This window comes from Enterobacter sp. NFIX59, from assembly GCF_900113755.1.
GTDB classification, from domain to species: Bacteria; Pseudomonadota; Gammaproteobacteria; order Enterobacterales; family Enterobacteriaceae; genus Enterobacter; species Enterobacter pseudoroggenkampii.
Map to the genome: position 1 here is coordinate 640,259 of NZ_FOQN01000002.1, position 40,391 is coordinate 680,649.

The following is a 40,391-nucleotide window of genomic DNA, read 5'->3' on the forward strand; positions in this document are numbered from 1 at the left end:
GGCGGCAATGGTGCCGTAGAGGAAATCAATGGCGACCATTCGCGGGTTAGGCAGACGCATCGCCAGTGCGGTCACGACGGCAATCATCACCATCGCGCCGCTGCCGGACGTCCAGCCCGTCCACAGCCAGAACAGCGTGCCGAGCATACAGGCCAGCGTGGTACGCCAGAAGTTGACCATGGCGTGATGACGCTCGGCGGATTCCGCCTTGATCACCACTTCGCCCTGCAGCACCTCTTCTTCCGCCGCGCTGATTTTGGTGTTCCCGATCACGCCGCGCTTCAGCAGCAGATAGCGCGTCGCGGCACCGACCCAGGTGTAGATCGTCACCGGCGTGTCGCGCTCCCCTGTCCAGGCAATCACCCGACGCATGCGCTTAAGCTGCTTGTGCACGTCCTGCACGGTTTCCACCGGCTCGGCAAACAGTTCGCGGAACGTATCGGTGACCGCTTCCGGCCGGGTGTTCTGAATCAAATAGGTTTCACATGCCTGGGTAATCAGCGTCAGAGAGACGGTGTTGAGGGCTTTCAGGCGACGATTCGCGCGAGCCCAGCGCGAGGACTCCATATTAAGGTTGCTGCGCATCCCTTCCAGCGCCTGCGTACGACGTACCAGCCCGCTCCAGGCTCTATCCACCTCTTCGCTGTCGCCGTGCTTAATGCAGAGCTGCATCAGTTGGTACTGGGCAACCATCAGCGCGTCAAGCTCAAGGTCGACTTCCTGCTTGATGGAGCGCGGGGAGAACAGCAGGTCAGCGACGATTGCACTGACAATACCAATGACAATCTCGCTGCAGCGCTCAACCGCAAACTGTGGAGCAAGCAGCGGTTCAGACTGAATGGTGATGACAATAATCAGCGCGGTATAGCCCGCCAGCCCCCAGGCGTAGGAGTTCTCCACTTTCACCAGAGACGAGATCCAGGTGCAGAAACCTGCCCAGATACAGCAGACCATCAGCATCAGCAGCGGGGTGCGGATCATCAGAATAATAATGGTCAGCGCCGCGAAGCAGCCGATAAACGTCCCGATGATACGCAGCATCCCGCGATAGCGGATCGCGCCAGAATAGGGCTCCCCGCCCGCGGCGAAGGCCGGACCCGCCGCGACAATCGCAGCCGTCAGCACCGCCCAGCGAGGGGTTTCAAGCTGGAAGTGGAAGCCGACAAACAGCGCCAGCACGATGGCGCACGCCAGCTTCACGGCGAAGCGAATGTGCTGGCTGGCGATGGAAAAGATACCCATGTCGATTAACCAAACTCGCGCAGGCGGTGGGCAATTTTACGGAAGAATGAATCCTGGCTGGCATCCCGGTCTTTTTCACCGGTAATCACCACCGTCGCCGTGGTACCCGCAGGCCACAGATTTCCCTGCTGCTCATCCAGGTGGATGCGCACCGGCACGCGCTGGGCCAGACGCACCCACTCGAGGTTGGAATCTACCGTCGCCATCCCTTTAGCATCGTTAGAGCTGCTGGAGTTAGTCACCCCTGCGGCAACGCTGTCGACGGTGCCTTTAAAGACGCGATTGCTGCCCAGCGGCGTGATCTCCGCGCGATACCCTGGACGTACGCCCTCCAGCTTGGTCTCTTCCATATAGGCGAGCACGTAGAAGGAGTTCTGTTTAACCAGCGCCACGGCGGTTGAGCCGCGGGTAATGAATTCCCCGGCGTAGACGTTCAGGTTGGTCACCCAGCCATCAGACGGCGCACGGATCACGGTGCGCTCCAGATCGAGCTTCGCCAGATCGCGCGTTGCCTGCGCTTTCGCCAGCTGGTGGAGCACGGTCTGCAGCACGTTGTTGGACTGGTCAATCTCTTCACGGGACATTGCCTGAACGCCAAGCTGGTTACGGCGGCCAGCTTCGCGACGTTTCTCCGCAGCCAGCGCCTGGTAATAGGCCACGTCCGCTTCCGCCTCTTCCAGCGCTTTCTGGTAACGAGGCTGGTCGATGGTGAACAGAACCTGATCTTTTTTCACCAGCTGGTTGTCGTGGACGTTGACCGCCGTGATAAGACCGGCCACGTCAGGGGCGATGGCCACCACATCGGCGCTGAAGCGTGCATCACGCGTCCACGGTGATTCGGTGTAATAGACCCAGGCGCGGAAAATAGCGATGAAGGCGAGGATAACCAGCGCCGTAGTGATGGCAGTGCGGGAGATTTTTCTTGTTAGCGTTTTCACATCAACCTCAGACAAACATGCGCGATATCAGGTAGAACAGGCAGCAATACAGCGCGGTATTGAACAATGCAGGGTGCCAGACGAAATCGTAGATCCCGGTAGGGACCAGCACCTTGCGCACCAGCCAGAAGATCGCCAGTGATAAAAGAAGCTCGAAAAATATCGGTGGGAACGACAGACCGAACACCACGATAACGGGAAACAGACTCATGTTGACCTTGATTAGAGAGAGTGCAGGCTTCAGAATTTTTTAGCGCACGCCATCGCAGGAGAGCAAGGAACGCCGGGCGAGAATGGCGCAGCCGTTATGTAATAAATAATATATTAACGTAACTGTTATGCTGTTATCTATAATATGTGATCTAAATCACTTTTAAGCCAGAGTGAACAATGGAACGTTTAAAACGCATGTCGGTCTTCGCCAAAGTGGTTGAACTGGGCTCCTTTACCGCCGCTGCACGCCAGCTTCAGATGAGCGTCTCATCCATCAGCCAGACGGTGTCCAAACTGGAAGATGAGCTTCAGGTCAAGCTGCTCAACCGCAGCACCCGCAGCATTGGGCTGACGGAAGCGGGTAAAATTTACTATCAGGGCTGTCGCCGCATGCTGCTTGAAGTGCAGGATGTTCACGAACAGCTTTATGCCTTCAACAACACCCCCATCGGCACGCTGCGCATCGGGTGTTCTTCAACTATGGCACAAAATGTTCTCGCTGCCATGACCGCGGATATGCTGAAAGAGTACCCCGGGCTTACCGTCAATCTGGTGACGGGTATCCCGGCGCCGGATCTGATTGCCGACGGGCTGGACGTGGTGATCCGCGTCGGCGCGCTGCAGGATTCCAGCCTGTTCTCGCGTCGGCTGGGCAGCATGCCGATGGTGGTCTGTGCATCGAAAAGCTATCTGGCGCAGTACGGTGTGCCGGAGAAACCCGCCGACCTCACTAACCACTCATGGCTGGAGTACAGTGTGCGGCCCGACAATGAATTTGAGCTGATCGCCCCGGAAGGGATCTCCACCCGACTGCTGCCGGAAGGGCGTTTTGTCACTAACGATCCGATGACCATTTCGCGCTGGCTGGTGGCCGGCGCCGGGATCGCCTACGTGCCGCTGATGTGGGTGATCAACGAGATCAACAGCGGCGTGCTGGAGATCCTCTTCCCACGCTACCAGTCCGATCCGCGCCCGGTGTACGCCCTGTATACCGAAAAAGACAAACTCCCGCTCAAGGTACAGGTGTGTATTAACTATCTGACCGAGTATTTTGTGGACGTGGCGGAGCTGTTTCAGGGGATGCGGGGAAGAAGGAAAGAATAATCGATTTATCCCTGAAAGTATATGAGCGATGAATATTTCCAGGATAAAACCCCTCTGCATTCTGGAATATTCCTTCGCCACTATCAGGAATAGCTAATTGACACTGCCGCCGCCCGCCCTTTACTTTATAAACACTCTGCTGTTCAGACTGTTATTAATTTGTTGCTGATATGAATAATAAAATGTATTCCGCAGGATGACATTAAACAAGGAAAAGAAATGAATCTATTTGAACAAACACCGCCTTCACGCAGGCGCTATGGGCTCGCCGCATTCGTCGGTTTAATTGCAGGGATTGTCTCCGCGTTTGTCAAATGGGGAGCCGAAGTGCCGCTTCCGCCACGCAGTCCCACCGATTTATTTACCGGCGCATGCGGGCCTGAGCAATTAATAAGAGCCGCAAGCCAGATTGACTGTTCACGTAATTTTTTAAACCCTCCCTATGTATTTTTACGTGACTGGCTGGGTGTTGTTGATCCTAACGCAGCGGTTTATACATTTGCCGGACATATATTTAACTGGGTCGGCGTGACGCATATTATTTTCTCAATCGTCTTCGCTGTCGGGTATTGTGTCGTTGCTGAAGTCTTCCCGAAAATTAAACTCTGGCAGGGTTTGCTGGCGGGTGCGTTAGCTCAGCTCTTTGTGCATATGATCTCCTTCCCGCTGATGGGGCTGACGCCACCGCTGTTTGAGCTGCCGTGGTATGAACACGTGTCAGAGATCGTGGGCCATCTGGTCTGGTTCTGGTCGATAGAAATCATTCGTCGTGATTTACGTAACCGCATCACGCACGAGCCGGATCCGGAGATACCGCTGGGTCACTTACGCTAAAAGAAAGGCGCTACTGATGTAGCGCCTTTTTTATGAAGGAGTCAGGTCAGGCTGTGCCGCCCACCGTCAGGTTGTCCACTTTCAGCGTTGGCTGGCCCACGCCAACCGGCAGGCTCTGGCCCTCTTTACCGCAGACGCCCACGCCGTTATCCAGCTTCAGATCGTTACCAACCATCGAGATCTGCTGCATGGCTTCAATACCGGAGCCAATCAGCGTTGCACCTTTCACCGCTTTGGTCACTTTGCCCTTCTCGATCAGGTACGCTTCTGAAGTAGAGAAGACAAACTTACCGGAGGTGATGTCCACCTGGCCGCCGCCAAAGTTTGGCGCAAAGATACCGTAATCAACGGATTCGATAATCTCCTGCGGCGTGGATTTGCCCGGCAGCATGTAAGTGTTGGTCATGCGCGGCATCGGCAGATGCGCGTAAGATTCACGGCGTCCGTTGCCCGTCGGCGCAACACCCATCAGGCGCGCGTTGAGTTTGTCCTGCATGTAGCCTTTCAGCACGCCGTTTTCGATCAGCACATTGTACTGGCCTGGCGTACCTTCATCGTCGATAGCCACCGAGCCACGGCGATCGCGCATGGTGCCGTCATCCACCACGGTGCACAGCTCAGAGGAGACAAGCTGCCCGATCTGACCGCTGAACACGGACGTCCCGCGACGGTTAAAGTCGCCTTCCAGGCCATGGCCTACCGCCTCATGCAACAATACGCCCGGCCAGCCGGCACCCAGCACCACCGGGAATGAGCCCGCCGGCGCCGCGACGGCATTCAGATTCACCAGCGCCATACGGACGGCTTCTTTTGCCCACGCGTCAGCGCGCGCTTCACCGTCAACGTCGCCCAGGAACCAGTCATAGCCGAAACGACCGCCGCCGCCGCTTGAGCCGCGCTCGCGTTTGCCGTCCTCATCAACCTGCACGCTGATGGAGAGACGCACCAGCGGGCGAACATCTGCCGCCAGGGTGCCGTCCGTTGCCGCCACCAGAATCAGTTCATACACACCGCTCAGGCTGGCTGAAACTTCCTGCACGCGTTTGTCCGCCGCGCGGGCGACTTTGTCCACGCGACGCAGGATATCCAGCTTCTCTTCACGGCTCATGCTCTGCAGCGGATCGATGCTGGTATAGAGCGCAGAGTGCTGCACTTCTCCGAGGGTTTTCACGCGACCATCGCCGGTATCACGCACAATGGTACGCGCGGCCTGCGCGCTCTGCTCAAGTGCGGTGAGGCTAATCTGATCGGCATAGGCAAAACCGGTTTTCTCGCCGCTGACGGCACGGACGCCGACGCCCTGGTCGATGTTGTAGGAGCCATCTTTGATGATGCTGTCTTCTAAAACCCAGGATTCGTGATAGCTCGACTGGAAATAAAGGTCGCCGTAGTCGAGACGGCGTTCGGTCAGTTGACCAAGAATGGAGAACAGGTCCTGATGGCTCAGGCCGTTCGCTGCGAGCAAATGTTCACTTACCAGGTTCAGACTCATCGTATTGCTACTCGTTCGTTGCCGCCCGTGGCGGTATAAAGATCGTATTTATTGAGAGTGAGGCAATTACCTGCCCGCGTCAAATCATTGCTGTGCATCTTTGCGCGGCTGGCGCAGCACCTCGTTAATCTGCGGTTTATCTACCGGACCGGTAATGCGGTAGCGCAGAATGGAGACCTTGCTCCAGAGTGGCCCCAGCACTTTACTGGCGGCAAACACCGCCGCACCAACAATCGGGTTCACCACGAAAGCTGCCGCCACACCCACGCTCGCGGAAATTTCCGGTGCCACGACGGCTTCCATATCCAGTTCGCGACGCACGAGGTTAACGGAGCCTTTCATGGCGATATCCGCTTCAAGGCCATCCACCAGCGTGTCGTCCGTGTGCAGAACGCCGTCCTTGATCCACGCCGTACTGCGGATGGAATCGTAGTAGAAACCTTCGTTGAAGGTATCACTGAAATCGAAGCGCAGCTTGCGCAGCAGCGCGTCAAAACTCAGCAGGCGCAGGATCTGTCCGGCACGCCCCGTACTCACGTCGGCGATCTCACCTTTGCCGAAGTGGGTTTTCAGAATGCCGTTAAGCGAGGCCTCATCCGGCTTCCACGGTGCGTCGCGCCAGTGAAGATCGTAATCGACGTCAAATGACGAGCCGCGCAGCGGCGTGCTGATACCAAAGAAACTGGCTGCCGCATCCAGTTTGTTGCCTTTAATATCGCCCTTCAGGGACGTCCGCTGCTCGCCCGGGTTATTCACCCATTCCCCTGCGGCCGTCATGCGGCCAAATCCGGTATCAACCAGGCCGCCGGAGAGCGTAAGCGTGTTTCCCTGGATGGCAAAATCACCGTCGATGCGGCCATATTTCTGCCCCCACAGCCAGCACTCCGCACAGCGCAGCTGGAGATCGGGCCAGCCGCTAAAATCGACGCGGGAGGTATGACTCAGCGGCGACGTCTCTGCCGGTTTGTCTTTCCCGCTCGCGGCGCTTGCCGGGTTGTAGTAGAGGTAGCGGATCGCCGCCTGCCACGGCGCGTGATTGCGCATGGTCAGCGTACCGTTGATCTCTCTGCCCTGGGCCTCCACCTTCGTGCCGTTAGCGCCAGGCTGCGAGACAATGCTCAGGTTGTTCCACTGCTGCCCGCCCAGCATCAGCGACGGCGTACGTACGGTAATGGTTTGCGGGAACTGGGCGGTTTCATCAACGTTTTGCCCAACGCCTTTCTGGAACAACGCCAGCCACTCAGCACCGTCCATCGACGGGAGATTCAACTCAATGCCCGTCTGCTCCGGCAGCGGCGGCGTGGAGCGGCTATCCGTTGTCCAGATGGCTTTGTCGAGGGTGAGCTTGCGGTTAAGCAGCCAGCGGCTGTTGAAGTGGTTTGTCCCACCCGCGCTGCCGGTCAGCGCGAAGCTGTTCAGGTTGCCATCGACGTTCAGCTTTACCGGCAGCGGCTGTCCGGCCTGTTTATCCAGCGGCGCAGGCAGCTGGCTCTGAAGGTTTTTCAGATCGCCCGTGATGTCGACCTTATACTGGGCACCCGCGTGATAAGGCAGGTCGATTGCCACTTTACCCTGCCAGGCAACCGCCCCCTCCACTGACGCCTCAATGGGCTTCGGCAGGACGTCCATACGTGATGGTTGCCAGTTACCGTCAAGATTGACGGCTACCTGATAGGCCTTTTCACCCTCGGTCGTCGTGAAGTCAATATTAACGGGCTGATTAAACCAGCTGGCCGTAAGCGGCTCGCTCTTCAGGTTACCGTTCTCAAAGCTGAACTGCCCGCTGAGATTTTTCAGCGTGCTCTCAAGGGGTTTGATGAACAGGCTGTTGTTCTTCAGACGGACGTCGCCTTTGGCGGTGGTCATCTTGCCGTCCAGCGGGATATCAAGATGTAAGCGAGCATTCACATCGCCATCAAGCTGCAGCTGTTGAAGCGTCGCGGCCAGCGACTCTTTCAGAGGCGTCTCCTCAAAGTACGGTCCGACCGCCTTGCCGGGACCGTTGATGTCGGCATCAATCAGCAGCTTCTCTTTTGAGTAGTCCGGAATGTTGGCCGTCAGGTTACTGGCCGTCACGCCGCCCAGCGCCACGCTGTCGGACTTCATCCACAGGCCGTCATTGAGGAAATTAAGTTCGATATCCAGGTTTTTCAGCGCGGGCCAGTCCGGCTGGAACGCGAAGGTGGCGTTATGCAGCGGCACCAGCACCTGGAACTGGCCTTCATTATGTTTGTACGGGAAAAGATGCGGATTTCCGCCGTAGACCAGCGTGGCATTGTCCGCCTGACCGCCCTGAATCGCCCCGCTGAGATAGTCTACCAGCGCTTTTCCCATCAGGTTTTCCGGGAAGTAGCGCCAGGCCTGAGAGCCGTCATCGGTGCTGATCCCGGCGAGAATACCCAGCCACGGCTCATCCCCTTCAGGCTGCAGATAGCGGAAATCGCCGCGCGCATGCACCGCTTTGGCTTTCACATCGATATGGCGGCCATCAAGCTGGAAACCCTTGTCGTTACGGAGCCAGTTAAGCACCGCACTGCCCTGTTTGATTTCCAGCGGCGCGCGGAAGACCGTCTCGTAAGGCATTTTGGCGTCGTGCATATCAACCGTCAGCCTGCCGTTTTCCACGCTGCCTTCCAGCTTGCCGCTAAAGTGCTCTGCACCCGGCAGCAGCTTCCACTGCTTCCAGGCAAGATCTTTCCACGTTGCCTGGAAGCGGGTTTTTTCCGTCGCCTGGAGCGGGATATCCAGCGCCAGAGCGTCTATCTTCCCGCTCGGCTGCGTTGCCAGCCAGATCTCGCCGAGATCGGGAGAGAGCTTTGCCGCCATCGAGCGCAGCCCTTCAATGGCAGCCAAATCCAGGTTGCTGGCACGGATGCGCAGCTCGTCGCTGCGTTTACTGGCCGCACCACCAACGTCCTGCTCCGGCATCCAGGCCAGCGTCAGCGCACCGCGCGGCCACGGCTTGCCGTCCATGGTGATGCGCGTATCGGGAATGGCAAACTGCCAGCCCTCTTTCTCCTGCGTTACGTGTGCGGTGAGGTTATCGACGGAAAGCTGATGCTGTTGTTTTTCGCCTTTCCAGCTTGCGCCTCCCTGCTTGAGCCAGATATCACCGCTGGCAAATTCGCCTTTCGTCAGGGTCAGCCAGCCTTCAAGACTGAAGCGGGCCGTTTCCAGCTGCATATTTTGCTGGAGCCAGTCGCCCAGCCACGGCTTGACGTCCACATCATCGGCCTGCAGCCAGACTTTGCCGTTATTTAACAGGCCGTCATCGTCGCGCAGATCCATGCGCACCTGCATCACGCCGTGCTGGCCGTTCAGGCTTGAGAGATTGACCTGTCCCTCGGCGCGATGCCGATCCTTACCGTTGAGCCAGGTCAGCTGCGGGATCGCCAGCTCGGCGCGCTGGCCGGAAAGAGTAATAAAGCTCACTTCGCTGTCGCGCAGATCGAAATGATCGAACTGGCGGAGGAAAAGATCGCTGAAGCGGTTGGCTTCAAGCCCCTGACCGCTATCGCTACCGGACAGCGGCGTATTGGTAAGGAACTGGAGCTGATAAAAGGTGAGATCGCGAAACTGCCAGCGCAGATGCAGCAGGCTTTGCCAGACGTCCAGCGCCAGGGTCACGCGTTTGATTTTCAGGTAGCCGCCATCTTTCAGGCGGGCGTTGATATCCCGGACATCGAGCGTCGGGCCAAAATTTTGCCAGTTAGCGCTGACCTGACTGACGTTCACCGGCACGCCGGTGGTGGATTCGATTTTCGCCAGCAGCTGCGGACGCCAGCTGTCCAGATGCGGCAATACGAGGCGTAGCCCGCTCACGAGCAACGCGACAATCACGACCAGCGTTGCCCCTGTAAGCAATAAAATCCCCGGCAATCGCCTCACGCATCTCTCCTTGTCAGCATTCGTCACGCAGCGTACTGCGTTTACATCATTACGACGTCAAACTGCTCCTGGTTATAGAGCGGTTCAATTTGTACTTTTACCTGTTTGCCGACAAAGATTTCCACTTCCGCCAGCGCGTGTGACTCTTCGCCTTTCAGCGCTTCAGCCACCGCAGGGGAAGCATAGACCAGAAAACGGTCGGAGTCGTAGGCATGATGCACACGCACAATTTCACGCATAATTTCGTAGCAGACGGTCTCAACCGTCTTTACCGTTCCGCGTCCATGGCAGGTCGGGCATTCATTACACAGCACATGCTCCACGCTCTCGCGGGTACGCTTACGCGTCATTTCCACCAGTCCCAGCTGTGAGAAGCCGTTGATGCTGGTTTTCACGCGATCTTTACTCAACGCCTGCTCAAGCGAGTGCAGCACGCGGCGACGATGGTCTTCATTACTCATATCGATGAAGTCGATGATGATAATGCCGCCCAGATTGCGCAGACGAAGCTGGCGCGCAATCGCCTGTGTGGCTTCGATGTTGGTGTTGAAGATGGTGTCATCCAGGTTGCGATGGCCGACAAACGCGCCGGTGTTAATATCGACGGTGGTCATCGCTTCGGTCTGATCGATGATCAGATAGCCGCCTGACTTCAGTTCAACCTTACGCTCCAGCGCACGCTGGATCTCGTTTTCAACATCATAGAGATCGAAGATCGGCTGACGCCCTGAATAATGCTCCAGCAGGCCAGGCATCTCGGGGATATATTCGGCGGTAAATTCCAGCAACGCTTCATAGGTCAGGCGCGAGTCCACGCGAATGCGGTCGAGCTGCGCATCAGCAAAGTCACGCAGAACGCGTTGTGCAAGCGCCAGTTCACCGTAGAGCTGGTAGCGGGTCTGGTTGCGTTTTTTACGCTCCATCACTTTGGTCCAGACGCGCTTCAGGTAAGCCGCATCCGACGCCAGGTCTTCCTCGCTGATCCCCTCTGCGGCGGTACGGATGATAAACCCGCCCTGCTCATCGCAGTAGGCACTCACCACTTTCTTCAGACGCTCGCGCTCGGTTTCGCTCTCAATACGCTGCGAAACGCCCACGTGCGACGCGCCGGGCATAAAGACCAGATAGCGGGAAGGTAAGGTGATGTCGGTGGTCAGACGGGCGCCTTTGGTACCGAGGGGATCTTTCACCACCTGCACCATCAGATCCTGTCCCTGACGCACCAGTTCGGAAATGTCGCGCACGGCAAACTGCTTTTGCTCTTCGCCCGCGACGCACTCGGTGTGCGGCATGATATCGGAGGCATGTAAAAATGCCGCCTTATCCAGTCCAATATCTACAAAAGCCGCCTGCATACCCGGTAGTACACGACTGACACGACCTTTGTAGATATTGCCTACTATTCCGCGCCGCGCTTCACGCTCAATATGAATTTCCTGAAGAATGCCACCATCAATATAGGCCACACGGGTTTCCGATGGCGTTACGTTTACCAACAATTCAGCCGTCATAATTATCCCTTCCCTCACGCAGTGAGTTAAAATTGCTCAGCAACTCATACGTTTCCACCAGCGGTAAGCCGACTACGGCGTGATAGCTGCCATGAATCTTCCTGACAAAACAGCCACCCAGCCCCTGAATACCGTATGCACCTGCCTTATCCATTGGTTCACCGCTGGCAATATAAGCGGCGATGTCGTCGTCGGTAAGCACTCTGAACGTCACTTCTGTCACCACCAGGCAATCCAGCACGTGCTGGCTGTCAGCCAACGCGACGGCCGTCATCACCTGATGCGTATGTCCGGACAGTTTGCGCAGCATGCGCGCCGCATGATCGGCGTCGCGCGGTTTCTCAAGCACTTCACCGTTCAGAATAACGATGGTATCTGCTCCCAGCACGGGGAGATCGCATGGCACACTGGCCACGCCCGCCTGCGCTTTCTCACGCGCCAGGCGAGACACGTACTGCTGGGCGCTTTCGCCCTCAGCACGTCTTTCTTCAATGCCGGTCACGATGCGTTCAAAAGAGACCCCTAGCTGCGTCAGGAGTTCCTGACGGCGCGGGGAGCCGGAAGCGAGATACAAAGACGTCATAGAAACCTTTTATTGCACAGCAAACTGCTGGCGAACCTTACGCATCAGCAGGAATAACCATGGCCAGAGCACACCGTTTACTACACTACTCCAGAACACTTCCGGTCGGAAAGAGACGTTGATCACTAAAAACTCTGCCCAGAAAACAACGATATCCGCAGCGAGCGACAATAGCATCACCACCAGGGCCTGTTGCCAGAGCGCAAGGTTACGGAAGAGCTGGAATTTGAGTGCGACGAGGTACGCAATAATGCTCATGGACAAGGCGCGCACGCCAAGCGTAGAGCCGCTAATGAGATCCAGTATGGCACCCATCACGAAACCTGTGCCGACATTTACGCGATGCGGCAGGGCAAGGATCCAGTAGAGCAAAATGAGCAATACCCAGTTTGGCCGGAAAACGAGAATGTCATCCGGCCAGGGCATCACTTGCAGCAACAGTGCAATGAGAAACGAGAGCCAGATGACCCAGCGTCCCTGGCTACGATAGCTTGCCACTACTGCCCTCCCGAAGAGAGTTTAGGCGGTGGCGGCGCATCCGGCAGCGGCTGCGTTAACCCGGTTGCCGGCGCCGGGACTGGCGCAGGTGGCCCCATGGAATCCGCAGGCGGGAGAACCTGCGGCATCATCTGCATCAGGCGCTCATTTGCCACGCGATGCACCTCTTCAGGCGTCATCGGGTTAGCACCGTTACGATCGGCGCCCCACAGCAGCAGCAGATAGCGCAGACGCTGCAAACCGGCGGTTGGACGCGCCTGAATTACGGTATAGGCACGCTGCGTATCCAGCTTCACTGAAGAAACCACCGCAACCGGATAGCCCTCAGGGAAGCGTCCGCCCAGACCGGAGGTCACCAGGACGTCACCCACGCGGATATCCGTGTTAGCTGGCAGGTGTTCCAGCTGCAGGTCGTCCGTACAGCCATTACCGGCCGCAATCACGCGGATGTCGTTACGCAGGACCTGGATCGGCAGCGCATGCGTGGCATCGCAAATCAGCAGCACGCGGCTGGTCAGCTTGGCCACGGCAACCACCTGGCCCACGACGCCTTTATCACTGATAACAGGCTGACCTTCATACACCCCGTTCACGCTCCCTTTGTCGATCACAACCTGATCGCTGTAGGGGTCGTTCACGGTGGAGATCACCTGCGTGACCATTTTCTGCTCATCCTGACGCAGCGGCGAGCCGAGCAGTTCACGCAGACGCGCATTTTCCTGCTTGTATTGCCCCAGCATCAGCAGTTCACTGTTTTTCAGCAACAGTTCCTGACGTAATGCCCGGTTTTCGAGTTCGAGTTGGTCACGTGAAGACAGCGTTTGAGAAACGGAGTCGAGCAATTCACGGGGACCATTGGATATAAAGTAGAAAGGACTGACGGCGGTATCCATGTACGTTCGGATCTGGCTGAACGTACCGAGGCGGCTATCGGCAATAATGACCCCAAGCGCAACCAGAACCGCCAGAATGAGGCGAAACTGTAGCGATGGGCCACGGCTAAAAATTGGCTTCATAGGCTATGCGTATTCTCGCGTCAGAGAGAAAGGGTAGCAAATTGCTACCCTCTCAAACTCGACTACTCTTCGCTGAACAAATCGCCGCCGTGCATGTCGATCATTTCCAGCGCCTTGCCACCACCACGGGCGACGCAAGTCAGTGGATCTTCTGCAACTACGACAGGAATACCTGTCTCTTCCATTAACAGGCGGTCGAGGTTACGCAGCAGCGCACCACCACCGGTCAGAACCATACCGCGCTCGGAGATATCGGACGCCAGCTCTGGTGGGCACTGTTCCAGCGCGACCATTACCGCGCTCACGATACCCGTCAGTGGTTCCTGCAGTGCTTCCAGAATTTCGTTGGAGTTCAGGGTGAAACCGCGTGGCACACCTTCAGCCAGGTTACGGCCACGTACTTCGATCTCACGCACTTCATCGCCCGGATACGCAGAGCCGATTTCGTGTTTGATACGCTCTGCGGTGGCTTCACCGATCAGAGAGCCGTAGTTACGGCGTACATAATTAATGATGGCTTCGTCGAAGCGGTCACCACCGATACGTACGGAAGAGGAGTACACCACGCCGTTCAGAGAGATAACGGCCACTTCAGTGGTACCACCACCGATATCCACCACCATGGAACCGGTCGCTTCAGACACAGGCAGGCCAGCACCGATGGCCGCCGCCATTGGCTCTTCAATCAGGAACACTTCACGCGCACCTGCGCCCTGGGCAGATTCACGGATTGCGCGACGCTCTACCTGGGTTGCACCAACCGGCACACACACCAGAACACGCGGGCTTGGGCGCATGAAGCTGTTGCTGTGAACCTGCTTGATGAAGTGCTGAAGCATTTTTTCAGTCACGAAGAAGTCGGCGATAACGCCGTCTTTCATTGGGCGAATGGCGGCGATGTTGCCAGGGGTACGACCCAGCATCTGCTTCGCGTCATGACCCACTGCGGCCACGCTTTTCGGCGAGCCTGCACGATCCTGACGAATGGCCACAACAGAAGGCTCATTCAATACGATGCCTTGTCCTTTTACATAAATAAGGGTATTCGCGGTACCCAGGTCAATGGACAGGTCATTGGAAAACATGCCACGAAATTTTTTCAACATACTAAGGGATAATCCTGAAAGCTGGGGCGGAAAACAAAATCCGCTTACTTTACCAACCACACGCAGCAGCGACAAGGCGCAAAAATCATCTGCAACGGTGAAAATTTGTGCAGTACGTTTCCTGATGTTACAAAATCATCCCCTGACTCCCTCAGGGCTGAGTAAACAGTAGCGTTCCCCACTGACGTTTGTAACCCGTTATAGGTCGTTCACTGGCTTTTTGCTCGACATACTCAAAGCTACAGGCGCGATATTCTACGTGAAAACAGCGTAAACGGCAGGTCAAACAGAGTATCTTTGCAAATATTTTTTCACGTTGGTGTCAAGCGGTTGAGAGGCAGCAAAAAAATCCCCCTGACCACCCATTACACCGCGCTCTGTTAACATCTGCCATTCACCTCTGGAGCGCACGCCCGTGGCAAATACTTGTGTTCGCGTTCCCTTGCATGCTTCTACCAGACTCTGTACCAGCAGCTGGTTTTCCGTACGCTTCTCAATATTCCTTACCAGCCCCGGATGTAGCTTTAATAATTCTACATCCAGCTCCTTGATCCAGTTGGTACTGACCAGCGTTAAGCCTGCCTGCGTCACCGCCACACGCGCACCGAGCGCATTGATCAAACGAACCACCGGACGTAACCGGCTGATGTGTTGACCTACGTCGGCCTCAGCAAGTTCAAAAATAATGTGTTTGCGTTGCGATTTTTCGCATTGCATTAATGTATCACGCAGCCAGCGCTGAAAACGTGGGCGTATTAATGACTCAACGGTAACCTGTAATGCCAGACTTTCTTCAGGCCAAAAAGATAAAAACGGAATCAATCGGGTAATTTGCTGGCGGTCATACTCTTCGGACAGGCCAAATTGCAGGACCATCGGCAGATATTCCGCCGAGATAACCTCTTCCGTACCGTCAAAAATACGACACATCAGCTCGCGGTGATGAACGTTGCCGTTTTTCATGACCGCGGGTTTTTGATAAATACGTGGTCCACCGCGGCTAAGCATTTGCTCAATCAAAGTACGCCAGCGCACGTTGCCACGCCCTTTTTCCGGCAGCGAGTCGTCATAAACCGCCCATCCGTTCGCCCCCTGCAACACGGCGTTGCGGGTGGCCGCTTCCGCATGTTCCATCACCTGTTCTGTGGATTGTCCGCCACGCCAGGCGCAGATCCCCATGTGGACCATATCGTCCCTGTCGAGCATTTTGCTCTGCGGCAGCGCATCCACCGCCTTCAACAGCTGGCTGGCGATGCTTTCCGACTCTTTCAGCGTACGATGAGGCAACAATACGGCAAAGTCGCTGCGGTGATAGCGGGCCAGCAGCGCGCCCGGGTAGCGCATAATAAAGGTGGAGAGCAGGTTGATCAGCGTAAAGAGATTTTCTTCCGCAGCCCGCTGTCCCCAGGTATCGCGCAGGAGATCGAAATCGGGCAGGCGAATCATCATCACCACCCCGTGTGTCCCCACTTTTTCTGAATCGTCGAGCAGCGTCGCGAGTTGATTATCAAAGAAAAGACGGTTGTTAAGGCCAGTTTTATTATCCTGGGCGGCATAAGAGCGAATCAGCGTATCCATTCGGCTGCGCTGGTCGCTGGCAAACTGGATTTCCGAGAGCAGCGTATCCAGCGCGCTGCTGGCGCGTGACGGCCACTCATGGACCGAGCCACGCACCTGCGGACCGCGTTCACCGTTAAGGATCCGCACGGAGCGCATCTCCAGCAGCTCCTGGCCGGAGAGCTGTCGGCGCAGCCAGCGGACCGCGAGAAAGATCAGCAGGACGATAAACGCAACGGCGACAGTGAGCGGTGCGGTGGTCATCATTGAACGAAAATAGCTCGCCATCGGATCGAGGTAGACCATGTGTATGGTCATCCCCGGATTTTTCAGGGAATGCACCGTCACTTCCCGATACTGGCTCACCACGCCCGCGGGGCGGTAGCTTCCCGGCCGTTCGTGGCTTAAAACACGATGCTTTCCCTGCAGAATGTCGATCTGAACAATATCAACAGGTACCATCAACTCATCGAGCTCACGGGAGAGCGCCGGTAGCGGTGTCGTCAGCAGACGCGCATCAATCACCGATGCAACAGACTGTACCCGGTTAACCAGCTTGTCCTGAATGGCGGTGTAAAAGCTCAGGGAGCAGCCCATAAGCGTGACAAAAATTGTAAGCCCCGTCAGCAAGGTGATAAAAGCCGAGAACTTCGTCGTTAATCGCATCCTTGAGATTACTCCGTGGGTTGATGGGGTAGCGAGTAAGCGCTAACTTGCATTCCAAATGCGGCATACTACCAAATCGAGTGTATCTGGCAATTTATTGCGTTAAATCGGCATTGCGTTTCCCTGAGCGAGTATAGTCTTCAGAAATTATTTTCCAATCATCTGAGTCGAGAGGACCCCGTATGCAGGCTTTGATCTTAGAACAGCAGGACGGCAAAACGCTTGCCTCAGTGCAGGCGGTTGAAGAGAGTCGCCTGCCGGAAGGCGAAGTAACCGTCGACATCGACTGGTCCAGTTTAAATTATAAAGATGCGCTGGCGATTACCGGTAAGGGTAAAATCATCCGAAATTTCCCTATGGTGCCGGGGATTGATTTCGCGGGCCGGGTTCATACCAGCGAGGATCCGCGCTTCCACCCGGGCCAGCAGGTGCTGCTCACCGGCTGGGGCGTAGGTGAAAATCACTGGGGCGGGCTGGCAACGCAGGCGCGCGTGAAGGGCGACTGGCTGGTGCCAATGCCGAAAGGCATGGATGGCCGCAAGGCGATGATCGTCGGTACGGCAGGCTTTACCGCCATGCTGTGTGTGATGGCGCTGGAAGAGGCGGGCATCCGCCCTGAGTCGGGTGAAATTGTCGTCACCGGTGCCAGCGGCGGCGTGGGCAGCACTGCAGTCACGCTGCTGCACAAGCTGGGCTATCAGGTCGCGGCGGTGTCGGGCCGCGAAAGCACCCACGATTACCTGCGCCAGCTCGGGGCCAGCCGCATTCTCAGCCGTGACGAATTCGCCGAAACCCGTCCACTGGAAAAACAGGTCTGGGCAGGCGCGGTGGATACCGTCGGTGATAAAGTGCTGGCAAAAGTCCTGGCGCAGATGAACTACGGCGGCTGCGTGGCAGCATGCGGACTGGCGGGCGGATTTGCCCTGCCCACCACCGTGATGCCATTTATTTTGCGTAACGTCCGCCTGCAGGGTGTGGATTCCGTGATGACCCCAGCGGCTCGCCGTACGCAGGCATGGGAACGTCTGGTACGCGATCTGCCGGAATCCTTCTACACCCGGAGCGCAACGGAGATTACGCTCAGCCAGGCACCGGACTATGCCAGTAAGATCATGGACAACCAGTTCCAAGGTCGTGCGCTGGTGAAAATCGCCTAATCTTCAAATTTTCGTGACATATTCGCGCGAATCCCTCTCCTCCGTCATGCTTAGGAAAACGCATGACGGAGGATGCCATGAAAAACCGAAAACTGACGGAAGCCGACGTAACGTCCGAGTCTGTCTTTATGTTACAGCGCCGCCAGATCCTGAAAATGCTTGGCATCAGCGCCACAGCCCTGACGCTCTCTCCGGCGGCACACGCCGACCTGCTCGACTGGTTTAAAGGCAACGATCGGCCGAAGGCCCCTTCCGGCGCCCCGCTCACCTTTACGAAACCCGCCCAATGGCAAAATAAACTGACGCTGACGCCAGAAGATAAAGTCACCGGCTACAACAACTTCTACGAATTTGGTCTCGACAAGGCCGATCCTGCCGCCAACGCCGGTAGCCTCAAAACCGATCCGTGGACGCTGAAGATTGATGGCGAAGTGGCGAAACCTCTGACGCTGGATCATCACGATCTGACCACCCGTTTCCCGCTCGAAGAGCGTATCTACCGCATGCGCTGCGTGGAGGCCTGGTCGATGGTGGTGCCGTGGGTCGGCTTCCCGCTGCATAAACTGCTGGCGATGGTTGAGCCCACCAGCAACGCAAAATATGTCGCTTTCCAGACGCGCTATGCGCCGGACGAGATGCCAGGACAAAAAGACCGGTTTATCGGCGGCGGGCTTGAGTATCCGTATGTGGAAGGGCTACGTCTCGATGAGGCGATGCACCCGCTTACCCTGCTGACCGTCGGCGTGTACGGCAAGGCGCTTCCGCCGCAGAACGGTGCCCCCATCCGTTTAACCGTACCGTGGAAATACGGTTTCAAAGGAATTAAGTCCATCGTCAGCATTAAGCTCACCCGCGAGCGTCCGCCCACCACCTGGAATCTGGCGGCTCCGAACGAATACGGTTTCTTCGCCAACGTGAACCCGCATGTGGATCACCCGCGCTGGTCGCAGGCAACCGAGCGGTTTATCGGTTCCGGCGGTGCGCTGGACGTGAAGCGTCAGCCCACGTTGCTGTTTAACGGCTATGCGGATGAAGTGGCCTCGCTGTACCGTGGCCTCAATTTACGGGAGAACTTCTGAGTGCGTTTAACGGCAAAACAGATTACCTGGCTGAAAGTGCTGCTGCACCTGGCCGGGTTACTTCCTTTTATATGGCTGTTCTGGGCCGCCAGCCAGGGTCTCTTTAGCGCAGACCCGGCCAAGGATATCCAGCATTTTACCGGTCGGATGGCTCTGAAATTTTTGCTGGCCACCTTGCTCGTCTCGCCGCTGGCGCGCTACGCTAAACAGCCACTATTGATACGCACCCGTCGGCTGTTAGGGCTATGGTGCTTTGCCTGGGCGACGCTGCACCTCACCAGCTATGCCCTGCTGGAACTGGGAATTAACAATCTGGCACTGCTTGGCCGCGAACTGGTGACACGCCCTTATCTGACGCTGGGTATTGTGAGCTGGGTGATTTTACTGGCGTTAGCGCTGACCTCCACGCAATATGCGCAGCGAAAACTGGGCAGGCGCTGGCAGCTGCTGCACAACTTCGTCTATCTTGTCGCGATCCTCGCCCCCATTCATTACCTGTGGTCGGTGAAGATCCTCTCCCCGCAGCCGGTCCTGTACGCACTGGCCGCCGTGGCGCTTTTAGCATGGCGTTACAAGAAGTTCCGCCAGTGGTTGCGATAGTTGGCGAAACTGTGCGTTTTCCCGCATATTCCCCGTCAACCGCAAATCTTTTTCGGATAGCGGTTGATAATCTTCCCTGATAAGACCAGTATTTAGCTGCTAAATGCTACGAAATCGTTATAATGTGCGACCTTGGTTCGCCTGACAGCGGTTTTAAGCCTCTGAAAAGGTGACATTTGCGTTTCGAAGGTATATTTTGTTTTTTACCCGAAAATCGCAGGAGATAGCGGCATAATGACTGATAAGTTCCATATCTTAGTTTTGAACGGACCGAACCTGAACATGCTCGGAACCCGTGAGCCAGAGAAGTACGGCACGCTGACATTGAGTGAAATTGTTAACCGTCTGGGAACGGAAGCAGCGTCACTGAATGTGGATTTGGATCATTTTCAGTCGAATGCGGAGTACGCAATCATCGACCGTATTCATCAGGCTAAAGACAATGTGGACTATATCCTGATCAATCCGGCCGCGTTTACGCACACCAGTGTTGCTATCCGCGACGCACTGCTCGCGGTGAGTATCCCGTTTATCGAGATCCACCTGAGTAACGTGCACGCCCGAGAGCCGTTCCGCCACCATTCGTATCTGTCAGATATCGCTGCTGGCGTTATCTGTGGACTGGGCGCAGACGGCTATTCATACGCTTTACAGACAGCGGTAAAACGCTTGTCACAATCACACTAAACAAGAGTACGGAACCCACTCATGGATATTCGTAAGATTAAAAAACTGATCGAGCTGGTTGAAGAATCAGGCATCTCCGAACTGGAAATTTCTGAAGGCGAAGAGTCTGTACGCATCAGCCGTGCAGCCCCAGCCGCTAGCTTCCCGGTAATGCAGCAGGCTTATGCTGCGCCAGTGCAGCAGCCTGCGCTCTCCGCAGCCGTTGCGCCAGCAGCTGAAGCCGCACCTGCCGCTGCAGCAGAAATCAGTGGTCACATCGTACGTTCCCCAATGGTTGGTACTTTCTACCGCACCCCGAGCCCGGACGCGAAGGCGTTCATCGAAGTGGGTCAGAAAGTCAACGTAGGCGATACCCTGTGCATCGTTGAAGCGATGAAAATGATGAACCAGATCGAAGCAGACAAATCAGGTACTGTGAAAGCGATTCTGGTCGAAAGTGGTCAGCCGGTTGAATTTGACGAGCCGCTGGTCGTCATCGAGTAACGAGGCGTACATGCTGGATAAAATTGTTATCGCCAACCGCGGCGAGATCGCACTGCGTATTCTTCGTGCCTGTAAAGAACTGGGCATCAAGACCGTCGCGGTGCACTCAAGCGCGGATCGCGATTTAAAACACGTATTGCTGGCGGATGAGACGGTCTGTATTGGCCCGGCTCCGTCCGTAAAAAGCTATCTGAACATCCCGGCTATCATCAGCGCCGCTGAAATCACCGGCGCGGTGGCAATTCATCCGGGTTACGGCTTCCTCTCTGAGAACGCCAACTTTGCTGAGCAGGTTGAACGCTCTGGCTTCATCTTCATCGGCCCGAAAGCCGACACCATCCGCCTGATGGGCGACAAAGTGTCTGCAATCACCGCGATGAAAAAAGCCGGTGTGCCAACCGTACCAGGCTCTGACGGCCCTCTGACCGACGACATGGATGCTAACCGTGCTCATGCTAAACGCATTGGCTACCCGGTTATCATCAAGGCGTCCGGCGGCGGCGGCGGTCGCGGTATGCGCGTTGTGCGCAGCGATGCTGACCTGGCGCAGTCCATCTCCATGACCAAAGCTGAAGCGAAAGCCGCTTTCAGCAATGACATGGTATACATGGAAAAATACCTGGAAAACCCACGCCACATCGAAATTCAGGTGCTGGCTGACGGTCAGGGTAACGCGATCTATCTGGCAGAACGTGACTGCTCCATGCAGCGTCGTCACCAGAAAGTGGTCGAAGAGGCGCCAGCACCGGGTATTACCCCGGAACTGCGTCGCTACATCGGCGAGCGTTGCGCCAAAGCGTGTGTCGATATCGGCTATCGCGGGGCGGGTACCTTTGAGTTCCTGTTCGAAAACGGCGAGTTCTATTTCATCGAAATGAACACCCGTATTCAGGTTGAACACCCGGTTACCGAAATGATCACCGGCGTTGACCTGATCAAAGAACAGCTGCGTATCGCAGCCGGTCAGCCGCTGTCCATCAAGCAGGAAGAAGTTGTGGTGAAAGGCCATGCGATCGAGTGTCGTATCAACGCCGAAGACCCGAACACCTTCCTGCCAAGCCCGGGTAAAATCACGCGTTTCCACGCGCCGGGCGGCTTTGGCGTGCGTTGGGAATCTCATATCTACGCCGGTTACACCGTACCGCCGTACTATGACTCAATGATCGGCAAGCTCATCTGCTACGGCGAAAACCGTGACGTGGCGATTGCCCGCATGAAGAACGCCCTGCAGGAGCTGATCATCGACGGTATCAAAACCAACGTTGATCTGCAGATGCGCATTATGAGCGACGAGCACTTCCAGAATGGTGGAACCAACATCCACTATCTCGAGAAGAAACTCGGTCTTAACGAGAAGTAAGACTGCGCGCACACGAAAAGGCCGGATTATCCGGCCTTTTTTATTTCTGGGGCCTGGAAAGCCTCATCATGTACAATCCCCGCTTTCTTCATCCACAAGGGACAAAAAATGGACAAACGTTTTGTTCAGGCCCATAAAGAAGCGCGCTGGGCGCTGTGGCTGACCCTTCTCTATCTCGCCGCATGGTTAGTAACTGCTTACTTACCGAATTCAGCATCCGGCATAACCGGCCTGCCGCACTGGTTTGAAATGGCGTGTCTGCTGGTACCGTTGATTTTTATTTTGCTCAGCTGGCTGATGGTGCGCTTTATCTTCCGCGATTTCCCGCTGGAGGACAGTGATGCAAACTGAAATCATCACCGTACTGGTTGTCTATTTGATCGTGGTATTTGGCCTATCTTTCTATGCCATGCGCAAACGCAGTACCGGATCGTTCCTGAGTGAATATTTCCTCGGCAGCCGTTCCATGGGCGGGTTTGTGCTGGCGATGACGCTGACCGCCACCTACGTGAGCGCCAGTTCGTTTATCGGCGGGCCGGGAGCCGCATACAAATACGGCCTGGGCTGGGTATTGCTGGCCATGATTCAGGTGCCCACGATTTGGCTGTCACTGGGTATTCTGGGCAAAAAATTTGCCATACTCGCTCGCCGCTATAACGCCATTACGCTGAACGACATGCTGCAGGCGCGTTATCAGAGCCGCGCGGTGGTCTGGATTGCCAGTATCAGCCTGATTGTCGCCTTCGTCGGCGCCATTGCCGTTCAGTTTATTGGCGGCGCGCGCCTGCTGGAAACGGCAGCGGGTATTAAGTACGAGACCGGGCTGCTCATCTTCGGGATCACGATTGCGCTGTACACCGCGTTTGGCGGTTTCCGCGCCAGCGTGCTGAACGACACCATGCAGGGCATGGTGATGCTGATAGGTACTCTTGTGCTGCTGGTTGGCGTCATCTACGCGGCCGGCGGGTTACACAATGCAGTGCAAACGCTGGAACAGATCGATCCTAAGCTGGTCAGCCCTCATGGTGCTGACGATATCCTGACGCCCGCGTTTATGACCTCCTTCTGGGTGCTGGTTTGCTTTGGGGTTATCGGTCTGCCGCACACCGCCGTGCGCTGTATCTCCTATAAAGACAGCAAAGCCGTTCACCGCGGGATTGTGATTGGTACCGTCATTGTCGCCCTTCTGATGTTGGGCATGCATCTGGCGGGCGCGCTGGGTCGAGCTGTATTACCTCACCTGACCGTGCCGGATCAGGTGATCCCAACGCTGATGGTGCAGGTTCTGCCGCCGTGGGCCGCAGGTTTATTCCTTGCTGCACCGATGGCGGCCATCATGTCCAACGTTAACGCGCACCTGCTTCAGGCTTCCGCCACCATTATCAAAGATCTGTGGCTTAGCGCGCGTCCGGCTAAAATGCATAATGAGCAGAAGCTGAAACGCATCTCAACCTGGACCACGCTGGTGCTCGGTATTCTAATGATGCTCGCCGCATGGCGTCCGCCGGAGATGATCATCTGGCTGAACCTGCTGGCATTTGGTGGGCTGGAAGCGGTATTCCTGTGGCCGCTGGTGTTAGGGCTCTACTGGGAACGCGCAAACGCGGCGGGCGCGCTGAGCGGCATGATCGTCGGCGGTGTGCTGTATGCCGTCCTCGCAACGTTTAAGATTCAGTACCTGGGCTTCCATCCGATTGTGCCTTCGTTACTGCTAAGTTTACTGGCGTTTGTGGTGGGGAACCGTTTCGGTCAGCCTGTCCCACAACCCGCTATGATTTCTACTGATAAATAAAGAGTTTTGCCATGCCGTGGATCCAACTAAAACTGAACACAACCGGCGCTAACGCCGAGGAACTGAGCGATGCGCTGATGGAGGCCGGTTCGGTCTCTATCACCTTCCAGGACACGCATGACACGCCGGTCTTTGAGCCGCTGCCGGGCGAAACCCGCCTGTGGGGCGATACCGACGTTATTGGCCTGTTTGATGCCGAAACCGATATGAAAGAGGTTGTCGCGATTCTGGAAAACCATCCTCTGCTGGGCGCGGGTTTTGTGCACAAAATCGAACAGCTGGAGGATAAAGACTGGGAACGCGAGTGGATGGATAACTTCCACCCGATGCAGTTCGGCAAGCGTCTGTGGATCTGCCCAAGCTGGCGCGACGTCCCGGACGAGAATGCGGTCAACGTGATGCTCGACCCGGGCCTTGCATTTGGTACCGGCACTCACCCAACCACATCCCTGTGCCTGCAGTGGCTGGATGGTCTCGATCTGGACGGTAAGACGGTGATCGACTTCGGCTGTGGTTCCGGGATCCTCGCGATTGCCGCCCTGAAACTGGGCGCAGCTAAAGCCATCGGGATCGATATCGATCCGCAGGCGATTCAGGCCAGCCGCGATAATGCCGAGCGTAACGGCGTGTCCGATCGTCTGGAGCTGTATCTGCCGGATGCGCAGCCAGACGCCATGAAAGCCGATGTGGTGGTCGCAAACATTCTGGCGGGCCCACTGCGCGAGCTGGCCCCGTTAATCAGCGTGCTGCCCGTTGAGGGCGGTCTGCTGGGGCTTTCCGGTATTCTGGCGAGCCAGGCCGACAGCGTGTGTGAAGCCTACGCCGATCTTTTCACCCTCGACCCGGTGGTTGAGAAAGAAGAGTGGTGCCGCATCACCGGCCGTAAAAAATAAGCATTTGGCGTGGTCATCTGACCACGCCTTTCACCCTCTGATTATTCTCTCTCCCTTTGCCATTCTTCGGTAAAATAACCACACAAATCATGTTGATTTGTATTATAAAAATTCACCGGAAGAATATGATGAAACACATTACAGGCAAGGCAGCGCTGCTGGCGCTGAGCATGGTTTCGGCTTCAGCATTCGCATCACACTGGAGCTACGAAGGGGAAGGTTCGCCGGAACACTGGGGCGAGCTGGACGAGGCATACAAGACCTGTCAAAGCGGGATGAACCAGTCTCCGATTAATATTGATTCGACCGCTAACGCCCATCTCCCTCCACTTAAAACACACTACATTGATGGCCCTGTCGGGCTGACAAACAATGGCCATACCATTCAGGCCAGCGAAAAAGCAGATACCCGCAACACGATAACCCTGGACAAGCAAACCTGGACGCTACAGCAGTTCCACTTCCATGCGCCGAGCGAAAACACCGTGCACGGCAAAAAGTACGCGATGGAGATGCATCTGGTACATAAAAACAGCGCGGGTGAGCTGGCAGTGGTGGCCGTCATGTTTGATAAAGGTGCTGCGAATCCCGAGCTGGAAAAGCTGTGGAGTATGATGCCTCAGCAGGCTGAACAGAATGTATCTATTGAGAAGGATCTCAACCTGAACAAACTGCTGCCAAAGGTGAAAACTTACTGGCGCTTTAGCGGCTCTTTGACCACACCACCGTGTTCTGAAGGGGTTACCTGGATCGTGCTCAAACAGCCGTTAACCCTCTCAGCAGAACAGCTTGAGAAATTTACTCATACCATGCATCACGATAATAACCGTCCGGTACAGTCGCTGCACGGGCGCGTTGTGGTCGAATAAGACGCATTTTTCGCATGACGATCATGTTCTAAAATGCGACGCAGATCGCAAAGAAGTGGGGAAATCTGCTGCTAAAAACAGCAGATTATCCCGCTTCATCGAAGCATTTATTCAGAAATGATGAGAAGTGACGGGAAATTGTAAGCGACTATAAAATAACCATTCTCGTATAACATAATGATTTAAATAATGAATAATTTTGAACGGAAAGATTGAGCGGCGATTCCTTGATCTACAACAGTGGATTGTTCAAAGTTTGGCCTTTCATCTCGTGCAAAAAATGCGTAATATACGCCGCCTTGCAGTCACAGTATGGTCATTTCTTAACTCATGCGCATCGGACACCACCAGCTTAGAAATCGCCTGATCGCAGCCCCTATGGCAGGTATTACAGACCGGCCGTTCAGGACGCTGTGCTATGAGATGGGAGCCGGTTTAACCGTATCCGAGATGATGTCGTCTAACCCGCAGGTTTGGGAAAGCGATAAATCCCGCCTTCGGATGGTGCACGTTGATGAACCAGGTATTCGCACCGTGCAAATTGCCGGAAGCGTGCCTGAAGAGATGGCAGATGCCGCGCGGATTAACGTGGAAAGTGGTGCCCAGATTATTGATATCAATATGGGGTGCCCGGCCAAAAAGGTGAATCGCAAGCTTGCAGGTTCAGCCCTTCTGCAATACCCCGACCAGGTGAAAGCTATCCTGACGGCGGTTGTCAGCGCAGTGGACGTTCCTGTTACGTTGAAGATTCGCACGGGTTGGTCGCCGGAACACCGTAACTGTGTAGAGATTGCCCAACTGGCCGAAGACTGTGGCATTCAGGCCCTGACCATTCATGGACGCACGCGCGCCTGTTTGTTCAACGGTGAAGCTGAATACGACAGCATTCGGGCAGTTAAGCAGAAAGTTTCCATTCCGATTATCGCGAATGGCGACATAACTGACCCGCTTAAAGCCAGAGCTGTGCTCGACTATACGGGAGCTGATGCTCTGATGATAGGACGTGCCGCTCAGGGAAGACCCTGGATCTTTCGGGAAATCCAGCATTATCTGGACACTGGAGAGCTGCTTGCTCCACTGCCTCTGGCAGAGGTTAAGCGCTTGCTTTGTTCGCATGTTCGGGAACTGCATGACCACTACGGTCAGGCGAAAGGGTACCGAATTGCGCGTAAACACGTTTCCTGGTATCTCCAGGAGCACGCTCCAGATGACCAGTTTCGGCGCACATTCAACGCCATAGAGGATGCCAGCGAACAGCTGGAGGCGTTGGAGGCATACTTCGAAAATCTTGCGTAATGAAATAAAGAGCTGACAGAACTATGTTCGAACAACGCGTAAATTCTGACGTACTGACCGTTTCTACCGTTAACTCTCAGGACCAGGTAACTCAAAAGCCCCTGCGTGACTCGGTTAAACAGGCACTGAAGAACTATTTTGCTCAACTGAACGGTCAGGATGTTAATGACCTGTATGAGCTGGTACTGGCTGAAGTTGAACAGCCACTGTTGGACATGGTGATGCAATACACCCGCGGTAACCAAACCCGCGCTGCGCTGATGATGGGTATCAACCGTGGTACTCTGCGTAAGAAACTGAAAAAATACGGCATGAACTGATACTAATCAGTTAAATGCTTGTTTAAAAAGGCGCTCTTCGGCATGGGGAAGCGCCTTTTTTATTGCCTGCTTCAGTCCGTCAACGCTTTGTAAACCTTCTCTTATCCCGCTTTAAAACCGCCGCTTTTGGTGTATATTTCCCCCACTCTACTGGCGCTCTTCTCGCGGAATGACACAATGATTCGTAAATACTGGTGGCTGGTTGTCTTTGCAATCTCCGTTCTGATTTTCGATGCACTCCTGATGCAGTGGATTGAACTGATGAGCACCGAAACCGATAAGTGTCGCAATATGAACTCCGTCAATCCGCTGAAACTCGTGAACTGCTCCGAGCTCGACTAACCGCCCGATTGCGCAAATCACACCATTATTACCCACTAAAAACGGGGATTTAAATCCCTTTGAGCCATTACCTGACGGTGATAATGTCTCGCCCTTCTCAACCGCTCTAGCGTAACCCCACACTCGAGTAGAACCGTCCATGCTGGTCAGCCAATACAACCATATCCTTGTCGTCCTCTCCTTTGTTGTTGCCATCCTTGCGGCGTATACCGCGCTGAACATGGCTGCACGCGTCGCCGGGAGTGAGGGCGTCGCTGCCCGCGTCTGGCTGGCTGGCGGCGGTATTGCAATGGGTATTGGCGTGTGGGCCATGCACTTTATCGGCATGCTGGCGATGGACCTCTCCATGAGCATGAGCTACAACGCCACCCTGACGGTGTTATCCATGGTCATCGCCGTGGGTTCATCACTGTTTGCGCTATGGCTCGTGAGCTGCGAGCAATTACGCCTGCGCCGACTGCTGCCCGGCGCGCTGGTGATGGGGAGCGGTATTGTTGCTATGCATTACACCGGCATGGCGGCGCTGGAAGTGATGCCGGGGATTATCTGGGACAAGGTCTGGGTGGCCATTTCGGTCGCGATTGCGCTTGCCGCTTCTCTCGCGGCGCTATGGCTGACCTTCCGCCTGCGTCGCGAAGCCGCGCAGGTCGTGCTGATGCGCATGGGGGCCGCCATCACGATGGGGATTGCCATTGCCGGTATGCACTATGCCGGGATGAAAGCGGCGCAGTTTCCCATGTCCACAATGGTTCATCATGAGGGGATTAACGGGAGCTGCCTGGCGGTGCTGGTCAGCGTTGTCGCCCTCTCTATTCTTGGGATTACCCTGCTGGTGTCGATGCTGGATGCCCGCCTTCAGGCACGTACGGCCCTTCTGGCCTCGTCGCTGGCAGAAGCTAACCGGGAACTCGCTCAACTGGCGCTGCACGATACCCTGACGCGTCTGCCCAATCGTATCCTGCTGGAAGACAGACTCGATCAGGCCATCAGCAAAGCCGATCGTGAAGGGAATCACTTTGCCCTGATGTTCATGGATCTCGACGGCTTTAAAGCCATCAATGACGCCTACGGCCATGATGTTGGTGACAGGCTGCTGGTCGCCGTTACGCAGCGTCTGCTGCTTCTCCTGAAAGGCCAGTTCACCCTTGCACGTATCGGCGGTGATGAGTTTGTTCTGCTGGCAGAGGGAGAAGGTCCGGACGACGCGGCATCGCTGGCAAATTCGCTGGTCCGCGCGATCGATAGCCCGTTCAATCTCGGCCCCTATGAACTGGTGGTGACTCTCAGCATTGGTATCGCACTGTACCCTCACGACGGCAAAACTGAGCGTGAACTGATGTTTAACGCCGACGCGGCGATGTATCACACGAAGCATATGGGCCGTAACGGTTACCACTTTTTCCAGCCCTCTATGAACACCCTGGCGCAGACCCATCTCCAGTTAATGAACGATCTGTGGATGGCGATCGATCGCAATGAGCTGCGCCTGCTGTATCAGCCAAAATTTCACGCCCCCGCGGGTCCTGTCCTCGGATTCGAGGCGTTATTGCGCTGGCAGCATCCTAAGCAGGGGTTACTGACGCCGGAGCTTTTTCTGCCGCTGGCGGAAAAAACGGGGCTGATCATCCCCATTGGCAACTGGGTGATTAATGAAGCCTGTCGCCAGCTGCGGGAATGGCATCTTCAGGGGCATCAAAGCTGGTCAATGGCGGTAAACCTGTCGACACTGCAGTTTGAACAACCTTCGCTGGTGAAAACGGTTCTCGACTGCCTGGCTCTTCACCATGTGCCACCGGAAATGTTGATCCTCGAAGTGACGGAAACCACGGCGATGAGCAACCCTGATGAGAGCGTAAGGGTGCTGACAGAGCTAACGGATGCGGGCGTGAAGGCCTCCATTGATGATTTTGGCACCGGATATTCGAGCCTTCTGTATCTCAAGCGGTTACCGGCCTGTGAATTGAAAATCGACAGGGCGTTTGTGAAAGAGCTCAGCGGCGAAAGCGAGGATGCCACTATTGTCTCAGCAATTGTCGCCCTTGCCAAAACGCTTAACCTGAAAGTCGTGGCAGAGGGTGTAGAAACCGAAGCACAGCAAGCCTTTTTAACCGAGCTGGGCTGTAACACCCTTCAGGGTTATCTGTTAGGTAAACCCACCAGCGCGCAGACCATAGAAGCACTTTGTGCCCGAGGGGAAATGTTACCTGGCGCTGAGCTGTAAGCATCCTCATCAGGCGACACGCGAATGACAGGGAGTGTCGCCAGTATGCTATCAACCAGAGCGGGAGCCTGCTGATAAAGATTAAAACTGTCGTTATTCATTAACCAGTTTTTAATTATTCCGCTAAAAAAACCGTGGAATACAATCAAGGTGAGATCAACATTCACCTTTGGCGAAATGATATTCTGCGAAATACAGGTCTCCAGCGTGGCGCGTAGCGTGTCATCATTGAATCCAATGCGGTTTCTGATTTCACGCTCTGAAATCATATCACTGCTAAATTCACACTTATGATACAGAATTTGTAAAAGCGCACATTGCCGGGGTTCACGGGCAATATACTGCAGCGCAGTAATAAATTGCTCACGAAGTTTTAACAATGGGTCGTCGCTATCGGAAAGGGAAAGCCTGTCACGAATAATGTCGCGAAGCGGTAATTGCTGTTCCCAGATGGCATTAAATATTTCTGATTTACTGGTGAAGTGCCAGTAGATCGCGCCGCGCGTCACCTTTGCAGCATCAGCGATATCCGTCAGCGTCGTACTGGCTACGCCACGCGTCGCAAACTGTCCTATAGCCGCCTCAATCAGCTGCTGCCGGGTTTGTTGAGCCTCTTCTTTCTTTTTACGCGCCATAGGCAACTACTCGTTACTCACAAGGTTTAAAGGTAATATTGCGTTCATGCAAATGTAAGTATTCACTAAAATCCGTTTTAATTTTGCACAAAAAAAGTCACCTCTCTTAATTTATAATTAATACAAATACATCTCGTCAATTAAATTGACGAGATGAATAACCAAACAACATAAACCCCATTTACCTGATTAACATGCCTGAAGTATATCCCAGAATGGACCAGGTCTGATTCTGATTTTCTCCAGAAGCATGGTCATTCGCACTTATAAATTAAAAAACATTAAATACCCTCATTATTATACGCAGCTACATTTTATTTTTTATCCCTCTGCCCCAGCTACCGGTTCGCGGCATATATCGGTTAATGGGTATTTAAAGGAACAGTAATGACGAATCATTTCAGACGCTTGCCCTTATCCGGTTTCATTGTCTGCGCGGTACTGCTCACTGGATGCGATGGTCAGGAAAATCAACAACAACACCTGCAGGCGCCTCAGGTCAGCGTGCACATTGTGAAAAGCGCACCTCTGGCTGTCACCACTGAACTCCCGGGCAGAACAGATGCATTTCGCGTTGCGGAGGTTCGTCCTCAGGTTAGCGGCATTATCCTTCGCCGCAACTTCGCGGAAGGTAGCGATGTAAAAGCGGGTGAGTCACTTTACCAGATTGATCCTGCGACCTATCAGGCAGCCTATGACAGCGCGAAAGGCGAACTGGCGAAGGCTCAGGCGGCGGCCAATATTGCGCACCTGACGGTAAAACGCTATCTCCCGCTGGTAGGCACCCAATATGTCAGTAAGCAGGAGTATGACCAGGCCGTGGCGACGGCTCAGCAGGCAGATGCCAGCGTGGTTGCCGCGAAAGCCGGCGTTGAAAGCGCACGTATCAACCTTGCCTACACCAAAGTGACCTCTCCTGTTGATGGTCGTATCGGGAAATCCAGCGTGACCGAAGGGGCACTTGTGACGAACGGACAGGCCGCAGCGCTGGCAACGGTCCAGCAGCTCGATCCGATTTATGTCGATGTCACCCAGTCCAGTAATGATTTTATGCGCCTGAAACAGACGAGCCTGCAAAAAGGCGATACCGCCAGCAGCGTTGAGCTACTGATGGAGAACGGGCAGCCCTACCCGCTGAAAGGCACCTTGCAGTTCTCTGACGTCACGGTCGATGAAAGTACCGGCTCGATTACCCTGCGCGCCATTTTCCCGAACCCTCAGCATATGCTGTTACCCGGCATGTTTGTTCGCGCCCGCATAGATGAAGGTACCCAGCCGGACGCGATTCTGGTTCCCCAGCAAGGCGTGACCCGCACACCGCGAGGTGATGCAACCGTCCTGGTGGTGAACGATAAAAACCAGGTTGAGCCGCGTACCGTCGTCGCCCCGCAGGCAATTGGCGATCGCTGGCTGGTGACGGAAGGGCTGAAAAACGGTGACCGCGTGATTGTCAGCGGGCTACAGAAAGTCAGACCGGGGGTAACCGTCGTCGCCACGCCGGATACCACCACGACTCCAGCCGGTTAAGGGACGACGACATGGCTAACTTCTTTATTCAGAGACCGGTTTTCGCCTGGGTACTTGCCATCATCCTGATGATTGCAGGCGGGCTGGCCATTCTCAAACTTCCGGTCGCACAGTATCCGACCATCGCCCCTCCCGCCGTGGCGATATCCGCGACCTACCCGGGAGCGGATGCTCAAACGGTGCAGGATACCGTGACCCAGGTTATCGAACAGAACATGAACGGTATCGATAACCTGATGTATATGTCCTCCACCAGCGATTCAGCGGGTAACGTCACCATCACCCTGACCTTCGAGTCAGGAACCAACCCGGACATCGCTCAGGTGCAGGTGCAGAACAAGCTGCAGCTCGCCATGCCGCTGCTGCCGCAAGAGGTTCAGCAGCAAGGGATTGGCGTGGAGAAATCCAGCAGCAGCTTCCTGCTGGTCGCCGGTTTTGTTTCTGACAACAAAAATCTCACGCAGGATGACATCTCTGACTATGTCGCCTCAAACGTCAAAGATGCCATCAGCCGAACGTCTGGCGTCGGTGACGTTCAGCTGTTTGGCGCTCAGTATGCGATGCGCATCTGGCTCGACAGCAACGCGATGAACAAATACCAGCTGACGCCGCTGGATATTATCAACCAGCTGAAAACCCAGAACGATCAGATAGCGGCAGGCCAACTGGGCGGAACGCCGTCCATTCCCGGGCAACAGCTGAATGCCTCGATCATCGCACAAACCCGCCTGAAATCGCCGGAGGAGTTTGGCCGCGTGACGCTCAAGGTGAACCAGGACGGCTCGATGGTTCATCTGAAGGACGTGGCTCGTATTGAGCTGGGCGGCGAAAACTACAACATGGTCACTAAAATCAACGGGCAGGCGGCAACCGGTCTGGGGATTAAGCTGGCAACCGGGGCCAATGCGCTGGACACTGCGGCAGCCATCAAAAGCAAGCTGGCGCAGCTGCAGCAGTTCTTCCCACAGGGGCTGAAAGTTGTCTATCCCTATGACACCACGCCTTTTGTGAAAATCTCCATTCACGAAGTGGTGAAGACCCTGTTTGAAGCGATCGTTCTCGTTTTCCTGGTCATGTACCTGTTCCTGCAAAACCTGCGGGCGACGCTCATCCCGACTATCGCGGTGCCGGTCGTTCTGCTGGGCACCTTTGCGGTTCTGGCGGCGTTTGGTTTCTCCATCAATACCCTGACGATGTTCGGCATGGTGCTGGCGATAGGTCTGCTGGTCGATGACGCTATCGTAGTCGTTGAGAACGTCGAACGTGTCATGGTCGAGGACAAGCTGCCGCCGAAAGAGGCCACGCAGAAGTCGATGGAGCAGATCCAGGGCGCACTGGTCGGGATCGCCATGGTGCTCTCGGCGGTCTTTATTCCGATGGCCTTTTTTGGCGGCTCGACGGGGGCGATCTATCGCCAGTTCTCGCTGACTATCGTTTCCGCTATGGCGTTGTCCGTACTGGTTGCGCTCATCCTGACGCCCGCACTCTGCGCAACGTTGCTTAAGCCCGTATCCGGCGACCATCATGAGAAAAAAGGGGGCTTCTTCGGCTGGTTTAACGCGCTCTTTGATAAAAGCGTGGAGCACTACAGCAACAGCGTGAGCGGTATTTTGCGTAAGACAGGGCGCTATCTGGTGGTGTACGTCATTATTGTCGGTGGGATGGCGGTACTCTTCCTGCGCCTACCCACCTCCTTCCTGCCCGAAGAGGATCAGGGGGTGTTTATGACGATGGTTCAACTCCCGGCAGGTGCAACCCAGACGCGTACTCAGCAGGTCCTCGACCAGGTTCAGGACTACTACCTGAACAAAGAGAAGGCGAACGTTGAATCCGTCTTTACCGTAAACGGCTTTAGCTTTAGCGGCCAGGGTCAGAACTCCGGTATTGCATTCGTCAGCCTGAAGCCCTGGGAGGAGCGCCCGGGGTCGGAAAATGGTGTCGAGGCCATTGTGGGCCGCGCGACGAAAGCCTTCAGTCAGATTAAAGATGGCCTTGTTTTCCCGTTTAACCTGCCTGCAATTATTGAGCTGGGTACCGCCACGGGCTTCGACTTTGAATTGATCGATCAGGCTAACCTGGGGCATACCCAACTGACGCAGGCGCGTAACCAACTGCTCAGCATGGTGAAAGAGCACCCTGATCTGCTGGTTCGCGTGCGCCCTAACGGTCTTGAAGATACGCCGCAGTTCAAACTGGATGTCGATCAGGAGAAAGCGCAGGCGCTGGGAGTCAGTCTTTCTGACGTCAACCAGACGATTTCGACGGCATTAGGTGGTACCTATGTGAACGACTTTATCGATCATGGGCGCGTGAAAAAGGTCTACGTACAGGCCGACGCCAAATTCCGTATGTTGCCAGGCGATATTAACAACCTCTACGTGCGCAGCGCGAATGGGGAAATGGTCCCGTTTTCTGCCTTTAGCAATGCTCATTGGGTCTATGGTTCACCTCGCCTGGAGCGCTATAACGGGATGCCCTCTATGGAGATCCTCGGTGAATCAGCCCCGGGTAAAAGTACCGGTGAGGCCATGGTTATGATGGAAAGTCTCGCGGCAAAACTGCCTTCCGGCATCGGCTATGACTGGACGGGAATGTCCTATCAGGAGCGGCTCTCAGGTAACCAGGCGCCTGCACTGTACGCCATTTCGCTGATCGTGGTGTTCCTGTGTCTGGCAGCGCTGTATGAAAGCTGGTCCATTCCGTTCTCCGTTATGCTGGTTGTACCGCTGGGGGTCATTGGGGCGCTTCTCGCAGCGTCGCTGCGCGGGTTAAACAATGACGTCTATTTCCAGGTCGGCCTGCTGACGACGATTGGTTTATCGGCGAAAAACGCCATCCTGATCGTCGAATTTGCTAAAGACCTGATGGAGAAAGAAGGCAAAGGCATTATTGAAGCCACGCTGGAAGCATCCAGGATGCGCCTTCGACCGATCCTGATGACGTCTCTGGCCTTTATCCTTGGCGTCATGCCGCTGGTGATCAGCTCCGGTGCCGGGAGCGGCGCGCAAAACGCCGTCGGTACGGGCGTTATGGGGGGAATGCTTTCCGCAACGCTTCTGGCGATTTTCTTCGTGCCCGTCTTCTTTGTGGTTGTTCGACGACGGTTTACTCACCATAAAGAGTAATATTCCCCCTAAAAGGCACCTTTGGTGCCTTTTTTATTTTTAACATAAACAATGAATTACGCTTTACATAAAGGCAGTGTTAAAAATATGATGATTTGCATTAAGTAAAAACAGTCTCTTGCAGCTCCATAATGTCTCCATTAATTCCTCCTGAAACCGATTTTTCTCCACGATTTTTACAAACTACATAATTTGAGATTATTCCTCGTGTAACGAGGACTTACCCCGGTGGTAAAATAATCTCCAGTTCGTTAATAGCCCTCCTGGCTTTATAGCGGATGAGAAATAATACTGAGGTAACATCATGAAAAGATTCATTTCCGTTGCACTTCTCGCTGCGCTGCTGGCTGGTTGCGCGCACGACTCTCCATGTGTACCGGTTTACGATGACCAGGGCCGACTGGTTCATACCAATACCTGTATGAAAGGCACCACCCAGGATAACTGGGAAACTGCGGGTGCTATCGCTGGCGGTGCTGCCGCAGTAGCGGGTTTGACGCTGGGTATTGTTGCCCTGACGAAGTAACATCTGTTAAGAAAGCGCGGCTCTGGCCGCGCTTTTGCTTTTAATGAGTGCAGTATTTTCAAATAAGTAAAAAAATAGCCCCGTATTTATTCACGTAATTAATCTAAGCCTGAAGTCAGTCACAGCTTTTTCGCATACTCATTCAAATTACTTATTCTATCGTGATGATTTTCACACATTAATATTATTGAATACCCTGCCAATATTCACTCTGGAAACTATCTCCCCTTTTTCCTGACCCGACGCATAACTTTTGCTCCGATTTGTGGCACAGGTTGTAATTTCGCACCATTTCAGGGCGCTCGTTTTATTTAAGCCTGTCTACACTCAGCATTAAGCGTTCACTCGTCTCTTATTTTGTCGAACGCAAAACTGGCATTACGTTTGCTTTATAAACGTTGGCCAAAGCCACAGACAGGTTAAGCGTTTAAAAACGCCTCTATAACGATAAATTTCGCCACACAGGATGCATTATGAAAAAGACGATGATAGCCAGCCTGGCCGCTGCAGGCATGTTGTTTGCCGTAGCCGGTCAAGCCCATGCGGGAACGACACTGGATGCCGTTAAAAAGAAAGGTTTTGTTCAATGCGGTATCAGTGACGGTTTGCCTGGCTTCTCTTATGCCGATGCGAACGGCAAATTTACCGGTATCGATGTGGACGTCTGCCGTGGCGTTGCGGCCGCCGTTTTCGGTGATGACAGCAAAGTAAAATACACCCCGCTGACGGCGAAAGAACGCTTTACGGCGCTGCAGTCCGGCGAGGTCGACATGCTCTCCCGTAATACCACCTGGACGTCCTCACGTGATGCAGGCATGGGGATGTCATTTACGGGCGTGACCTATTATGACGGCATCGGCTTCCTGACCCACAATAAAGCAGGCCTGAAAAGCGCCAAAGAGCTGGATGGCGCCACCGTTTGTATTCAGGCGGGCACCGATACCGAGCTGAACGTCGCCGATTATTTCAAAGCAAACAACATGAAATACACCCCAGTGACATTCGACCGCTCGGATGAGTCGGCCAAAGCGCTGGAGTCCGGCCGTTGCGACACGCTGGCCTCTGACCAGTCACAGCTGTATGCCTTACGTATTAAGCTGAGCAACCCGGCAGAATGGATTGTTCTGCCTGAAGTGATCTCCAAAGAACCTCTCGGACCGGTCGTACGTCGTGGCGATGAAGACTGGTTCTCCATTGTTCGCTGGACGCTGTTCGCCATGCTGAACGCAGAAGAGATGGGCATCAACTCGAAAAACGTTGATGAGAAAGCCGCTAAGCCATCCAACCCGGATATGGCACACCTGCTCGGTACAGAAGGTGATTTCGGCAAGGATCTGAAGCTGGATAACAAGTGGGCCTACAACATCATCAAACAGGTGGGCAACTACTCTGAGATCTTTGAGCGCAACGTGGGATCGGAAAGCCCGCTGAAGATCAAACGCGGCCAGAACAATCTCTGGAACAACGGCGGTATTCAGTACGCGCCACCAGTACGTTAAGTCATAGCTGTAACGGGCACTGCTCAGGCAGTGCCCACTCCAGAGTCATGGTTACTGAGGTTTCTTTATGTCCCATCGCCGCTCAGCCGTAAAAGGATCGCTATCCTTTTCTCATCCCGCGGTCCGCGCCTGGCTATTCCAGATTATTGCTATTGTTGCGGTTGTTCTCATCGCCGTGTATCTCATCCATAACACCATTACCAACCTGAATAATCGTGGCATTACCTCCGGTTTCGCGTTTTTAGATCGCAGCGCGGGGTTTGGCATTGTCCAGCATCTTATTGATTACCAGGAAGGTGACACGTATGGACGCGTGTTCGTGGTCGGTTTGCTGAATACGCTGTTGGTATCGGCGCTTTGTATCGTCTTCGCGTCGATACTGGGCTTCTTTATTGGCCTGGCACGTCTTTCTGAAAACTGGCTTCTGCGGAAACTGTCGACTGTTTATATCGAGACGTTTCGCAATATCCCCCCGCTCCTGCAGATCTTCTTCTGGTATTTTGCCGTATTGCGTAACCTACCCGGCCCCCGTCAGGCCGTCGACGCGTTTGAGCTGTTTTTCCTGAGTAACCGTGGGTTGTCCATTCCTTCTCCTCAGACGGGTGAAGGGCTGTACGCTTTCATTGGCGCGATTGTGATGGCGCTTGCTCTTTCAGTTGGCGTATTTCGTTTTAATCGCAAGCACCAGATCAAAACCGGTCAGCTTCGTAGAACCTGGCCAACGGCAGTCGTCCTGATCGTTAGTCTCCCGCTATTGGCACACTGGCTGTTTGGGGCTGCGCTGCACTGGGACATTCCCCATCTGCGTGGCTTTAACTTTCAGGGTGGGATGGTATTAATTCCCGAGCTGGCAGCGCTGACATTGGCGCTGTCGATTTATACGTCCGCGTTTATCGCAGAGATTATCCGTGCCGGGATCCAGGCCGTACCTTACGGACAGCACGAGGCGGCACGCTCGCTGGGATTACCCCATACCGTGACGCTTCGCCAGGTCATCATTCCGCAGGCTTTACGGGTCATCATCCCGCCCCTGACCAGCCAGTATCTCAATATTGTCAAAAACTCGTCGCTGGCCGCTGCCATTGGTTACCCGGATATGGTGTCACTTTTCGCCGGAACCGTGCTTAACCAGACCGGACAAGCCATTGAAACCATCGCCATCACGATGTCTGTCTATCTGATCATCAGCCTGGTGATTTCACTGCTGATGAACCTTTATAACCGTCGTATAGCACTGGTCGAGCGCTAAGGATCTATGATGACAAAAGCGATACTGTCGCACTCCTCGCGCCCTGCCAACTCGACAGGTGGACGTTTCATTCTCTGGGCGCGTAAGAATCTGTTCTCCAGCTGGAGTAACAGCCTGCTGACGATTGTCTGCCTGTGGCTCATGTGGGAATTGATTCCTCCCCTGCTGAACTGGGCGTTTTTACAGGCCAACTGGGTCGGTTCAACCCGAGCAGACTGCACAAAAGCCGGTGCCTGCTGGGTGTTTATCCACGAGCGATTCGGTCAGTTCATGTATGGGTTGTATCCGCATGAACAGCGCTGGCGGATTAATCTGGCGCTGGTTATCGGCCTGCTCTCTGTCGCGGCCATGTTCTGGAAAAAGCTGCCTCATCGCGGACGCTATATTGCCGTCTGGGCAGTGGTTTATCCGATTATTGTCTGGGTACTGTTGTATGGCGGTTTTCTGGGGCTGGAACGCGTAGAAACACGCCAGTGGGGCGGTCTGACGCTGACGTTGATTATCGCTTCAGTGGGGATAGCCGGTGCTCTGCCGTGGGGGATTTTACTGGCCCTGGGACGGCGTTCAAAAATGCCGATCGTCCGTGTGCTCTCCGTTATCTTCATTGAGTTCTGGCGCGGCGTACCGCTTATCACCGTCCTGTTTATGTCGTCGGTCATGCTGCCGCTGTTTATGGCAGAAGGGACCACCATCGACAAGCTGATCCGTGCCCTGGTGGGGGTGATTCTCTTCCAGTCCGCCTATGTCGCTGAAGTTGTGCGCGGAGGTCTGCAGGCGCTGCCTAAAGGCCAGTACGAAGCGGCGGAATCACTGGCTCTCGGTTACTGGAAGACGCAGGGACTGGTCATTCTTCCACAAGCACTCAAGCTGGTCATTCCAGGGCTGGTCAACACGATCATTGCCCTCTTCAAGGATACCAGCCTGGTGATCATCATTGGATTGTTCGATCTCTTTAGCAGCGTGCAGCAGGCAACCGTTGACCCTGTCTGGCTGGGTATGTCCACCGAGGGATATGTCTTTGCAGCTCTGATCTACTGGATCTTTTGTTTTAGCATGTCGCGCTACAGCCAGCATCTGGAAAAGCGCTTTAACACCGGGCGTACACCGCACTGAGGAAATTATGAGCCAAATAACTATGACACCCGCCGACGCGATGATTACGCTGGAAAACGTGAATAAATGGTACGGACAGTTTCATGTCCTGAAGGACATTAATCTTAAGGTCAAGCAGGGAGAGCGCATTGTCCTGTGCGGCCCTTCCGGATCCGGGAAATCCACAACCATTCGCTGCATTAACCATCTTGAAGAGCATCAGCAAGGACGTATCGTGGTTGACGGTATCGAGCTGAATGAAGATATCCGCAATATTGAACGCGTTCGTCAGGAAGTGGGAATGGTCTTTCAGCACTTTAATCTGTTTCCGCACCTGACCGTTCTGCAGAACTGTACGCTTGCACCGATTTGGGTACGAAAGATGCCGAAAAAGGAAGCGGAGGCATTAGCCATGCACTACCTGGAGCGCGTACGTATCGCAGAGCATGCGAATAAGTTCCCTGGCCAGATATCGGGTGGCCAACAGCAGCGTGTGGCTATCGCCCGTTCTCTGTGTATGAAACCGAAAATTATGCTGTTTGACGAGCCGACATCTGCCCTCGATCCGGAAATGGTGAAGGAGGTTCTGGATACCATGATTGGGCTGGCGCAATCCGGCATGACCATGCTGTGCGTCACGCATGAGATGGGGTTTGCGCGAACCGTGGCCGACCGGGTGATCTTTATGGACCGTGGGGAGATTGTTGAGCAGGCGCCGCCGGACGAGTTCTTTGCCCATCCGAAGTCAGAACGTACGCGAGCATTCCTGTCGCAGGTGATTCATTAGTCGTTAGCTCTGCCGGGTGGCGGCTTCGCCTTACCCGGCCTACCGTTTTTTTCGGCGCATGAACGCAAAAAGGCCATCCTTTCGGATGGCCTTCTCACTTATTTGATGTCTGGCAGTTCCCTACTCTCACATGGGGAGACCCCACACTACCATCGGCGCTACGGCGTTTCACTTCTGAGTTCGGCATGGGGTCAGGTGGGACCA

35 protein-coding genes and 1 rRNA gene (1 of these 36 cut by a window edge) are annotated in these 40,391 nt (G+C 54.9%); 23 read left to right on the top strand and 13 right to left on the bottom strand.

Annotation, left to right across the window (positions count from 1 at the left end; genetic code table 11):
* The 3 genes in view from aaeB to aaeX are tightly spaced (at most 7 nt apart) and all read right to left on the bottom strand, a layout consistent with a single transcriptional unit that may run on beyond the window.
* Window positions 1–1,242, bottom strand: partial view of a p-hydroxybenzoic acid efflux pump subunit AaeB gene (aaeB, locus tag BM007_RS11950; RefSeq protein WP_090418899.1) — the 5' portion only. Its footprint begins 726 nt before the window's first position; only the first 1,242 of its 1,968 coding nucleotides appear in the window; the start codon lies at window positions 1,240–1,242; its stop codon lies off the left edge, out of view.
* 5 nt (window positions 1,243–1,247) lie between these two features.
* A complete protein-coding gene (gene aaeA, locus BM007_RS11955; RefSeq protein WP_032650427.1) occupies window positions 1,248–2,180 on the bottom strand; it encodes a p-hydroxybenzoic acid efflux pump subunit AaeA in 933 nt (310 codons plus the stop codon).
* Between the two features lie 7 nt (window positions 2,181–2,187).
* Window positions 2,188–2,391: a p-hydroxybenzoic acid efflux pump operon protein AaeX gene (gene aaeX, locus BM007_RS11960; protein ID WP_003860416.1), complete on the bottom strand. Its 204-nt coding sequence runs from the start codon at window positions 2,389–2,391 to the stop codon at window positions 2,188–2,190.
* Window positions 2,392–2,570: 179 nt separating this feature from the next.
* Between aaeX and aaeR the strand changes: the two genes are divergently transcribed.
* Window positions 2,571–3,497: an HTH-type transcriptional activator AaeR gene (aaeR, locus tag BM007_RS11965; RefSeq protein ID WP_023309395.1), complete on the top strand. Its 927-nt coding sequence runs from the start codon at window positions 2,571–2,573 to the stop codon at window positions 3,495–3,497.
* Window positions 3,498–3,716: 219 nt separating this feature from the next.
* Window positions 3,717–4,331, top strand: a complete 615-nt coding sequence (locus BM007_RS11970; protein ID WP_024906328.1) for a YagU family protein — start codon at window positions 3,717–3,719, stop codon at window positions 4,329–4,331.
* 46 nt (window positions 4,332–4,377) lie between these two features.
* On the opposite strand, the gene tldD is transcribed toward BM007_RS11970, so the two are convergent.
* The 8 genes from tldD to csrD form a co-directional block, all read right to left on the bottom strand.
* Complete coding sequence (gene tldD, locus BM007_RS11975) at window positions 4,378–5,823, bottom strand: metalloprotease TldD (protein ID WP_024906327.1); 1,446 nt, start codon at window positions 5,821–5,823, stop codon at window positions 4,378–4,380.
* An 84-nt stretch (window positions 5,824–5,907) separates the two neighbouring features.
* Window positions 5,908–9,711 carry an AsmA2 domain-containing protein YhdP gene (yhdP, locus tag BM007_RS11980; RefSeq protein WP_090418902.1) on the bottom strand — a complete coding sequence of 1,268 codons (3,804 nt, stop codon included), beginning with the start codon at window positions 9,709–9,711 and terminating at the stop codon, window positions 5,908–5,910.
* 41 nt (window positions 9,712–9,752) lie between these two features.
* Complete coding sequence (gene rng / locus BM007_RS11985; protein ID WP_010436156.1) at window positions 9,753–11,222, bottom strand: ribonuclease G; 1,470 nt, start codon at window positions 11,220–11,222, stop codon at window positions 9,753–9,755.
* A complete protein-coding gene (locus BM007_RS11990; protein ID WP_024906325.1) occupies window positions 11,212–11,805 on the bottom strand; it encodes a Maf family protein in 594 nt (197 codons plus the stop codon). Before BM007_RS11990 ends, rng begins: the two co-directional genes overlap by 11 nt.
* A 9-nt stretch (window positions 11,806–11,814) precedes the next feature.
* Window positions 11,815–12,303 (bottom strand): rod shape-determining protein MreD, encoded by a 489-nt coding sequence (gene mreD, locus BM007_RS11995; RefSeq protein WP_023309399.1) that lies wholly within the window; start codon window positions 12,301–12,303, stop codon window positions 11,815–11,817.
* Window positions 12,303–13,319 carry a rod shape-determining protein MreC gene (gene mreC / locus BM007_RS12000; protein WP_032650442.1) on the bottom strand — a complete coding sequence of 339 codons (1,017 nt, stop codon included), beginning with the start codon at window positions 13,317–13,319 and terminating at the stop codon, window positions 12,303–12,305. The genes mreD and mreC overlap by 1 nt, the downstream gene beginning before the upstream one ends.
* 62 nt (window positions 13,320–13,381) lie before the next feature.
* Window positions 13,382–14,425, bottom strand: coding sequence for a rod shape-determining protein MreB (gene mreB / locus BM007_RS12005; protein ID WP_000913396.1), 1,044 nt, complete (start codon window positions 14,423–14,425; stop codon window positions 13,382–13,384).
* Between the two features lie 282 nt (window positions 14,426–14,707).
* The gene (gene csrD, locus BM007_RS12015; protein ID WP_090418905.1) at window positions 14,708–16,648 is read right to left on the bottom strand and encodes an RNase E specificity factor CsrD; all 1,941 of its coding nucleotides are present in this window, start codon (window positions 16,646–16,648) and stop codon (window positions 14,708–14,710) included.
* A gap of 182 nt (window positions 16,649–16,830) precedes the next feature.
* On the opposite strand from csrD, the gene BM007_RS12020 reads away from it, so the two are divergent.
* The 14 genes from BM007_RS12020 to BM007_RS12085 all read left to right on the top strand — a co-directional run bounded on the left by BM007_RS12020 (window position 16,831) and on the right by BM007_RS12085 (window position 29,747).
* Entirely contained in the window at window positions 16,831–17,805 is a 975-nt protein-coding gene (locus BM007_RS12020; RefSeq protein ID WP_049123414.1) for an acrylyl-CoA reductase (NADPH), read from the top strand.
* Between the two features lie 77 nt (window positions 17,806–17,882).
* On the top strand, window positions 17,883–18,884 hold the full coding sequence (msrP, locus tag BM007_RS12025) for a protein-methionine-sulfoxide reductase catalytic subunit MsrP (RefSeq protein ID WP_023333641.1): 1,002 nt from the start codon (window positions 17,883–17,885) through the stop codon (window positions 18,882–18,884).
* The gene (gene msrQ, locus BM007_RS12030) at window positions 18,885–19,484 is read left to right on the top strand and encodes a protein-methionine-sulfoxide reductase heme-binding subunit MsrQ (protein ID WP_024906321.1); all 600 of its coding nucleotides are present in this window, start codon (window positions 18,885–18,887) and stop codon (window positions 19,482–19,484) included.
* A 234-nt stretch (window positions 19,485–19,718) separates the two neighbouring features.
* Complete coding sequence (gene aroQ / locus BM007_RS12035; RefSeq protein ID WP_024906320.1) at window positions 19,719–20,171, top strand: type II 3-dehydroquinate dehydratase; 453 nt, start codon at window positions 19,719–19,721, stop codon at window positions 20,169–20,171.
* A gap of 21 nt (window positions 20,172–20,192) precedes the next feature.
* Complete coding sequence (accB, locus tag BM007_RS12040) at window positions 20,193–20,654, top strand: acetyl-CoA carboxylase biotin carboxyl carrier protein (protein ID WP_010436174.1); 462 nt, start codon at window positions 20,193–20,195, stop codon at window positions 20,652–20,654.
* Window positions 20,655–20,664: 10 nt separating this feature from the next.
* Window positions 20,665–22,014, top strand: a complete 1,350-nt coding sequence (accC, locus tag BM007_RS12045) for an acetyl-CoA carboxylase biotin carboxylase subunit (RefSeq protein ID WP_024906319.1) — start codon at window positions 20,665–20,667, stop codon at window positions 22,012–22,014.
* Between the two features lie 108 nt (window positions 22,015–22,122).
* A complete protein-coding gene (locus tag BM007_RS12050; RefSeq protein WP_032650447.1) occupies window positions 22,123–22,365 on the top strand; it encodes a YhdT family protein in 243 nt (80 codons plus the stop codon).
* The gene (gene panF, locus BM007_RS12055; protein WP_090418908.1) at window positions 22,355–23,806 is read left to right on the top strand and encodes a sodium/pantothenate symporter; all 1,452 of its coding nucleotides are present in this window, start codon (window positions 22,355–22,357) and stop codon (window positions 23,804–23,806) included. The genes BM007_RS12050 and panF overlap by 11 nt, the downstream gene beginning before the upstream one ends.
* 11 nt (window positions 23,807–23,817) lie before the next feature.
* Window positions 23,818–24,699: a 50S ribosomal protein L11 methyltransferase gene (gene prmA, locus BM007_RS12060; protein WP_024906316.1), complete on the top strand. Its 882-nt coding sequence runs from the start codon at window positions 23,818–23,820 to the stop codon at window positions 24,697–24,699.
* A 128-nt stretch (window positions 24,700–24,827) separates the two neighbouring features.
* On the top strand, window positions 24,828–25,568 hold the full coding sequence (locus BM007_RS12065) for a carbonic anhydrase (RefSeq protein ID WP_090418911.1): 741 nt from the start codon (window positions 24,828–24,830) through the stop codon (window positions 25,566–25,568).
* A 330-nt stretch (window positions 25,569–25,898) separates the two neighbouring features.
* On the top strand, window positions 25,899–26,864 hold the full coding sequence (gene dusB / locus BM007_RS12070) for a tRNA dihydrouridine synthase DusB (protein ID WP_090418914.1): 966 nt from the start codon (window positions 25,899–25,901) through the stop codon (window positions 26,862–26,864).
* Between the two features lie 23 nt (window positions 26,865–26,887).
* Complete coding sequence (gene fis, locus BM007_RS12075) at window positions 26,888–27,184, top strand: DNA-binding transcriptional regulator Fis (protein ID WP_000462905.1); 297 nt, start codon at window positions 26,888–26,890, stop codon at window positions 27,182–27,184.
* 177 nt (window positions 27,185–27,361) lie between these two features.
* Window positions 27,362–27,526 (top strand): DUF2556 family protein, encoded by a 165-nt coding sequence (locus BM007_RS12080; protein WP_008502862.1) that lies wholly within the window; start codon window positions 27,362–27,364, stop codon window positions 27,524–27,526.
* A 139-nt stretch (window positions 27,527–27,665) separates the two neighbouring features.
* The gene (locus BM007_RS12085) at window positions 27,666–29,747 is read left to right on the top strand and encodes a putative bifunctional diguanylate cyclase/phosphodiesterase (RefSeq protein ID WP_090418917.1); all 2,082 of its coding nucleotides are present in this window, start codon (window positions 27,666–27,668) and stop codon (window positions 29,745–29,747) included.
* Here the strand turns inward: BM007_RS12085 and envR are convergent.
* Window positions 29,663–30,382, bottom strand: a complete 720-nt coding sequence (envR, locus tag BM007_RS12090; RefSeq protein ID WP_024906312.1) for an acrEF/envCD operon transcriptional regulator — start codon at window positions 30,380–30,382, stop codon at window positions 29,663–29,665. The two genes, BM007_RS12085 and envR, sit on opposite strands and share 85 nt — an antisense overlap.
* Window positions 30,383–30,769: 387 nt before the next feature.
* Here envR and BM007_RS12095 point away from each other — a divergent pair, with 387 nt between their 5' ends.
* The 7 genes from BM007_RS12095 (at window position 30,770) to BM007_RS12125 (ending at window position 40,187) form a co-directional block, all read left to right on the top strand.
* Window positions 30,770–31,909 (top strand): efflux RND transporter periplasmic adaptor subunit, encoded by a 1,140-nt coding sequence (locus tag BM007_RS12095; RefSeq protein WP_032650451.1) that lies wholly within the window; start codon window positions 30,770–30,772, stop codon window positions 31,907–31,909.
* An 11-nt stretch (window positions 31,910–31,920) separates the two neighbouring features.
* Window positions 31,921–35,034, top strand: coding sequence for an efflux RND transporter permease subunit (locus BM007_RS12100; RefSeq protein ID WP_090418920.1), 3,114 nt, complete (start codon window positions 31,921–31,923; stop codon window positions 35,032–35,034).
* A 304-nt stretch (window positions 35,035–35,338) separates the two neighbouring features.
* Window positions 35,339–35,560 carry a lipoprotein gene (locus tag BM007_RS12105; RefSeq protein WP_008502867.1) on the top strand — a complete coding sequence of 74 codons (222 nt, stop codon included), beginning with the start codon at window positions 35,339–35,341 and terminating at the stop codon, window positions 35,558–35,560.
* A gap of 473 nt (window positions 35,561–36,033) precedes the next feature.
* Window positions 36,034–37,059 carry an amino acid ABC transporter substrate-binding protein gene (locus BM007_RS12110; RefSeq protein ID WP_024906309.1) on the top strand — a complete coding sequence of 342 codons (1,026 nt, stop codon included), beginning with the start codon at window positions 36,034–36,036 and terminating at the stop codon, window positions 37,057–37,059.
* A gap of 67 nt (window positions 37,060–37,126) precedes the next feature.
* A complete protein-coding gene (locus BM007_RS12115; protein ID WP_090418923.1) occupies window positions 37,127–38,308 on the top strand; it encodes an amino acid ABC transporter permease in 1,182 nt (393 codons plus the stop codon).
* Between the two features lie 9 nt (window positions 38,309–38,317).
* A complete protein-coding gene (locus tag BM007_RS12120; RefSeq protein ID WP_032650459.1) occupies window positions 38,318–39,421 on the top strand; it encodes an amino acid ABC transporter permease in 1,104 nt (367 codons plus the stop codon).
* Window positions 39,422–39,428: 7 nt separating this feature from the next.
* Entirely contained in the window at window positions 39,429–40,187 is a 759-nt protein-coding gene (locus tag BM007_RS12125; protein ID WP_014171880.1) for an amino acid ABC transporter ATP-binding protein, read from the top strand.
* 107 nt (window positions 40,188–40,294) lie between these two features.
* Here BM007_RS12125 and rrf read toward each other — a convergent pair.
* A 5S ribosomal RNA gene (rrf, locus tag BM007_RS12130) occupies window positions 40,295–40,391 on the bottom strand; the annotation flags it as partial.

Bases quoted from the DNA above. Each gene is read 5' to 3' on its own strand.
- aaeX (WP_003860416.1), bottom strand. From the start codon at position 2,391: ATGAGTCTGTTTCCCGTTATCGTGGTGTTCGGTCTGTCGTTCCCACCG.
- aaeR (WP_023309395.1), top strand. From the start codon at position 2,571: ATGGAACGTTTAAAACGCATGTCGGTCTTCGCCAAAGTGGTTGAACTG.
- BM007_RS11970 (WP_024906328.1), top strand. From the start codon at position 3,717: ATGAATCTATTTGAACAAACACCGCCTTCACGCAGGCGCTATGGGCTC.
- tldD (WP_024906327.1), bottom strand. From the start codon at position 5,823: ATGAGTCTGAACCTGGTAAGTGAACATTTGCTCGCAGCGAACGGCCTG.
- rng (WP_010436156.1), bottom strand. From the start codon at position 11,222: ATGACGGCTGAATTGTTGGTAAACGTAACGCCATCGGAAACCCGTGTG.
- BM007_RS11990 (WP_024906325.1), bottom strand. From the start codon at position 11,805: ATGACGTCTTTGTATCTCGCTTCCGGCTCCCCGCGCCGTCAGGAACTC.
- mreC (WP_032650442.1), bottom strand. From the start codon at position 13,319: ATGAAGCCAATTTTTAGCCGTGGCCCATCGCTACAGTTTCGCCTCATT.
- mreB (WP_000913396.1), bottom strand. From the start codon at position 14,425: ATGTTGAAAAAATTTCGTGGCATGTTTTCCAATGACCTGTCCATTGAC.
- csrD (WP_090418905.1), bottom strand. From the start codon at position 16,648: ATGCGATTAACGACGAAGTTCTCGGCTTTTATCACCTTGCTGACGGGG.
- BM007_RS12020 (WP_049123414.1), top strand. From the start codon at position 16,831: ATGCAGGCTTTGATCTTAGAACAGCAGGACGGCAAAACGCTTGCCTCA.
- msrP (WP_023333641.1), top strand. From the start codon at position 17,883: ATGAAAAACCGAAAACTGACGGAAGCCGACGTAACGTCCGAGTCTGTC.
- aroQ (WP_024906320.1), top strand. From the start codon at position 19,719: ATGACTGATAAGTTCCATATCTTAGTTTTGAACGGACCGAACCTGAAC.
- accB (WP_010436174.1), top strand. From the start codon at position 20,193: ATGGATATTCGTAAGATTAAAAAACTGATCGAGCTGGTTGAAGAATCA.
- accC (WP_024906319.1), top strand. From the start codon at position 20,665: ATGCTGGATAAAATTGTTATCGCCAACCGCGGCGAGATCGCACTGCGT.
- BM007_RS12050 (WP_032650447.1), top strand. From the start codon at position 22,123: ATGGACAAACGTTTTGTTCAGGCCCATAAAGAAGCGCGCTGGGCGCTG.
- panF (WP_090418908.1), top strand. From the start codon at position 22,355: ATGCAAACTGAAATCATCACCGTACTGGTTGTCTATTTGATCGTGGTA.
- prmA (WP_024906316.1), top strand. From the start codon at position 23,818: ATGCCGTGGATCCAACTAAAACTGAACACAACCGGCGCTAACGCCGAG.
- BM007_RS12065 (WP_090418911.1), top strand. From the start codon at position 24,828: ATGAAACACATTACAGGCAAGGCAGCGCTGCTGGCGCTGAGCATGGTT.
- dusB (WP_090418914.1), top strand. From the start codon at position 25,899: ATGCGCATCGGACACCACCAGCTTAGAAATCGCCTGATCGCAGCCCCT.
- fis (WP_000462905.1), top strand. From the start codon at position 26,888: ATGTTCGAACAACGCGTAAATTCTGACGTACTGACCGTTTCTACCGTT.
- BM007_RS12080 (WP_008502862.1), top strand. From the start codon at position 27,362: ATGATTCGTAAATACTGGTGGCTGGTTGTCTTTGCAATCTCCGTTCTG.
- BM007_RS12085 (WP_090418917.1), top strand. From the start codon at position 27,666: ATGCTGGTCAGCCAATACAACCATATCCTTGTCGTCCTCTCCTTTGTT.
- envR (WP_024906312.1), bottom strand. From the start codon at position 30,382: ATGGCGCGTAAAAAGAAAGAAGAGGCTCAACAAACCCGGCAGCAGCTG.
- BM007_RS12095 (WP_032650451.1), top strand. From the start codon at position 30,770: ATGACGAATCATTTCAGACGCTTGCCCTTATCCGGTTTCATTGTCTGC.
- BM007_RS12100 (WP_090418920.1), top strand. From the start codon at position 31,921: ATGGCTAACTTCTTTATTCAGAGACCGGTTTTCGCCTGGGTACTTGCC.
- BM007_RS12105 (WP_008502867.1), top strand. From the start codon at position 35,339: ATGAAAAGATTCATTTCCGTTGCACTTCTCGCTGCGCTGCTGGCTGGT.
- BM007_RS12110 (WP_024906309.1), top strand. From the start codon at position 36,034: ATGAAAAAGACGATGATAGCCAGCCTGGCCGCTGCAGGCATGTTGTTT.
- BM007_RS12115 (WP_090418923.1), top strand. From the start codon at position 37,127: ATGTCCCATCGCCGCTCAGCCGTAAAAGGATCGCTATCCTTTTCTCAT.
- BM007_RS12120 (WP_032650459.1), top strand. From the start codon at position 38,318: ATGACAAAAGCGATACTGTCGCACTCCTCGCGCCCTGCCAACTCGACA.
- BM007_RS12125 (WP_014171880.1), top strand. From the start codon at position 39,429: ATGAGCCAAATAACTATGACACCCGCCGACGCGATGATTACGCTGGAA.